Source organism: Streptomyces sp. NPDC008150 (assembly GCF_042956945.1).
GTDB lineage: Bacteria > Actinomycetota > Actinomycetes > Streptomycetales > Streptomycetaceae > Streptomyces.
Map to the genome: position 1 here is coordinate 227,936 of NZ_JBIBHJ010000004.1, position 56,737 is coordinate 284,672.

The window sequence follows — 56,737 nt, forward strand, 5'->3', positions numbered from 1 at the left end:
CTACCGGGAGGCACCATGCAGCCCACACAGTCCCCAGGCAGTCCCTCGTCCCCGTCGCCCGGCCCCTCCATCCCCGGCGGACAGAAGACGATCACCCAGAGCGAGTTCGACAAGTTCTTCGCGGACTTCAAGAAGAACCTGATGCACGACCTGGCGAAGAACGACATGCGTCTCGAAGCAGCGAACATGCAGGTCGCGAGCGGGAGCGCGCAGGCGGTGACCGCCAGCGGCCAGCTCCTCAAGATCGACCAGTCGCTCGTCAAGTGGGACGAGAAGGGTCTCACCATCGCCGGCAGGCAGATCAAGATCCCGGGTCTCAAGAATCTCGCCATGCACGACGTGGTCAACGCGAAGTTCGTCGCCGAGGAGAAGGCGAAGAAGGAGAAGGCGGACCAGGGCCTCAAGGAGCTGGCCGCCTCCGTGGCGGAGGCCGACACGAAGGCGCGGAAGGCCGAAACCGATGCCGACGCGGCCAAGTCCAGTGCGGACAAGGCCAGACGGAGTGCGGACACCGCGGCGAAGGGCGCCACCGGCGCGGAGGCCGGCGCGAAGAAGGCGGAGGCCGAGGCGAAGGTGGCGAAGCAACAGGCCGACGGAGCACGCCGGTTGCTGAACGAGGCGAACACGGCCGCCAAGGACGCGGCCGGCAGCGCCTCGAAGGCGAACACCCAGTTCGACGAGTTGCAGAAGCGGCTGAAGCATCTCGAAACGGAACTGGGGGTCTGACGAGCGCCACGAACGCCGCCACAAACGCCCACGAACACTCGAAGAATTGAGGGCCCATGAGTCTCGCGACGTCCCTGAAGCAGACCACCGCAGGTCTCAACAGATTCCGCACCGCGCTCGGTCAGGCCGCCTCCGGGGCCAACTCCCTGAAAACGGCGTCCGGTACGACCAGCACCGCGGTGAACAAGATCAAGACCAGCGCCACTTCGGTCGCGCCGGCGGTCAGCAAGGCCAAGAGCAGTTCCGACCAGCTGAGCGGCTCGCTCGGCAAGCTCCGTACCGCCTCCACGCAGGGTGGTTCCGGGCTCGACAAGATCAAGTCGACGGCGTCCAACGCCAACGGCGGTCTCGGCAAGGCCCACAGCGCCGCCGACAAGCTGAAGTCCACCTTCGACAAGCTCAAGGGCTCGGCCGGCGGACTCACCGGCGAGCTCCAGAACGTCAAGAAGCAGTCCGACGCGGTGGAGACCTCCGTCGGCAAGGCGGCGAAGAACGCCGAGACCGGGCACAAGTCCATGGGCAACCTGGGCAAGGGCCTCAAGAGCGCGTCCGTGGCCCAGAAGGGCCTCAACCTCGCCATGTCGTCGAACCCGTTCGGCCTCGTGATGACGTTGCTGGCGCCGCTCATCCTGCAGTTCGTCAACATGGACAAGGTCACCGCGCTGCTGCGCAAGGGCCTGGTCGTCGCCATGAAGAACATCGGATCCGCCGTCTCCGGCATGGTCCACATGGCGCTGCCGCTGTTCAAGGGCCTGGGCAACGGCCTGCTCGCCCCGATGACCGGCGTGGCCACCGCCCTGAACGCCCTGTTCGGAGTGCTCGCCGGCATCCACATCTCGATCCCCGGCTGGGTGCCGCACTTCGGCGGCAAGTCCTTCTCCTTCCCCAGCCTGCACGTGCCCGTCCCGCACCTCGCCGAGGGCGGTGTCGTCCGGGCCCGCAGCGGCGGCACGCTCGCGCTGCTCGGTGAGGCCGGGGAGAACGAGGCGGTCCTGCCGCTCTCCAAGCTCCAGGGAATGATGGGCCACGGCGGCGGGCTGCGCGCCCTCACCTCGGCCGTGGAGCAGCTCGCCGGCCGACCGGTGGTCATCCAGGTCGACGGCCAGGAGATCGCCCGCGCGGTCACCCTGGGGCAGCGTCAACTCGCGCGACGGTAGGCCCTGTTGGGCTCCGGCTTTCCCGAGCCCCGACCCCCGCACGCCGAACCCCCCGCACCCCCGAACCCCTGCACCCCCCGCACCGACGGACCGCCCACCGGGCGCCGTCGGCTTTTTCGTGCCCCTGCCGTAACGCCCCGCCCGCCGGGGCCCGCCACGGTCCCGCCACGCACAACCCACCACCCGCCCCACGGACTTACGGAGCCCCCATGGGAAACCTCTGGATCGGCCCGCCCGGTGCCATGACCGAGATCGACCAGGCGGCGAGGTCCTTCGACCGCGGCGCCGACCTCAACGTCACGGAGTTCAGGTCGCTCGGCGGCCGGATCACCGTCACCCGCAGCCAGGTCCCCGCCCGCCGTCTCAAGCTGGCCTGGGACCTGCTCGCCCCCGTCCACGCCCGCGCTCTCGACCGCATCGCCCGCCGGGTCGACGGGTCCACCACCGTCTACGTCGTCGACCCCGCCGCCGGCAACGTCCTGGGCGCCGCCCAGGCCGCCGGGCGCGGCGACGCGGGCGCCACCGGGATCACCGGCCTCGCCCAGTGGTTCCGGACGTCCGCCACCGGCACCGTCGCGGAGAGCACCACCGTGCCGGGCACCTACGTCTTCACGAGCGCCGACGCCACCTCCTCGGTGGCCTGGCGCAGCACCGGAACCACGTCGAACTTCCCGGTCTCGCCCGGTATTTCGGTGTCCTTCCGGGCGCCGACGGCGTTCGCCCCGCTCCCCACGTGCACCACCAACATCGACTTCAAGGACGCCACCGGCACCTACCTGTCGTCGGCCTTCGGCGCGGGTCCGCTGGCCTCGGGGACCGCGCCGGCGGGCGCGGCCTTCGCCACGCCGACCGCGAAGCCGGGCGCCGCCGGCACCTGGTCCCTGGCCGGCGCCTGCCTGACCTACGGCGGGACCGCCGCGGACGGTGTCCCCGGCGACGGGCTGCCGCCCATGTCGGTGACGGGATACACGGACAACCCGGGCCGCCCGCAGCCGTACCGGAGTTTCAGCATCGACTTGGTGGAGGTGTCCGGTGCAGCGGGCTGACGCGGCCACGGAAGCGTCCCTCGCCGCCGGCGAACGGGTCTTCGGCCACACCACTCGGCTCGGCGGCAGGGAACTCGGCGCGCAGGTGCAGTCCTGGCACCTCGAACGGTCCTACGCCACCGATCTGCCGCCCGCCATGCGGGCGTTCTCCGGATCGTCCTCCGCGCAGCTCGAACTGGAGCTGTCCGGCACGGGTGCCACCGGGGCGCCCGGCCTGTACGCGCCGTGGGCGCCGCGCTCCAGCGGCGACCTGGCCCGTCCGGGCCAGTCGGTGGTGCACCGCGGCGGCACCGGCGCGGGCAGCCTGCCCGCCTTCCGCGGCACGGTGCGCAGCCGTTCCGCGCAGGCCGGCACGGACACCGTGCAGGTCACCGCGCTGGACGGCGCGGAACGACTGCGCGGCCCGGCGCTGCTGCCGAAGCCGTACGCCGGGTTCCGGCTGGGCCGGCCGGTGGCCACCGCCACCTGGTGCGTCGACGAACTCCTGCGCCAGGCAGGGGTGTTGTCCAGTCCGCCGCCGCGCTACCCGGATTTCGTCGCGGGACAGCCGCTGACCCTCGTGCACGCCACGCTGCACGGCGGGTTCGCGACGCCCTTCGGCCAGCCGGAGACGCTGCCCGCCGCCGGTCAGTACACCTGGAGTCGGGACGGCGCGCCGCACGAGATGGCGCTCGTGCCGACGCAGACCGGCGTCGTCGCGACCTGGTTCCCGCGGTCCCGGGTCACCGTGCCGGGCAGCCGGCTGCTGGTGGAGGCGTGGGTCAACCCGGCACTCGGGGCGGGTGACACGGTCACCCTCGACCTCGTCCTCGACCGGACCGGCGGCGCCGTCGGCATCGTGCAGATGAAGGTCGACTTCGCCGCCGGGCGGGTCCAGGTCGGCTCGGGCGCCGAGAACGACGCCTGGGCGTACCTGATCTGGGACAACTGGAATCCGATCGGTCAGCTCAAGGGGCCGTGGCACATCGGATTCTTCGTGGACACCGTGAGCACCGGCACCAGCGTGCTGCCCACCATCCAGCCGCGGCTGACCGCGCCGGACGGCACCATCCTGATCGGGTCGCTCAGCACGTTCGCCAACGAGTACGGCAGGCAGGCCGCCGCGGAACTGCGCGAGGTCCGTCTGACCACCGACATGGCGGTCGAGGGACTCCAGCTCAACAGCGGCATGACCGCGATGCCCAACGAGGTCGTCTTCGCGCAGACCGGCACCTGGACCAAGGCCGTCGAACTCGACGACGCCATCCTCCCGTTGTACTCGATCCCGCAGGTCGGCGGTTCCCAGTGGGAAGCCGTCGGAGAGATCGCCAAGGCATCCATGTCCACCGCCGAGTTCGACGAACGGGGGATCTTCCGCTGGCGCAACCACACGCGGTTCGCGTCGGTGCCCACCACGCCCGTGCTCACCCTCACGTCGGTCCGCGAGATCGCGGCCCTCACCCTCACCGAGGAGATCGACGCCTGCCGCAACTACGTCGCTCAACCCGCCAAGATCTGGGAGGACTTCGGCGTCGAGCCCGGCACCACCTACACCGACACCGAGGTCCGTACGATCCCGGCGAGCGGCACGCTGACGGTGTCGTACGTGATGGCCGAGGAGGAGTTCGACGTCGGCCCGCCGGTCACCGACGACGACTCGGTGACGACGACCGGTTCGCAGGTCCGTTTCGCGACGACCAAGGCGGGAGCGACGGCGGTCAAGGGCGCCGTCGACGTGCTGACCCGGCGCGAGGACGGCTACCTGGTGGTGCGGTTCAGCAACCGCACCACGCAGACGCTGTACACGGCGACCAAGACGGGCACCCCGTCGGTCTACCTGGAGACGCTCAAGCCCACCGCCGATCCGGTGGAGCGCTCGGCCGTCACCTACGTGGCGGGCACCGCGAGCGAGCGGTACTACGGCCGCCAGGAGCAGACCGGCGAGTCCACGGACTGGATCCAGGACCTCACCTCCGCGCAGGGCATCGCGGACGCGCTCTACGCGGCCGGCGTCTACCCGGTGCCGGTCATCGGCGACGTCGAGGTGCTGTACGACCCGCGGGTGCAGCTCGGTGACGTGATCCGGCTGACGGACGGCAGCGGCACCCGGCTCGACACCCTGGCCTGGGTGATCGGCATCGACACCACGGCCACGGCCGACGGCGGCGTCCGACAGATCCTCACGCTGCGCGGCACCCAGCCGAACGGCACCCCGGCCGACAGCGGTCTCGTCCCCGACACGGCCGCCGACCCGGCCGTGGTGGCACGGGCGACCTTCGCCGCCGTCGCCGCCGCCTACCCCACCCTGTCCGCCCTCACCGCCTCCGGACACACCTGGGGCGAGATCCTGGAGCCGGGTCATGTCTGACACGACACACGACGACACCGACGACACCGACGGCGCCGCGGCCGCCGCGACCGGCTCGGGCACGGGTGACACCGGCTCCGACCCGGGTACCGACGCCGGCCCCGGCCCCGGCCCGGACGCCACCGTCACCCTGGACGACGCCCAGTTGGCCCGTCTCGCCGACGCCGTCGCCAGCGGTCTCGCGGAGTTGCTGACCGCCGGGACCTACCTCGCGGAACCGGTGAAGGTCGATGTCGAGGTGCCCGACCCGGCGACGACCGAACCCGAACCCGAGCCGGGGGAACCGGAGGTCGGGACCGCCCCGTCCGGGGTCGGCACATCCGAACCCGCCGACGGCACACCGGCCGGACCCACCGGCCCGGTGGTCGAGTAGGGGCACCGGAACGCACACGCGTTCCAGCACGACAACCTCCCGCCACCGCCTGCCACTTCCTCCCCTCCCGGCCCCGGGCCGCCGTGCGGCGCACCTCGCGCGCACGACGGCCCGGGGCCTTTCCGCGCCCCGCCCCCACCGGCCGGCATCACGCCCACCCGTCCCGCTTCCGCCGCCCCCCGTTCTCCGTCCGTCCCGCTCCCCCTCCGACTCCAGAGGAGTTCCCATGTCCACCACCACCCCCCTGTCGGCCGCCGCGTTCCACGCGCGTCTGGTCGGCGAAGGGGTCACCGTCACCACCCACGGCTCCTGGTCCACGCACAACCGCGACGCGGTCGGGGCCTGGGGCCCGGTCGAGGGCGTGATGCTGCACCACACCGCAGGGACGAACAGCGTGGCCCTGTGCCAGAACGGCCGTTCCGACCTGCCGGGCCCGCTGTGCGTGGGCGTCGTCGCCAAGGACGGCACCGTCCACCTGGTCGGCTACGGCAGGACCAACCACGCCGGCCTGGGCTCCCGGGCGGTGTACGACGCCGTGCGCACCGGCACCGCGCTGCCGGCGAGGCCCGGCGCGGACGCGGTCGACGGCAACACGCACTTCTACGGCTTCGAGATCGAGAACCTCGGCAACGGCCGCGACCCCTACCCGGAGGCGCAGCTCGCGGCGGTGGAGAAGGTCGCCACGGCCGTCTGCCGCGCGCACGGGTGGGGCGCGGCGCGGGTGATCGGCCACAAGGAGTGGACCACCCGGAAGGTCGACCCGAGCTTCTCGATGACATCCGTGCGCACCCGGGTCGCGGCCCGTCTGGCCGCCAAGTCCCCTGTCCCGTCGACGGGTTCACCGTCGGGCTCCGCCGTCCCGTACGAGCCGTTCCCGGGTGCGGCGTTCTTCGCGACCGGGCGGCGCAGTGCCGTGATCACGGCGATGGGCAAGCGGCTGGTCGCGGTGGGGTGCGGCCGGTACCAGGTCGGTCCCGGCCCGTCGTGGACGGAGGCCGACCGTGCGTCGTACGCCGCCTGGCAGCGCAAGCTCGGCTACTCCGGTTCGGACGCGGACGGCGTCCCGGGCGCCACGAGCTGGGCGAAACTGCACGTCCCGCGCGGGTGACCCCACCCCGCCCCGCCTCACCCACCATCAACCACCCGCCGTACGGCGGGCATCGAAGGAGTCACCGTGCAGGATCCAAGTCGCAGAGCGGTACGTACGACGATTCAGACGCTGGTGGCGGCAGTGGCGGTGCTTCCGTTGCTGGCCGGCACGCCCGGTCTCGCGGACCTCCCGGCCTTCACGGCACTCGTGGCGGCGGCGACCGCGCTGAGCCGTCTGATGTCGACACCGGCGGTCGAACGCCTGCTGCCGGCATGGCTGAGCGGCACGGTGTCCCCGGACACCCAGGCCGGCCCGGAGCAGTCGGCCGCGGAGGGAGGTGATGCCGATGACGGGCGATGACCACCAGGCAGGCGTGGCCATCGAGTTGGAGCGGCTGCGCCGCGCGGTGGACGTCGGTTTCGCGACGACCCGCGGCGACCTGGCGCTCCTTCTCCAGCGCGCCGACCAGACGGACAAGACCCTGGGCGACCACGAGGACCGACTCGACGCCCTGGAACGCACCCGCTGGCCGCTGCCGTCCCTGGCCGCGCTGACCTCGTGCACCGCCCTGGGGGTCGCCCTGTGGGAGGCGGCCGCCGGGCGGTGAGGGTGAGGGAGCCGCGAGGGCGGGCCTTGGGGGCGTCAACTCCCGGCCGGTGAAGCCGCGTTGCGCCGCTGCACGGGGGCGGCGCACCGGCCCCCGCCCCCGCGGGCCCGGACGGTTCACGCCCCGACCGGCTCCCGCCGCCCGCCCGGCGCCTTCGCACCGTCGCCGTCGCCGTCGCCGTCGCCGTCGCGCGTCCTGCCGCCGTCCGCCGTGCGCGACGCGAGGGAGACGAGGGCGCGGTCGTGCGGCCTGCTGAGCACCAGGACCGACAGCACCGCGCCGATCAGGCAGCAGAACATGTCCCACTGGGTGTCCCACACGTCGCCCTGGGTGGCCAGGAAGGCGTCGGCGGAGTGGCCGCCGACGAGGGCCGCCCACCATTCGATGAGTTCGAAGAAGGCGCTGAAGGCGAGGCACGCGCAGACGGTGATCGGGGCGAGCCAGCGGCTGCCGCGCAACGGCGAGGTCCTGACGAGGAGTTCGCGCACGAGCACGGCGGGCACGACGCCCTGCGTCAGGTGACCGAGCCGGTCGTAGGGGTTGCGCGACAGCCCGAAGGTGTCACGCACCCAGTCGCCGGCGGGGACCTCCGCGTAGGTCCAGTGGCCGCCGACGGCGAGCACCAGCGCGTGCAGCGCCAACAGCCAGCAGAGCAGCCCGGTGAGCGGGAAGCGCCGCCACACGAGGAGCACGAGCGGCACCCCGAGGATCACCCAGAACGTCTCCATCACCCAGGTGGTCCGGTCGGCCGGCCGCCATCCCGAGACGACCATGACCACCACCGTGAAGGAGAGCGCCAGCAGCGGCCCCCAGGGCCGTCCCGCCCGCCCGGTCCGCGTTCCCGCTCCCACGCCCGCACCCGTGCCGATGTCCATGCCGCCGCCCGCCGTCCCTGTCGCCGTCCGTGCCCGACCCCCGGACACCCACTGCGCACAGCCTGCGGCCGCGCCGGAGGGACCGGCATGAGTACACCTACTCAAGCCGGACGGGCGCGCTACCGGGGTACGCACGGCCCGGACGGACACGGGACCGGGCGCGGCCGGGGCTCCTGCCGTGCGTGTCACGGCGCCTTCCGCCGTTTGTCACGGGACTGTCCCGGGGCGGACGGGGCGCGAACAATGTCGGCGGGGGCCGCATCGGACCGGTCAGCAGCCCGACCGTTCGGGACTTCCGACCGCCCTGGAGCAACGATGCGTGCCCACAAGATCTCCGCCAAGGTCCCCGCTCTCGTCCTCACCGCCGTCGCCGCCGTCGTCTCGCTGACCGCCTGCGACCCGGGCACCGGCGTCAGCGTCAGCGCCTCGACCAACTCCGTTGACTCCAGCAGCAGCGCCTCCGGCTCCGCCACCCCCACGACCGGTGGCTCCGGCGGCTCCGGGGCCGGTTCGTCCACCGGCAGCGGCACGTCCGGGAGCGGCACGTCCGGGCAGGCCGGCGCGGCGAACACCGTCTGCCGGACCAAGGATCTCGTCGTGTCCGCCTCCGGCGGCATGGCCGAGGGCGAGATCCTCTTCAACTTCAAGAACACCGGCGGCGCCGCCTGCACCATGCACGGCTTCCCCGGGGTCGACCTGGGCGGCGACGACGGCATCGGCGTCAGCGCGGCCCGCAGCACCTCGGTCGCCGCCCCCGACGTCACCCTCGCGCCCGGCGAGGAGACCCGCGCCGCACTGCACTACAAGGAGAGCGACAGCGGCGACACGTTCACCCGCGTCACCATCACCCCGCCGAACGAGACCCAGTCCCGTGTCCTGGACCTGGGTGACCTCGCCGTCACCGTCCCCGACTCGGGCAACACCGCCCCGCCCGTCACGGTCGACCCGGTCGGCTCGGGCAAGTGACCACGGGATCGCGTCAACAGCGTTGCAGTGAGGGGTATGTGGGTCGCCCGGGAGAGGCGCCGACTGCCAGGATCCAGGTGATCCACCGCTTCCGGCCGTGCACTACCCGCGCTCGCGGCGCATCGCGGGCGACATCATCCTCGTCGAGGGCGTCCCGGAGGACTACGACCCCGCCGCCACCGCGAAGGCCGTGCGGGACGCCCTGTAGGGCGGGGCCGGGAGGCTGCCCGGCGCGGTGGTGGCATGATCCGTCCGCATGGAGTTCCGTGAGGTTCTGCGACGGCGGCGCATGGTCCGGCACTACTCCGACGAGCCGCTCGCTCCGGAAGTCGTCGAGCGGATCGTCGGCTCGGCCCTGCGGGCACCCTCCGCGGGGTACGCGCAGGGGTGGGCGTTCCTGGTGCTCACCGAACCGGCCGACCGGGCGCGGTTCTGGCGCGTCGCGCCGACGCGGGCCGAGCGGTCGCCGACCATGCCGAACGCCCCACTCGTCGTCGTGCCGCTCGCCCACAAGTCGGCCTACCTGGAACGCTACGCGGAGGCCGACAAGGGGTGGGAGGACCGTGCGGAGGCGCGCTGGCCGGCGCCGTACTGGTTCGTCGACACCGGGATGGCCTCGCTGTTGATGCTCCTGAGCGCGGTCGACGAAGGGCTCGGCGCCTGCTTCTTCGCCATCATGCCGAACGAACTCGGGCCTTTCCGGGCGGAGTTCGGGGTGCCCGACGAGTACGCGCCCGTCGGTGCGATCACTGTCGGACACCGGGCACCGGGTCTGCCGCCGCAGAGCGACCGGGTCCGCGACCGTCGCCGCGAACCCGACCAGGTCGTGCACGCCGGGCAGTGGGGCCGGCGCGGGTAGCCGCCTCCGCGCCTCACCCCGCCGTCCGTGCCGGTGTGCGGGGCGCGACGGGTGCGGTGCCGGCCCCCGTCAGACAGATGCCGTCTGCGGGTGCCGCTGTCGGGATCCCCGTGTCCACAGCGCCAGCGTCGCCGTCATCGTCAGGGACGCCGCCGCCGTCAGTGTCATCGCCGTTGCCGGGGACGTGAGTTGGGCCGTCGCGCCGGCCAGGGAGGCGCACGTGCCCTGGAGGGTCAGCATGCCCGCCGAGTGCAGTCCGAGGGCGTGGCCGTTCAGGCTGTCGGGGGTGAGGGCGATGAGCTGCTCCTGCTGGACCAGGCTCGCCCCGAAGCCGACCGACGCGACCGCCACGCAGCACGCGGCCACCGGCAGCGACGGACGCAGGGCGAACGCGAGGTACGGCGTCGCGAGCAGGGTCAGCAGAGGGGTGGCCAGGCGGCGGCGCAGGCGCGGCGGGAGCAGGCGTCCGACGGACAGGTCGCCCACGAACATGCCGAACGCCCCGCACGCGAACAGCACCCCCGCGGAGTGCGGCGCGTACGACACGTACAGGGACTCGCAGCCGACGACCAGGCCGTTCGGCACCCACAGCCCCAGGTAGACGCGCAGGCGTGAACCGTCGGAGAGAAGGAGGGAGTTGGCCTTCCAGGTGGCGGCGATCGTCGGGCGGCCCGCCGTGCGGGGCGGGCGGGGGGTCAGGCCCAGGCGGGCCAGCAGGCCGGCCGCGCAGAACAGGGCCGAGGAGAGCAGGAGGATGGTGCGCGGGGACAGGACCGCCAGCAGGGCGCCCGCCGTCGCGAACCCGGTGATCTGGAGCAGGCCGTTCATCATGTTGAAGGCCGAACGCCCCAGCAGATAGCCGTCCTTGGTGAGGATCTCGGTGAGCAGGCCCCAGCGCACCCCGCCCGCGGCGGCGGACACCAGGCCCTGGCCGAGAACCACCGCCAGCACCGCCCACACCGGGAGCCGGGGCAGCGCGAGGGCCGCCTGCCCCGCCCCGAAGGCGAGCGCGACCGCCGTGATGGTGGCGCGCGGCGGCAACCGGTCGGCGCCGGACAGGAAGAACGTCGCGCCCAGCACCTGGGCCAGCGCCGGGCCGAACATGCTGACCGAGGCGAGCAGCGGCGAGCCGGTGGTCCTGAACACCAGTGTTCCCAGGGCGAGTCCGCCGACCGTCTGGCCGGCGACGGACGCGCACGAGGAGAGGAACAGCGGGGTGAACTCGGGAGTGCGGAACAGGTCGCGGTAACGATGACTGCGCATGGCCGGAGTCTCGGGCGCGGCGGCGGCCGGTGGTTATTGTTTCGCGTCCGCGCGAAAACACCGCGGGACGGAACGGGGGGCACATGGGGTGGTGGGAGCTCGGCACCGAGACGCTCGCGCGCAGCCGTTTCGTGCTGTCGCCGCTCGCCGAGACGTTCGCGAGCGTGAAGCTGCTGCACCGGGGCACGGGCGCGCATCCCGGTGAGCGGGAGTGGCTGCGTGAGCACCTGCCCGGCTACCGGCGGCGCCTGGCGGCCGACCCGCTGACCGCCCTGCTGATGGTGTCCGGCATCGGCCGCGAGTGGACCGCCGACTTCCTGACGCCCGTGCCGCGCGACGGCGAGACGTTCGAGGCGGCCGTGGCCCGGGTGCGCGCGGCCCCGCCCGCGCTGGCCCGCGCCCAGCTCCGGGTGTCCCGCGCCGGCCCGCTGCCCGCCGCGCTGGAGCGCGACGACCTGCCCGACCGGGCCGCCGCGCTCCTGGAGGACGTCTGGGCCGACGCGGTACGCCCGTACTGGCCGCGCCGTCGGCACGTCCTGGAGGCGGACGTCGTCGCCCGTACCGCCCGGGTCGGACGGGACGGCTGGGCGACCGTCCTGGACACCCTGCGGCCCGGTACGCGCTGGCTCGGCGGGAACCGGTTCCAGATCAACCTGCGCCCGTACCCGCCGCGCGAACTCACCGACGCCGGGCTCCTTCTGGTGCCCGTCACGCCCCGCACCGGCTGGGTGGCGTGGGACACGCCCCACGCGGCCGACGGGACCCGGGACACCTGCGGCGCGCCGGACCGGCGCTCCGCCGCGTACGCCGTCGTCTACGCCTGCGACGGCGTCCTCGCCGACACGGGAACCCCGGGTGCGGGCGTGCCGGCCGCGCTCGGTGCGCTGCTCGGGTCCGCGCGGGCGGCGGTGCTGGTGCTGCTCGGGTCGCCGATGAGCACCAGCCAGCTGACCGCGGTGACGGGCCAGGGCCTCGGCTCGGTCGGACGGCATCTGCGGGTGCTGCTGGAGGCCGGGCTCGTGGACCGGCGACGGGCGGGCCGTTCGGTGCTGTACGCGCGCACGGAGGCGGGGGACGTTCTCGTGACGGCGGCGGCCTCGTGACCGCCCGTTCGACCGGCCGGTCTAGCATCCGCAGCATGACGAACACAGACAACGCAGGCAACAACGCCACGTCCCCCCTCGGCGTCGAGATCGGCACCCTCCAGGGCGGCTCCGCCGACCTCGCCCAGTACGCGGGTACGCCCGTACTCGTCGTCAACGTGGCGTCCAAGTGCGGGCTGACCCCGCAGTACGCCGGTCTCGAACGGCTTCAGGAGCAGTACGCGCCGCGCGGGTTCACCGTGCTCGGGGTGCCGTGCAACCAGTTCATGGGGCAGGAGCCGGGCAGCGCCGAGGAGATCGCCGAGTTCTGCTCGGCGACGTACGGCGTGACGTTCCCGATGACCGAGAAGGTCGACGTGAACGGTGACGGACGGCACGCCCTGTACGAGCGTCTGGTGGGCTTCGCCGACGGCGAGGGGCACAGCGGCGACATCCGGTGGAACTTCGAGAAGTTCCTGATCGGGCGGGACGGCACGGTCGTCGCCCGCTTCTCGCCGCAGACCGAGCCGGAGTCGGCCGAGGTCGTGGCGGCCGTCGAGGCCCAGCTGGCGGGCTGACCGCACCGGCCGGGGCCACCGGACCGGCCGGACCGGCGGAACGGGGCGGAACCGGGTCCCCCTGGTCGGGGGCCCGGCCCGCCCGCGCTCAGCGCAGTTCCTCCGGGCACGGGGTGCCGCGCGGCAGTTGGTACGGGGAGGCCAGGCGGTAGACGCCCGCGCGGGGCGCGACGAGCACCGTCCAGCGGTCGCCCGCGCCGTCCTTGTCCGTCTCCATCAGGCAGCCGTTGACGTTGTCGTACGTCTTGGGGCTGTCCTGGTCGGCGCGGTTCTTGGACTCCTCGGTCTCCTGGGGCTGCTTGACGCCCTTGCCCTCGGCGTCGACGAGACCCAGCCACGGCGAGTACGGCACGCGGATGAGGATGCGGCCCGGCTGCTTCACCTCGACGGTCAGCTCGCCCTGCTCAGCGCGGTCGACGGTGGCGGGCGGGTCGGCGAGCGGGGTCGGGTCGAGGACCTCGAAGAGCTGCCAACTGGCGTCGCCCCAGACCTGCTTGAGGTAGGGCATGCCCTTCTGGACCAGGGCGCGTTCGCGTTCGCCGCCGTCGCCGTCCGGCTCGTCCTTGGGCACCACCACGTAGTGCACCGCCCAACGCGACAGCCACTCACGGTAGTTGGCCGAGTTCAGGGTGTCGTCGTAGAAGAGGGGGTTGCGCTCCATGTCGGCCTGGCGGTTCCAGCCGCGGGCCAGGTTCACGTACGGGGCGAGCGCGGAGGCCTCGCGGTGCGAGCGGGCCGGGACCACCTCGACGCGGCCGCGTTCGGCGCCGACCTGCTGGAGTTCGTTGACGAGGGGCGCCAGTTCACGGGCCCAGGACGCGGTCGGGGTGGTGTGCACGACGTCGTCGACCGACTTGTAGCCGATCCAGCCCGTGAACAGCGCGAGGCCCAGGACGATCGTGTACCACTTGCGCGAGCGCGGCACGGTGAACGGCAGCGCGGCCACCAGCGCGACCCCGCCGAACAGCATCGCCATCCGCGTGATGTTGGAGCCGATCTGCGAGCTGATCAGCCAGACCATGAGCACGGACAGGCCGTACACGGCGGAGGTGATGCGGACCGTCTTCCAGTGCCGGGGCACCAGGAAGAGCACGAGCACCGAGTACAGCAGCGGCAGTATCACCGAGCCGATCTTCATCGGCTGGGTGCCCGAGAACGGGAACAGCCACGCCGAGACCGCGACGACGGCGGCGGGCGCCAGGCCGAGCGCCCACGCGCCCGGACGCCGCTTCTGGAGGAAGAGCGCGACCGCGATCAGCCCCACGTACAGGCCGGCCACCGGTGACGCCATGGTGGCGAGCGCGGCGAGGGGGGCCGCGCACAGAGCCTTCGCCCAGCGCTTGTAGCGCCAGCGGTGCGGCCAGCAGAAGACGACGGCGACGGCGCCCAGCGCGAACAGCGTGCCGAGGCCGAAGGTGACCCGGCCGGACGCGGCGTTGCACAGGAACGCGAAGACGCCGACGAGCGAGGCCCAGCCGACGTTGCGCACGGAGCGGCTGCGCAGCAGGACCAGGGTCAGCAGGCCCGCCGAGAACGTCCCGGCGATCATCATCGTCGTCCGTACGCCGAGCACCGACATCAGGTACGGCGAGACGACGCTGTACGACACCGGGTGCATGCCGCCGTACCAGGCGAGGTTGTACGCCGAGTCCGGGTGCTGGCCGACGAACTCGGCCCACGCGTCCTGCGCGGCGAGGTCGCCGCCACTGTTGGCGAACGTGAAGAACCACACGACGTGCAGCACGCCGGAGAGCGCCGTGACGGCGAGCACCGGATGCCGCGACACCTGCTCGCGGACGGCCGCCGCCACGACGGAGAACCGCGCGGCGAGTCCGGTGGGCGCGGGCGGACCGGCGGCCGGACCGCCGGGCACGTCGCCGCGCCGGCCGAGGGGCGGCTGGGCGTGGTCGGCGCCGGCGGGGTCCGCGGCGGACGCGGGCCGGGGCACCTCGGACGACGGTTCCCGGGCCGCCTCGGGCGCGGGCGCCGTGACGGCTTCTCCCACCGGCTCAGGAAGCGGGGTCGTCCTGGGCGCGGGCAGGCGTATTCGCGAGCCCGTTCCCCGACCCTGGTCGGCGTCGTCGGCGCGTGTCGGCTCCGCAGTGGTCACCTGAAGGCAACTCCCCGTGTCCCGTCTTCTGTTCTCGGCCGCGTCCGGTCTTGTTCACGGTCACGTACCGCGATGTTCGGCCGGGTCGTCCCGCGACCGGCGACCTGCCCGATTCGTGACGCTAGCACGCACCCCGCGGCCGAGGCCCGGGGCGGGGCGCCCCGACGGGGTGCGCGGATGCCCGTGTGGCGCGGACGGGGGCGCACTCGGGCCGGGCGTTCGCACTGTTCGGGCGGGGCGCACGGGCCGGACGGGCCGGAGGCGCGGGCGGGTGCTCCGCCCGCGCCTCCGGCCCGCACCGGTCGCACCGGTTCGCCGCTGTCCGTACCGTCCGCGCTGTCCGTCGCGGCTCTAGAGGATGCGGGTGAGCTTGGCCGAGAAGCCCGGCTCGGTAAGGTCGTTCTGGAGGGCGACCGGCACCTTGACCGCGCCGTCCGTGCCGTCGCCGACCGTGAGGGTGCCGACCTTGGTGCCCGCCTTCGCGGTGTGCGGCACGTCGTCCGCCTCGAACGACAGCTTCACCTTGAGCCCCGCCCAGCCGACGGCCGCGACGTCCTTGGTGACGACGACGGGCGTCTTCCCGCCGAGCTTGTCGTCCACGTACCCGACGACCTGGCCCTTCTTGAGGATCGTCGCCGACTTCAGCGCGGACTGCGCGGACGTCATCGCCGTCTTGCTGACCGCGTTGACGGTGTCGATGATCGGCGCCGTGTGCTGGCCCAGGATCGCGCCGACCACGGTGACGGTCTCGCCGCCGACCTCCTTGGTGGCCGCGAACAGCAGGTTGCCGCCGGCCGCGGTGGTCGTGCCGGTCTTGATGCCGAGGGCGCCGTCGTAGGGGACGAGGTGGTTGTAGTTGCCCCACACCTTGCCCGACGGGTCGGTCCAGCTCGGCAGCTTGGTGATGGCCATCAGCGCCGGGATCTTCACCAGCTCGTTGCCCAGCTTCACCTGGTCCCGGGAGGTGGAGAGCGTCGACTCCTTCAGGCCCGAGGGGTCGGTGTACGTGGTGTTCGTCATGCCGAGCTTCTTGGCGGTGGCGTTCATCTTCTTCACGAACGCCGCCTCGGAACCGGCGTCCCAGCGGGCCAGCAGCCGCGCGATGTTGTTCGCCGACGGGATCATGATCGCCGAGAGCGCCTGCTTCTCGGTGAGCTTGTCGCCCGCCTTGACGGTGTTGAGGGTGGACTCGCCGTCCTTGTCGTAGCCGCCCTCCTTCTCCGCCGTCGCGTCGACCGGGATGCTCGCGCCCTCCTTGCCCACCTGGAGCGGGTGGTCCTTGAGCACGATGTACGCGGTCATCGCCTTGGCGACGGAACCGATGGCGACGGGCGTCTGCTTGCCGACGTCGCCCATCGTGCCGACGCCCTCGACGTCCATCCAGCCCTGGCCCTCGCTCGGCCACGACAGGGCGGCGGACTTGCCGTCGAAGGTGTACGAGTCGTCGGCGGTGAGCGTGAGACCGGGCGTCGGCAGCGGACGTACGGCCTGTGCGACCGCAAAGACCACGATGAGCAGCAGGACCAGCGGCGTCCAGATCTTGATCCGGCGCAGGGTCGTGCGGACCGCCGTGTCCGGCGGCGGCGGGGTGTTCGTCAGCTCGGCGAGCAGGTCGAGCGGCGGCTTCGGCGGCAGGGGCTGCTGGGTGGTGCGGTCCGCGCCGGGGCGGGGCGCGGACGGAGCGGCCTCCGCCGGCACGGGACGCGAGCCCCTGGTCGACGGGTCGTCGAGCGGCTTGAGCGCGACGAACTTGCTGGTGCGCTCGGCGGGGGACTCCTCGGGCGCGGCGGTCGCGTCGGTCCCGCCCGCCTTGGTGGTGCCGGGCATCTTCAGCATCGTGGTGGGCTGGTCGACGCGCGGTTTGTCGGGCCGGACGGCCTTGAAGGCGGTGGTGGGGTTGTCAACGGGCTTGCCCGCGGGAGCCTTTGCGGCACCGCCGCCGGCGGAGGGCGCGTCGGCGGGCGACACGTCGGAGGACCCGGCTTCGCCGTCGGCGTCACCCTCGGCCTCGTCGTCGTCGGCGCTGCCGCCAACCGGCTTGTCCGCAACGGGCTTTGCGTCCGTCGGCTCGGCAACGTCCGCCTCGGAAGCGGCAGTTGAGGCAGACCCGGAAACGGCACCTTGTGCGTCGGCAGGCTCGGAGTCGGTGGGTTCGGCGTCCGCGGGCTCGTCGTCGGCCGCGCCGCCGGACGGCGCCCCCGCCCCGGTCCCGGCGTCGTCCGCCGAGTGGACCCAGGCCGCGACGACGGCACGCAGTCGCTCGTCCTTGGGAGCGCCGGCGTCCTCGGCGGTGTCGGCATCGCCTTCGGCCGCCTCCGCCTCCGCCTTCGCGGGCGGTCCGGCTTCATCGTCCGCGTCGTTGGCGTCGTCCGCGTCGTCGGCGGCAGCCGCGGGGGCGCTCTCGGCGTCGCTGTGCGCCGCGCTCGCGGCCTGCACGCCCTCCTGCGCGCCCTCCGGTGCCTCCGCGTCCCTGTGGGCTTCCTGTGCCCGTTCAGGCCCGCGGGCGCCCGCTTCCCGCCCGTCCGTGTCCGAGTCCGCGTCGGTACCGGATGCGGCTTCCGCCTCCGCCTCCGCTTCCGCCCCGTCGAGAGGCTCGGGGGTGGTCGGCCGCGCGTCCTTCGGCTCCGCGTCCTGCGGCTCGCCGTCCTCGGGCTCCGCACCCTTCGGCTCCGCGTCCTCCGGCGCCTCCGCGTCCCGCAGCGACAGGACACGGGTCGCCGTGTCGACGCCGCCGCGCGCCGGGGAGTCCGTGGCGCCGGTGGCGCCCGCCGAACCGCCGGAGGTCCGCGCCATGGCGACCCGCGGATCACGCGGGGCGGACGCGGGGGCGGACGACGTGTCCGCCTGCTCTCCCCTGGCCTCGGGAACCGGTCCCGCGCTCCCCGACGTCGTTTCCGCCGACGACTCGCGCTGCTTCGACCTGTCGGGGGACTCGCCCGCCACCGATGCCTCCTCCATGCGCCGCACGTACCTCGTGCGCGTACCGAACCGTGAACCGCCGCCGGACACCGCGTCCTCTTCGCCGTCCGAACCATGTACCAGTGTCCTGTGTGCGGGCTTAACCCACGTGGTAGACGAGAACGACATATCTACCGGTTCCCTAACAAACAGGTCACGCACCCTCGACAGACCAATGTGAGAGGGGTCACCCTGTCATTCATCCACGCGGGGAGGCATGGATGGGCAGGAGCCGCAGAACAATTCCGGAAGAGCTTCTACTGCTCGCACTGGACCCGACCACGGGTACCACTGCGCAGCCGCAGTCGCTCGACCTCGGACTGGCCGGAGCGCAGCTCGTCGAGCTGGCACTGGCCGGACGTATAGCCCCGGACGGGGATCGTATCGCCGTGGTGGCGCCACGGCCGACCGGAGATCCAACACTGGACTGTGCACTGGAGTTGCTACGCAGGCGTGGCGCTCCGGTACGTGCGGTGAACTGGATCGGCGGGCCCCGGCTGGGGCTCCGCCAGACGTATCTCTCGCATCTGGAGCGGTGCGGCATGGTGCATGCCGTGCCGGGTCAGATGTGCGGGGTGCTGCCGACCACGCGTTACCAGGCAACGGAGACCGCCATCAGCCGGGAGATCCGAACCCGGCTCGATTCAGCGATCCGCACCGGCGTACCGCCGGACCCGCGGACCGCGGCGCTCGCCGCCCTGGCGCACGCGGTCGGCCTGGGCAAGCACCTGTATCCGGGCAACGAGGGACGATCGTCCCGCTCCCGGCTACGGGACCTGATCAGGCACGATCCGATGGGCGGCCTCGTGGCACACGCCGTGATGGACGTCCAGAACGGCGCCGCGGCCCAGCCGCGTCGCGGTCCCGCGGCGGCGGCAGCCCGCCCGACCGCAGGGGCCAGGCCGGCGCAGGAACCCGCACACGGTGTTCCGATGCAGCCGCGCCACGGATCGATGGTCCGCGCCGCGGTGCACTAGCGCGGTGCGGCGGGCGCACGGAGTCACGCACCTCCCCCGGTGCCCCTGACCCCGGTCCGCCCGCCGGCCAACCGGTTCCACCGCCGCGTCCGGGCGCCACCCGGACCGGTACGGCACGGCCCGGCGCGACCGGGCACCGCTGCCACCACCGCACCAACAAGGCACCACCACGCACCACTTGGCGCCGCCCCGGCGCCCGCGTCACCGCTCGGCACGACCCAACGGAACCACCAACACCCTCACCACCGAACGAACCGCTTCACCCGCAAGACCCGCACCACGCGCCGTTGACCGCCGCGAGAGCAGTCCCCAGAGACCCGTAACCGGGAGCCGCTGGTACGCGCGGGGTGGCAGGACCGTACGTCGGACGACACCACGGTCCCGCCGCCCCGCGCTGCCGCACCCCCGGGCGGGCACCGCGGCGGCCCGCGCCAACCCGTACGGCACCCGTACGGTCGGTCCCAACTCCCGTCGCAGAGCCGTGAACAGGCGCTCGTCGGTCGTAAGGGCGGCCGTATAAACGTCGTTCGCCAGCGGTAAGAAGCACCTTGGTGGCAGTCTGCTCAACAGCAGATACGCAAAGTCAGGGCATTGAGCCGGAGGTGCACGTCCGTGGTGTCCAATGTCAATCCCACTGTCAGGCGACGCCGGCTGGGCCAGGAACTGCGCAAGCTCCGTGAGCTCAAGGGCATGACGGCGGAGGAGGTCGCGGAGCGGCTCCTCGTGTCGCAGTCGAAGATCAGCCGCCTGGAGAACGGGCGGCGCAGCATCAGCCAGCGGGACGTCCGGGACCTGTGCGGGGTCTACGAGGTGGAGGACGTCCGCATCGTCGACTCGCTGATGCAAATGGCCAAGGATTCGCGCCAGCAGGGCTGGTGGCACTCCTTCGGCGACATCCCGTACAGCGTCTACATCGGTCTGGAGACCGACGCGGCCAGCCTGCGCGTGTACGACCCGCAGGTCGTGCCGGGCCTGCTCCAGACCCGGCAGTACGCGGAGGCGCTGATCGCCGGCGCCCTGCCCGAGACACCGTCGACGGACATCGACAAGCGCGTCCAGGTCCGGCTGCGCCGGCAGGAACGCATCACCGCGCCGGAGAACCCGCTGCGCCTGTGGACGGTGCTGGACGAGGCGGCGCTGCGCCGCGTCGTCGGCAACAAGTCGCTGATGCGCGACCAGTTGGAGCACCTGGTGGAGCAGTCGCAGCTCCCGCACGTGACCGTGCAGGTGATCCCGTTCGAGCTGGGCGCGCACCCCGGGCTCAACGGCCAGTACGCGATCCTCGAGTTCCCGGAGGCGACGGACTCCAGCGTCGTCTACATCGAGGGTGTCACCAGCGACCTCTACCTGGAGAAGGCGAACGACGTCGGCAAGTACAGCGTGATGTACGAGCACTTGAGGGCGCAGGCGCTGAACGTCGAGTCGTCGCGGCAGTTCATCGCCGACATCGCGAAGGAGTACGCCCGCTGAAGCGGCGGGTGCGGGGCGGCGGTTCCGCTCCGATTCCGGGATGTTGATCACCCATCCGGGCGAAGCGGACGCACCGTACACCGTCCGTCGGCCGGATGGGAAGACCCGGCGACATATGCCATCCGGTCGAGTGAATGCCCCCTTCGCCCAAGGGAGTTGGCGAGTAGCGTCGATCACGCCATCGAGGAACCAGCGTTGGCGCAAACCGTGCCGTGCGACCCCCGGGGGCCGCACAGTCCGGCGACAGCAACTCAACAACTGTTAATCCGGAGCGAAAATGGCAATTCGTCAGGGCGCCACGAACTCGTGGACCAAGTCGTCCTACTCCACCGGGAACGGCGCGTGCGTGGAGGTCAAGTCGCCGGTGTTCACGGCGCTCGACGTCCGGGACTCCAAGGTCCAGGACGGCCCGACCCTCTCGTTCCCCGCCGGCGCGTGGAACTCGTTCGTCGCCTCCGTCAAGGCGTGACCGCGGGATCTCCCGATCCCCCGATCCGCCCGAAGCCCCGACCGGGGCACGGCACAACTTCATAAGCACCACCGAAAGAGCCCTCTCGACCAGTCGCCGTCCTAGCCGAGGGGGCTCTGCGCTGCCCGCGAACGCCTCCCCGCACCGCGTGCGGAATGGCCTGTTCCCACCCCCCTCGCGTTCAGGTAGATGAACCAAGGTCAGAAAGCAGAACTATTTTGCCTGCTCTTGACCTTACGCTTCCTTGTCGTGCCCACGCTGACGAACCCACCATGAGCGGGCACTTCGCAGCCTTCCGCGCCCTCGTCCGGCTCGTGCGAAGTGGCAACCAGCTGAGCGGAGTTCACAAGGCGGACCGCGGGAAGCGGACCCTGGAAGGGGACACATGAACGGTCTCGACTGGGCCGTGCTCATCGGCTACTTCGGCGTGATGATCGCGATCGGTGTCTGGTCCCACAAGCGCGTCGACAACGTCAGCGACTTCTTCACCGCCGGCGGCAAGATGCCCTGGTGGCTCTCCGGCATCTCGCACCACATGTCGGGCTACAGCGCGGTGATGTTCACCGGGTACGCGGGCATCGCCTACACCTACGGCGTGACATCGTTCGTCACCTGGTCGTTCCCGATCGCGCTCGGCGTCGCCATCGGGTCCAAGCTGTTCGCGCCGCGCGTCAACCGACTGCGCTCGCGGCTGCACGTGGCGTCGCCCCTCGAATACCTGAAGAACCGCTACAACCTCCCCACCCAGCAGGCACTCGCCTGGTCCGGCATGCTGCTGAAGATCGTGGACGTGGCCGCCAAGTGGGCAGCGATATCAACCCTGTTGTCGGTGTTCACCGGGGTGTCCCTCAACCAGGGCATCCTCATCACCGGCGCCATCACCGCCGTCTACTGCACGATCGGCGGCCTGTGGGCGGACGCGCTGACCGAACTGGGCCAGTTCGTCATCCAGTTGCTGGCCGGCATCTCGATGTTCGTCGCCGTCGTCCTGAAGCTGGACGACCACGGCGGCTTCTTCGGCGCGTGGGACGAAGCGGCCCTGCACGGCCACGACAAGCCGCTCGTCGGCCCGTACGGGACGGTGTTCCTGCTGGCGTTCCTGTTCATCAAGCTGTTCGAGTACAACGGCGGCATGCTGAACCAGGCCCAGCGCTACATGGCGACGCGCGGCCCGCGCGAGGCCGAGCGGGGGGCGCGGCTGTCGGCGGCACTGTGGCTGGTGTGGCCGGTCGTGCTGTTCTTCCCGATGTGGATGTCGCCGCTGCTGGTGCACGCGCAGAAGCCGGACGGCTCCGACTCGTACGCCCTGATGACCGAACAGCTCATCCCGCACGGCCTGTTGGGCCTGGTGGTCGTCGGCTTCTTCTCGCACACGATGGCCATGTGCTCCTCGGACGCGAACGCCATCGCCGCCGTGTTCACCCGCGACGTGGCACCCGCCGTGTCGGAACGGGCCCGGCAGTGGGGCGAGCGGGCGGGCCTGATCGCGGCACGCGTGACGACCGTCGTCTTCCTCGGCCTGTCGATGGCGGTCGCCACGCAGGTCAACTCCCCCACGTTCAAGGACATCATCACCGTGGTCATCAAGTGGGTCGCCGGACTGATGGGTCCGATCGCGATCCCGATGATGCTGGGTCTGCTGCGGCCGTTCCGCCGGTCGGGCCCGACGGCGGCGCTCACGAGCTGGGCGCTCGGCCTCGTGGCCTTCTGGCTGGTCAACTACCCGATCAACTGGGCGGTGGACGGCGGGGTCCCGTTGCAGTACCAGGTCTCGGTGCCGCTCGCGGTGTCGCTGGTGCTGTACATCCTCATCGGTTACGTGAAGCCGGAGGACACCCCGGAGCGGGACGCCCTCATCGAGCGGATCAACACCGACGGCGACGACAGCGGTTCGGCCGCGGCGGCCGTACCCGCCCCGGCCGAGACGCCGGAGGACGGCACGGTGGCCGCGCGCGTGCAGGACTGACCGCCGGCGCGGGAGGTGCCGGCGCCTACCTCGGGTAGCGGGACAGCCAGCCCGGGGAGGCGCCGGCGGGGCCGTGCAGGGCGGGCCCCTGCGTCATCTCCATCGCGAAGTCGTCGGCGAGCACCAACAGCGTGGGACGGCCCTCCAGTTCGGCCAGCCAGGCCGGCGGGAGGGCCGTCTCGCCGTGCAGGGTGCCGAGCAGCCCGCCGGTCAGCGCGCCCGCCGCGGCGGACGGACCGCTGTGGTTGACCGCGAGGCAGAGCCCGTGCCGGACGTCGTCGGCGACGAGGGCGCAGTACACGGCGACGGCCAGCGTGGCGTCCGCGCCACCGCCCTCGGCGAGTTCCTCGACCCGGGCCGCCGTCGGCATCCCCTGCCGCACGGCGCCGAGCGCGTGCTGGAGCGCGTCGGACACGGGCCCGTGACCGGGCCGGGCGGCCAGCAGGGCCAGGGCGCGCTGCACGGCCGTGTCGAGATCGTCGCCCCGGGCCAGCGCGTGCACGATCACCGCGTACGCGCCCGCGCCGAGGTGCGCGACGGGGTGCCCGTGGGTCTGCACGGCGCATTCCACGGCGAGTTGGGCGACGAGCTGCGGCTCCCAGCCGACGAGCAGCCCGAACGGCGTGGAACGCGCGGCGGCCTCGGCACCGGGCTCGGCGGGGTTCTTGGGCCGGTCGAGGGTGCCCATCGTGTCGTCGCCGAGGCCGAGCAGCAGCGCGCGGGACGGATCGCGGCGCGCGTACAGCCACTCCTCGCGGGCGAGCCACCCGTCCTCCTTGCGGCGCTCGTCGGGGCCCCAGTCGTGCTGGGTGGCCGACCAGCGCCGGTACGCCCGGTGCAGATCGCTCGGCGGGTGCCAGGCGCCCGTGTCGCGCCGTACCTGCGCGCGGATCAGTCCGTCCACGGAGAACAGGCTGAGCTGCGTGAGATGGGTGACGGCGCCGCGCCTGCCGTGCGCGGACGCGAGATCGACGACGCCCTCCGCGCCGTGGGCCTCGCGGATGTCCGCCAGCCCGAGCGTGTCGACGGGTGTTCCGAGCGCGTCCCCGACGGCCGCGCCGAGCAGCGCGCCGCGCACCCGGCTGCGGAAGTCCTGCTGTTCCGTACGCCCCCAGACGGCCCCGGCTGTCGCACTCACCCAGACCTCCTCGCGGCACTGCCCGTACGTACGACAGCTCAGCACTGTAATCGACCGGGAACGTTCCGTTCAGGTGCCGGATCGGTCGTCGGCGTGTGGGTGCGGTGAACGGGTCCGGCCGGTCGGGGCGGGTTGCCCCGCGCGGGTCGTGTCCACCGTGAGAAGCAGGCGCGTGCCGCCGACCGGGGTGCCGACCGGAATACGGAAAGGGCAGGGGAGTTCAGGATTGACCGTGCGTGAACGGCGCTGCTAATTTCCGGCAGGGGGCTCGGCGCTGTCGACCATTTCGGCCATGTCGGCCGAAGGGGCGCACGAGGGACAATTTCAGTGACGCTTCCGGTCCGTTCTCGTCTCCGCTTCTCTCGCTCTCCGTACGCACGGTCCGTGCTGGTGAACCGGCCGGTGGGCGCGTGAGGTTCCGCACCGCGTTCCGCAGCGGGATCGCGCCGTGGGCGGCACCCTTTCTCCTTCTGCTGACCGCCGCCTTCTACACGATCGGGCGGCAGAACCATCCCGGCGAATACCACCATTACGCGCCGACCATTGTCGCCGAGGCACTGAACTCCCTTTATCCGTTCGCCTATGCGTCGGCCGCCGCTCTCGCGTGCTGGGAAAGCGGGCGGCTGCGGAGTTCCGGGGTGTGGAAACTGGCGCCGGTCCGTTCGCGTCACCGTGTAGCGGTCAACGCCCTCGCGCCGGTCGTCGTCCTCGCCTGGCTCGTCCTCCTGCTGCCCTGTGCCCTGGCACTGGCCCTGGAGGCGACCGCGCCCACCCCGGGCAGCCTGCTGCTGCCGCTGGGCGGGGCGGTGCTGTGCGCGGCGCACGCGGCCGTGGGCTTCGCGGTCGGACTCGTGGCCCCGCGCGTCGTCGCGGCGCCGGTGCTGGCGGTGGCCGACTGGGTCGGAGTGTCGTTCACGATCGCGGTGGACCCCGCGTGGGCCCGGTACGTCTCCGGCGTCTACGGGAGCGTCGGCTTCGGCGAGCTGCCCACCCTCGCCTTCGTGGGCGTCCCGGTGCTGCTGGCCGGCTCCGTCGCGGTCGCGGTGCTGGTCCTGTGGCTGCCGCGCGGTGCGCTGTCCCTCCGGGTCCTGGCGGCCGCCGCCGTGGCCGTCTGCGGGGTGCTGGGCGCGTACCGGGCGGTGGCGGACTGGGGGTACCTGCCGCCGGAGAGCGGGGGCCACGCGCCGATGACCTGTGTGGGCACCGCACCGCGCCTGTGCGCGCCGACGGACGTCTCCACGGCGCTGCCGCAGGCCCGGCGCGACACCGTGAACGTACTCGGCACCCTGCGGGAGTTGGGCGTCACCACCGCCGGGCCCGCCCTGATCACCGACAGCTACACGGGTGCCGGCGGACGGGCGAGCGCCGCGGAGTGGCACATGAACCTCACCGGATACGTGCCGAAGGGCGACACCGGCTACCAAGTGGCCATCCGCGCACTGGACTTCAGGTGCGCCGAGCCCGGCGTCCGGCTCCAGCACGTCGTCCACCTCTGGGGCGCCGAACGGACCGGCCAGCGGGCGTCGTACGACAGGCGCCGCCGCGCCGAGGGGGACACCGCGCAGGAGGGACCCGTCGCCGCCACCGTCGACCGGCTGCTGGCGAAGCCGGACGCCACGCAGACGGCGTGGATCCGCCACGCGCTCGCCACGTGCGAGGCGGGTGCCGTATGACCTGGTGGTTCCGGGCCCGCCGGGCGGGCACGCTGCTGCCGCTCGGACTCGTCGTCCTCGGGGTCGGCCTGTACGCGGCGGGCGGCGGCACCGTGCTGCTGCCGTCCTTCGGGGGCGGCATGGCGACGGTGGTGCTGTCGGTGTTCGTCCCCGTGCCGCTGCTCGGGCTGCTGATGCTGTCCCTGGAGTCCGGGCTGCCCGCGGCGGAGGCGACGGCGGTCCGCTCCGTCGCCCGCCTCGACGTGATGCTCGTCGGCGCGGTCCTGGTGGCGGCGGTGCTGGTCTCGGGCCTCGTCGCGGCGGTGACGAGGTCGGACGCGGCCCTGGTCGCCGGACGCGACACGGTCTTCCTGACCGGGCTGATGCTGCTCGGCCGGGTCCGCATGGGCCGGACGGCGGTGCTGCTGCCGGTGGGCTGGCTGATGGCGTTCGTCCTCACGGGTTCCCGTGCGGGCAGGCCCCGTTCGTGGAACATCGTCGCCCTGCCCCCGGAGAGCGTGTTGGCGGCGGCAGCCGCCGTGTTGATGTGCGGCGCGGGCCTCGCCGTCCAGTCCAGATCGCCGAGGAGACGACCGGCATGACGCTCGAACTCACCAACTGCACTTATGCCTACCGGCGTTGGCGCCAGCCGGTGCTGCGGGACCTCTCCTACGAGGTCCCGGCCGGCCTGACCGTCCTGCTCGGTCCCAACGGGGCCGGAAAGTCGACGCTGTTGAAGCTGGCCGCGTCGGTGACCGTGCCGCAGCGGGGGCGCGTGACGCTGGACGGGACGGCGGCGGGCACGGCCGCGTTCCGGCGGGCGGTCGCCTGGATGCCCCAGGACGTCACCGCCGTACCGACGCTCACCGCGCGGGAGTACGTGGCGTACGTCGGCTGGCTCAAGGGCATGAACCGCGCCGACGCGTGGCGGGAGGCGGAGGGGGCCCTGTCCCGGGTCGACCTGACGGAACAGTCCGGGACCCGCACGGGGCGCCTGTCCGGCGGGCAGTTGCGACGCGTGGGCGTCGCGGCGGCACTCGTCCACGGGGCGCGGGTACTGCTGCTCGACGAGCCGACGGCCGGCATGGACCCGTACCAACGGCGCGTGTTCCGCGACGCGTTGAACAGCCTGACGGACGACGTGCGCGTCCTGCTGTCCACGCACGACGTGGCCGACCTGGCCGAGGAGGCGGACCACGTCACCGTCATGCACGGCGGCGCGGTCCTGCACCACGGCGACACGGCCGCGTTCCTCGCCCACACCCCGGCCGACACCCTCGCGGGGCGCGCGGCGGAGGGCGCGTACACGGCGCTGCTGCGGGGCCACGGGGTGGCCGCCTGAGGGCGGCGCGGGTTATCGCCCCGCGAACCCGATGAAGGCGGCCCAGGCGGGGGCGGTCACGGGGATGGCGGGGCGGGCGGTGTCCTTGGAGTCGCGAACGTGGATGCCGTGGGGCAGCGCGGCAACCTCCAAGCACTCGCCGCCCGCTCCGCTGCTGTAGCTACTCTTGCGCCAGGGCTCCCCGCCCAACACGTCTGTTTTCTCGTTCACCTCGCGCCCTCCACTCCTACTCGCCGACGAACCCAACGAAGCGGCTCCAGGAGTCCGGCCCGACGGCGACGCTCGGACGGGCCGTGTCCTTGGAATCGCGCACGTACACGGCGTAAGGGCAGACGGAGACTTCGACGCATTGCCCGCCGTCTCCGGTGCTGTAGCTGCTCTTGAACCATGTCGGGGCATCGGTGGGCTTCTCGACGTTCATGGCTCTCCGGATCTCTGGAAGAGGGGCGGAGCGTGCACGCGGGACGTGGACCTACTGAACCGCGAATCCGACGAAAGTCGCCCACGCGGCAGCGGTGACCGGAACAGCGGGGCGGTCAACGTCCTTCGAGTCACGTACGTAGATGGCATGAGGGAGCGCGGCGACCTCGACGCACTCCCCGCCTTCGCCACTGCGGTAGCTGCTCTTGCGCCAGGGCAACCGCTCGGCCGCACCCGCGGTCTCGTTCATGCCGTATCCCTCCTGCAACGGCCCCACAGGGGACAGAGTTCAGTCGGAAGGCGAGCCTGCGTCCACGAACCCGATGAAGTGGCTCCAGGTGGCAGGTCCGACTGCGAGGCTCGGCCGGCCGGTGTCCTTGGAGTCGCGAACACGTACAGCTTGCCTGCACGATGCGACCTCGACGCACTCGCCACCGGCCGCACCGCTGTAGCTGCTCCTGTGCCAGGACAATTCGCCGATCGCACCCGGGGTCTCGTTCATGTCACACCTCTCCAAGCAACTTCTCTACGTAGAACAGGGATTCGCACGGAGTGAGAGCCTGCGCCCGGATGATGCCGAAGCGCGATGCCATTGCCTGCACCTCCCGCCGCTCGGTGACCATTGTGCTGCGACCTTGCGCCTCAAGGTATGCCACCCGGTCTCCCGAATCCACGAACAGCAGAATGAATGGGCCGTCCACTCCTGCGTTGTCCTCGCGATCGAGTGGCATGACCTGGATCTCCACGTTACGAAGGGCGCCGACGAGCAGTAGATGCTCCAACTGCCCACGTGTGACCACCGGTCCGCCCAGCGGCCGACGCAGCACCGCCTCATCGAGCACGAAGCTGATCAGGGGCGCGGGCCTGCGGTCGAACACGACCTGCCGGGCGAGGCGGGCCGCGACCTGCCGCTCCACGGTCTCCTCGTCAAGCAGGGGACGTCCCATGCCGAACACTGCTCGCATGTACTCCTCGGTCTGCAACAGCCCAGGTACCGCCTGTGTCGCGTAGACCCACAGCTCACCCGCTGTCTTTTCGAGCCGCGCCGCGTCCCGGAAGAACGCCGGGTACTGCGCCCTCGCCACCTCCTCCTTCATCTCCGTCAACACCCCGGCCGCGTCGAGGACTTCGTCCGCCTGGTCGATGAACCTCGGTGGCGGGACCCGCCGCCCCTGTTCGTACGCCGCGATCGTGGAGACCGAGTAGCCCGTCAGCGCGCCGAACTCCGGGCGTTCCAGGCCCGCCCGTACGCGGAACCTCTTCAACTGCCGCCCGAACACCCGCAGGATGCCCGTGCCCGCGTCGGGCTCCGACTGCTCCCCCTCGTCGACCGTCTCGGTCATCCCCGCACCGCCTCCCTGCCGTCACGCACCCCCCCGCCTACACCCGCACACATGGCCACCCACAGCAACTCCCTGTGCGCGCACCGTGTCTGTTCACGCTAGGGCGCTCGCGTCACCGTGAGCCACATGAACAGCGGAATCTCCACCCAGCGGGTGCACACGCCCGAGTTCGCGATGGCCTTCACCTCCTCCACGCGCGGGGCGCGCCTCGCCCGGCAGCTGGTCTCGTACCGGCTCGACACCTGGGGCCACCCCTACGGCGGTGACGTCAACGACACCCTCACCGTGATCACGGCAGAACTCGCCGCCAACGCCGTACGCCACGGGCACGTCGCGGGGCGGGACTTCCATGTGCGGCTGACGTGTGGCGGCGCCACCGTGCGCGTCGAGGTCAGCGACACCCGTACCGAGCGCGTCCCCCTGCTGTCCGACCGGGAGCCGCCGGGCGACGCGGAGGCCGGGCGGGGCCTGCGCATCGTCGCGGCGCTCGCGACCCGTTGGGGCGTCGCCCCGCGCGAGGGCGCGCCCGGCAAGACGGTGTGGGCGGAGGTGCGCACCGCGTGATCACCCGTCCCGTGCTCAGTGCCGCCCGAGCAGGACCCGACCGCGGACGTGCTCGGCCCAGGGGTAGTCCGGCCGCAGTGCCAGGGCGTGGTCGATGTCGCTCAATGCCCCTTCCCGGTCGCCCAGTTCGAAGCGGGCGGCGCCCCTGCTCGCCAGGGCGGACGGGTAGGCCGGGTTGAGGGTGATCGCGCGGCCCAGTTCCGCGACCGACTCGGCGAAACGGCCCGCGAGGCGGTACGCGTCGCCACGTTCGGAGGCGACCCACGCCGAGTCGGGGGCGAGGGCCGCCGCGTGGTCGAGATCGGCGAACGCCCCTTCCTCGTCGGCCAGTTCACGCCGAAGCCGCGCGCGGCGCACCCGCGCCCACAGGTCGTCCGGGCGCAGGGTCAGCGCGTGGTCGAAGTCGGACAGTGCCTCCGTGCGGCGGCCGAGCGCGTGCCGGCAGACCGCGCGGCCGGTCAGGGCGGTGTTGTCGGCGGGGTCGAGGGCCACCCCCCGGTCGAAGTGGGCCTCGGCCTCGGCGAACCGGCCCGCGTTGCGGCAGGTCTCACCCCGCTCGACGGCAATCAGGACGTCGTCCGGGCTCAGCGCGTCGGCCCGGTCCAGGGCGTTCAGGGCTGCCTCGTAGTCCCCGCCCAGCCGGTGCGTGACCGCCAGGCCGTAGTGCAACCAGGCTGTTTCCGGAGCGAGTTCGACGGCCCGCTCGAACTCCGCGACCGCCCTCCCGTACTCCTCGGCGGCCCGCAGCTCCCTGCCCCGCAGGCCGTGGGCGCCCGCCCGGCAGGCCCGGTCCGCAACCGTGCCGGACAGGATGACGTCCATCGCGCCCGACACCCCGGACGCCTCGTCCGCGAGCGCCTCGCGCAGCCTGCGGCCCCAGTCGCGGAGCGCGCCCGCGTCGGCCGCCTCGCCCGCCTCCTCCAGGGCCCTCGCCCAGCGCTGCCCCTCGGTGCGCCACCGGCATGCCTGCACCAGTTCCGCCAGGGCCGCCGGGAGCGCGGCGGTGGGCCGCGCGCACAGCAGGTGGTAGGTGCGCTCCAGGCGCAGGGCCCGCCACGGCTCGTGGTCCCACACCGCGTCCGGGCGGTCCAGGCCCGCCGCCTCCTCGTCGCTCCAGCGGGCGAAGGCGGCGGCGAGGCGTTCGTGGTGGGCCGTCCAGTCGCGCGGCGCGTTGCGGCGCTGGAGGCGGAGCATCGGGCCGCGCACCAGGTCGTGGTAGCGGGTGCGGTCGCCGCGGTCGTCGAGGAAGGGGCGCCCGCGCAGCCAGCCGAAGAGGATGTCGGCGTCGCCGGGAGGGCAGTCGACGGCCACCCGGAACACGTCCAGGTCGAGGCGGCGGGGCAGGGCGCCCGCGAGCGCCGCCGCCCTGCGGACCGGGTCGTGCTCCCACTTCAGGAAGCGCTCCACGGCCGTGGCGCCCGGGTCGTCGACCGCGTCGGGTCCGGCAGGGCGCTGCTCGGCCAACGTCGAGACCAGCAGGGGCAGTCCACCGCTCAGCCGCAGCACCTCCGCGACGACCGGCTCCGCCACGATCCCCTTGTCCGCGAGCAGTCCGCGTGCCTCCGCCTCCGTGAACGGGCCCAGCGGCACGTCCGCGACGAAGTCGGCGAGGCCGCCCCAGCGGGCCAGGTCGAAGGGCTGCTGCCCGGCGGTGACGACCACGACGTTGGCGGGCAGTGCGCCGTGCCGGTCGGTGGTGACGACCTCGTGCAGCCAGCCGTCGAGCAGGGGGCCGGTCCGCTCGTACGTGTCGAGGAACAGGACGGTCCACGGGACCTCGGCGGCGACCCCGGCCAGCTCGTCGAGGAACACCGGGGTGAGGACGCTTTCCGGGGACAGCACCAGCCGCACGTCCTCCGGGGAGCGCAGCCGCGACGTGAGGCCCGCCCTCAACCTGTCTGCCACAAAAGCGAGTTGGGACGGGTCGACGGCGCCCGCGAAGGCTCCTGCCACCGGCACCATGCCGAGACCCACCAGACCGGCCCGGGCCACCGCGAGACTGCCGGGCGACGGCGCCCCCGGACCGTCCGGTGCCGTTCCCGTCGGCGGCACCGGCTCCGTCGTCGCGCCCGCCTCCGCCTCGTGGCGGCGTTCGCGGTGGGCGGCCAGCAGCCGGTCCAGTTCCCTGAACCGCGCTCCCTGCGGGTCGAGTTGGCGCGCGAGCGCCGCCATCGCCTCCGGCACGCTGCCGACGTTCTCGTCCAGGTACGCGGTGAGCGCGCCCCTCTCGCGGGCCGCCTGTTCCCACTCGCGGACGAGGAACGTCTTGCCGACGCCCGCGTTGCCGTGCACGTGGAAGAGGAAACGGTGCCGTTCGTCCTCTGGCGGCAGGTCGAAGTTGGCCCGGAACGCGGCACGTTCGGCGCCCCGGCCGACGAACCCGGCACGGCTGCGCTGCCGTATGAGCTGCTGCATCGACGGCCGCTGGTGCCGGTGCTGCGGGGCCACCGCACGTCCTTTCCTCGGACGGCGCCCTGGGCGGGCCAACTCCCCCTCCGGGCAACCGGGTTCACGGCAGCAAGTGTGGCCCGGCGGGCGGGCGGCGCACAGGAGTACGCGCCGCCCCGTCGCTACGCGACGACCACGACCGGCGTCCCCGCCGTCCCGAACGTCCACATGGCCGTGCCGTCGGCGACCTTCATGCGGATGCCGCCGGTCTGCGCTCCCGCGGCGGCCGGCGGGGGCGAGGAGCCGTCCACGGCGTTGGAGAAGGCCACGTTCACGCCGGAGGCGACACCGAAGTACAGGACGTGCTCGATCTGCACGCCGTCCGAGCCGGTGATGGTGCCCGTGCCGTGCTTGCCAACGGCGTACTTCCCGACCGCCGGGTCGACCGTGCCCGGCCACACCGTGAACGTCCGCGTGGCCTTGTCGCTCGCGTCGACCAGCCACACCCGGTGCTGCTTCAGCGCGTACACGATGCGGCGCCCGGTGCCGGAGCCGTCCGGGACGGCGGGCGGCGCGGTCTTCGTCGCGGTGGGGTGCGGGCTCGGGGACGCCGAGGCGCTCGCGTGGGACGCCGCGGTGGTGTGCGGCTGGGTGCCGTGGTCCGCCTGCACGGCCAGGGCGGCCACCGCCACGACCGCCCCCGCCGTCAGTCCGGTGACCCAGGCCCACGAAGGTATTCCGCCAGGCACGGGCAGACATCTCCTCGGCTATCGAAGCTACTGACCCCCATGGGCGGGGGCCCGATCATCGTACTGTGAGCGCGCTGTCGTCCGGTGCGCGCGGGCCCGCCCGGACGCGGGCCCGGGGGCCGTGCGGGGTCCGGGACCCGGACCCCACACGGCCCCCGGGCCGCACCCTCGCCGTCCGTGGTCAGTCGAGCACCGGCAGCAGCTCCGGCAGGTGGCCGTCCGAGGCGGTCGCGGCCCGCTGCCGCTCCTCGGGCACCTCCCCGTACAGCGTGGTGCGCGGGCGCGCCGGGCGGCCCGCGGCCTCCGCGACCGCCACCAGGTCCTTCACGGACTTGTACGAGCCGTACGAGGACCCCGCCATCCGCGAGATCGTCTCCTCCATGAGGGTGCCGCCGAGGTCGTTGGCGCCGGAGCGCAGCATCTCGGCCGCGCCCTCGGTGCCGAGCTTGACCCAGCTCGTCTGGATGTTGGGGATGTACGGGTGCAGCAGCAGCCGGGCCATCGCGGTGACCGCGCGGTTGTCGCGGAGCGTCGGGCCGGGGCGGGCGATGCCCGCGAGGTACACGGGGGCGTTGGTGTGGATGAAGGGCAGCGTGACGAACTCGGTGAAGCCGCCGGTGCGCTGCTGGATGCCGGCGAGGGTGCGCAGGTGGCCGAGCCAGTGCCGGGGCTGGTCGACGTGGCCGTACATCATCGTGGACGAGGAGCGGATGCCCAGTTCGTGCGCGGTGGTGATCACCTCGATCCAGGTGGCGGTGGGCAGCTTGCCCTTGGTGAGGATCCAGCGGACCTCGTCGTCGAGGATCTCGGCGGCGGTGCCGGGGATCGAGTCGAGGCCGGCCTCCCTGGCCGCCGTCAGCCACTCGCGGATCGACAGTCCGGTGCGGGTCGCGCCGTTGACGACCTCCATCGGCGAGAACGCGTGCACGTGCATGCCGGGGACGCGCTCCTTGACCGCCTTCGCGATGTCGAAGTACGCGGTGCCGGGCAGGTCCGGGTGGATGCCGCCCTGCATGCAGACCTCGACCGCGCCGACCTCCCACGCCTGCTGCGCGCGGTCGGCGACCTGGTCCAGGGAGAGCGTGTACGCGTCGGCGTCGGTGCGGCGCTGGGCGAACGCGCAGAAGCGGCAGCCGGTGTAGCAGACGTTCGTGAAGTTGATGTTCCGCGTCACGATGTAGGTGACGTCGTCGCCGTTGACGGACTTGCGCACGTCGTCCGCGATCCGGCACAGCGCGTCCAGGGCGGGGCCGTCCGCGTGCAGCAGGGCGAGCGCCTGTTCGTCGGTGAGCCTGGTCGGGTCGTCGGCGGCGGTGGCGAGGGCCGCGCGCACGTCGGTGTCGATGCGCTCGGGCACCATCCCGGGGGCGGCCGCCTCGCGCAGGGCGCCCCAGTCGCCGTACACCTCGTCGAAGTCGTCGCGGCGGTCGGAGGTGCGGCCGTCGGTGTCGATGGTGCGGTGCAGGTCGGTGCGGCCGGTGGCGGTGAACGCCTCGTCGGGCTCCTGCCAGGGCCGGCCCTCGACCACGGCGTCCTCGCGGGCCAGGCCCGTGGCCGGGTCGGCGAGCGCCCGCACGTGCGGCAACAGCCGCGGGTCGAGCCAGGGTTCGCCGCGCTGGACGAACTCCGGGTAGACGCACAGGCGTTCACGCAGCGTGAAGCCCGCCGCCGCGGACCGCTCGCGCAGCGACTCGATCTGCGGCCAGGGGCGTTCGGGGTTGACGTGGTCGATGGTCAGGGGCGAGACGCCGCCCCAGTCGTCGATGCCGGCGCCGATGAGGCGCTCGTACTCGGAGTCGACGAGGTTGGGCGGCGCCTGGAGGCAGGCGGCCGGGCCCATGATGTGGCGGGCGACGGCGACCGTGGCGATCAGTTCGTCCAGTTCCGCGTCGGGCATGCCGCGCATCGCGGTGTCCGGCTTGGCGCGGAAGTTCTGGATGATCAGCTCCTGCACGCCGTGGTAGGCGCGGGAGACCTTGCGCAGCGCGAACAGCGACTCCGCGCGCTCCTCGAACGTCTCGCCGATGCCGATGAGGAGGCCGCTGGTGAACGGGACCGACGAGCGTCCGGCGTCCTCCAGGACCCGCAGCCGCACGGCGGGTTCCTTGTCCGGGGAGCCGAAGTGCGGGCCGCCGGGCTCGGACCACAGGCGGGTCGCGGTGGTCTCCAGCATCATGCCCATGCTGGGCGCGACGGGCTTGAGCCGCTGGAAGTCCGTCCAGGTCAGCACGCCCGGGTTGAGGTGCGGAAGCAGCCCCGTCTCCTCCAGGATGCGGATCGAGACGGCCCGTACGTAGGCGATGGTGTCGTCGTAGCCGTGCGCGTCGAGCCACTCGCGCGCCTCGGGCCAGCGGTCCTCCGGCTTGTCGCCGAGGGTGATCAGGGCTTCCTTGCAGCCGAGGGCCGCGCCCTTGCGCGCGATGTCGAGGACCTCGTCGGGGGACATGAACATCCCGTGGCCCTCGCGCCGCAGCTTTCCGGGGACGGTGACGAAGGTGCAGTAGTGGCACTTGTCGCGGCACAGGCGGGTCAGGGGGACGAAGACGCTCTTGGAGTACGTGATGACGCCGGGTCGCCCGGCCGCTTCGAGGCCCGCGTCGCGCACCCGCGCGGCCGACGCGGCGAGGTCGTCCAGGGCCGCGCCGCGGGCCTGGAGCAGCACGGCGGCCTCGGCCACGTCGAGGGCCACGCCCTCCCGGGCGCGTTTGAGGGCGCGACGCATGGAGTTCTCGGTGGGGCCGGTTCCGGAGGTCGCGGAAGTCGTCATCCTTCGAGCATACGATCGGCGTGACCAGCCCAGACAGAGTCACCCGGTCGCCGGGGACGAGGCCCGGTGCCGGGGAGGGGGGCCGGGCACGGCGGCCGGGCACGGCGGGCCGCCGCGGTGTCGCGCCGCTCGGCGGGAGGACCGGCGGGAGGACCGGCGGAGGCGGGTTCGGCGCGGGGGCGCCCCCGGACACCTCGGGAGCCCGACGCTCCACTTGTGCGGGCATGCTGTCAATTGTGCTGTCTCGCCGTCCTGTTGTGGGTGTTCGCGTGTCGTCGGGCACGCCCCGCGCACGAGACCGCACTCCGGGTGCGATTCGCCGGGAACCGCCTGTGATCGGCGTCTCCCGCGGCTGACGCGCTCCCTTCGGACAGGGCAGACTGGCGTTCGAAGTGACGAGGTTCGGCAGGGGGACTGCGACGATGGACGAAGGACCACGGGTGCCGCAGCAGCGGCGGCCCGGCTTCGGGGAGCCCGGGGCGCACCGCTTCTGCGTGCTCGGTCCGGTACGCGCCTGGCGTGGGGAAACACCGCTGAACACCGGCTCCCCGCAGCAACGCGCGCTGCTCGCCGCCCTGTTGGTGCGCGACGGCCGCACGGCCACCGCCGCCGAGCTGATCGACGCGCTGTGGGGCACCGAGCCGCCCTCGCAGGCGCTGGCCGCACTGCGCACGTACGCCTCCCGGCTCCGCAAGGTGCTCGACCCGAACGTGCTGGTGAGCGAGTCCGGCGGCTACGCGCTGCACACACCGGGTCCGCACGCGCTGGACCTCACCGTCGCCCAGGAGTGGGCCGCCGTCGCGGAGAAGGCGCGGGCGGCCGGCGACCTCACCCGCGCACGCGGCGCGCTCCGCAGCGCGCTGGACCTGTGGGAGGGCGAACCGCTGGCCGGTGTGCCCGGCCCGTACGCGGAGGCACAGCGCGTACGGCTCACCGAGTGGCAGCTCCAACTCCAGGAGGCGTGCGCGGAGTTGGACCTGGAGCAGGGCGGCCACGCCGAGGCCGTGTCCGAGCTGACCGCGCTGACCGCCGCCCACCCGCTGCGCGAACGGCTGCGGGAACTGCTGATGCTGGCGCTGTACCGCGGCGGCCGTCAGGCGGAGGCCCTCGCCGTGTACGCCGACACCCGGCGGCTGCTCGCCGCGGAACTCGGCGTCGAGCCCGGCCCCGGGCTGCGTGAGCTCCAGCAGCGCGTCCTGAACGCCGACCCGGGTCTCGCGGAACCGGCCGAGCCGGCCGCCGAACCCGCCGTCACCCCCGTGCGCCCGGCGCAACTCCCGGCCGCCGTACAGGACTTCACCGGACGGACCGCCCATGTCGCCGAACTGAGTTCGGCGCTCTCGACCGCCGGGGGCCGGGTGATGGCGGTGTCCGCGCTGGCCGGGATCGGCGGTGTGGGCAAGACGACACTGGCGGTGCAGGTGGCCCACCAGGCCCGGGAGACCTTCCCCGACGGGCAGTTGTACGTCGACCTCCAGGGCGCGGGTCCGCGCCCGGCGGAACCCGGCGCCGTGCTCGGCGCGTTCCTGCGGGCGCTCGGCACCCCGGACGCGACGATCCCCGACTCCGCGGCCGAACGGGCCGCGCTGTACCGCTCCGTCCTCGACGGCCGCCGGGTGCTGGTGCTGCTCGACAACGCCCGGGACGCCGCCCAGGTACGGCCGTTGCTGCCCGGCGCGGACGGCTGCGCCGCCCTGATCACCTCCCGGGTCCGCATGGTCGGCCTCGCCGGGGCGCACCTGATCGACCTGGACGTGATGTCCCCGGAGGAGGCGCTGCGGCTGTTCACGCGGATCGTGGGCGCCGAGCGGGTCGCGGGCGAACGCGAGGCGTCCCTCGACGTGGTCGCCGCGTGCGGCTTCCTGCCGCTGGCGATCCGGATCGCGGCCTCGCGGCTGGCGGCCCGCCGCACCTGGACCGTGTCGGTGCTGGCGGCCAAGCTCGCCGACGAGCGGCGGCGGCTGGACGAGCTGCGGGCCGGCGACCTCGCCGTGAAGGCCACCTTCGAACTCGGCTACGGCCAGCTCGAACCCGCGCAGGCGCGCGCGTTCCGGCTGCTGGGCCTGGCGGACGGCCCGGACATGTCGCTGGCCGCCGCCGCGGCCGTCCTCGACCTGCCCGCGGACGACGCCGAGGACCTGCTGGAGTCACTGGTCGACGCGTCGCTGCTCGAATCGGCGGCGCCCGGCCGCTACCGGTACCACGACCTGGTCCGGCTCTACGCGCGCTCCTGCGCCGAACGCGACGAACACCCTCCCGGGGAACGCGACGCGGCCCTGTCCCGGCTCCTCGACTTCTACCTCGCCACCACGGCCACCGTGTACGCGATCGAACGCCCCGGGGACCGCCTGGTCCACCACCTGGAGACGACGCGGTACCCCGGCCTCGGCCTGACGGACGCCAAGAGCGCCGTCGACTGGCTGTACGCCGAGGCCGGCTGCCTGCTCGCGTGCGTGCGGCAGAGCGCCGGCCACGGCATGCTGCGGCGGGCGGTCGACCTGCTGTGGGTGGCGAAGGACCTGGCCGAGTCGGGCGCCAACTCCCTTCAGTACGAACAGACCGCCGTCACCGTCCGCGACCTCGCCCGGCAGGCCGGGGACGGCCGCGCGGAGGGCCGGGCGCGCACCGCGCTGACCAACGCCCTGCTGGTCTCGGACCGGTTCGAGCAGGCCGACGAGGAGGCCCGGCTGGCGATCCTGCTGGCCCGCGCCGCCCAGGACCCGGCGCCCTGCTGCTGGGCGCCCAACGACCGCGGGATCATCGCGTTCTACCAGGGCCGCAACGACGACGGCGAACGCCACCTGCGGGAGGCCGCCGACAACTACCGCGCCGACGGCAACCTCCCCGGCGAGGGCAGCGCCCTGTGCAACCTCTCCCGCATCCACGTCAACCTCGGCCGCACCGACAGCGCGGTCGAGCTGGCCCGGCGGGGCGTCGCGATCTACGACCAGCTCGGCCTCACGCTGCGCCTGGCCAACGGGCGCCTGGCGCTGGGCATCGCGCTGACCGGCGCGGGCAAGGACGCCGAGGCGCTGGACGAACTCCAGGAGGCTCTGCGGCTGTTCCGCGAGAACCGGCAGCAACTGTGGGAGGGCACCGCCAACTTCCGTATCGCGCAGGCCCATCTCGCGGGCGGACGGGCCGCGCAGGCGGCACGGCACGCGGAACAGGCGCTCGCGCTGCGGGTGATCGGCGGCGACTGGATGCGGGCCAACGTCCTGACCACGCTGGGCCGGGCGCTCGCCGCCCTCGGCCAGAGCGACCGGGCCCGCGCCTGCTGGACCGAGGCGCTGCACGTGCACGAGCGGTTCGGTTCGGCGGAGACGGAACAGGTGCGGGCACTGCTCAGCCCGGCGGCGGCCGCCTGAGCCGCCGGGCCGGTCTCCGCGCTCCGTACGGGCGTCGACGGGTCGCGCGGTGCCCGCCGGGAGGCCCGGTCGGCCCGTTCATTGTTTGTTTATCGCCGTCCGGCATCATCATGTCCGCCGAACCCGTCGCGTCGGGGGGCAGACGGCTCGGCACCGCGGCCCCGCCAACAGGCGGGCGGCCGCGAAACGTCCCGTCCGGCGGTCCTCGGGGGAGTCGCCGGGCGGGACGGTCCCGGTTCACGCGAGAGGAAAGGTGCCGACGATGAGCGACGCCGACAGCAAGCAGACCGCGGTCGCGCGGGAGAACCACGCGGGCAGCCCCGGCAGCGGGGCCACCGTCGAGCCGCTGGAGAACCACGCGGGCGCCGTCGCCGAGGACGCCCCGGTCGAGACCCTGGAGAACCACGCGGGCGCCGTCGGCGCCGAGGCGGCCACCGAGGACGGTTCCGGCGGCGCCGTCCCGGCCGAGACCCTGGAGAACCACGCCGGCGGCGCGGCCGAGGACCTCGTCTCCTCGCGCGAGAACCACGCGGGCTCCGAGAAGGCCTGAACCGCTCCTTCGCACACCCGCACCTTCGCACCACCCGCGTCCCGAGGGCCGCGACGACCGCACGGACGTCGTCGCGGCCCTCGTGCGTGCGCCCGTCGCCGGGCCCGCGGGACGGCCGTGCGGCACCGGGGTCCACCGGCGCCGCACGGCATTCCGCCCTACGTGCGGGCCGTGCCGGTCCCCTTCTCCGCGTCCAGCGCGTACACGCACCGGTCCTTGCTGCACGCGTACACCACGCCGTCCCGCACCAGCGGGGAGCCGGTGATCTCGCCGCCGGTGGCGAGCTTCCAGCGCAGCCGGCCGTCGTCGGCCTTCAGCGTGTACAGCAGGTGGTCGGTGGAGCCGAAGTGGATGCGGCCCTCGGCGACCACCGGCGCGCCCGCGATGTCGCCGCCCGACTGGAAGCGCCACTTGGGGGTGCCCGTGACCGCGTCCAGCGTGTAGAGGCCGCGCCCGCTGCCCACGTGGACGTGTCCCGCCGCCACCAGCACCGGTTCCACCGAGGACCGGGCCTCGGTGGCGATGCGCCAGCGGTCGCGGCCGTCGGTGGCGTCGAGGGCGTAGACGGTGCCCAGGTAGTCCACGAGGTACACCCCGCCGCCGGTCACCGCCGGGCCGGGCGCGAAGGCGGGCGGGCAGAGGAAGACCGCCGGTGCCTCGAAGTGCCAGCGGACCTGGCCGCCGGCCACGTCGAGGGCGACGACCCGGGTGCCGGCGACGACGTACACGTAGCCGTCGGGCGCCTGTGTCACCCGCACCGGGACACCGCCGCAGGACGCCGCGTCGCCGATCGGGTACGACCAGCGCTCCTCGCCGGTGCGGGCCTCCAGGGCGCGCAGCCGCGCGTCCTGCCAGACGTAGACGGTGCCGTCGTGCAGCACCGGGCCGGCCTCCGGGGACTCGAAGTCGGTCTGGTGGCCGGTGAGTTCCCACAGTTTGCGGCCGGTCGCGGCCTCGTGCGCCTGGACCCCGCCGCCACGCGTGGCGGTCACCACGGTCCCCCGGTCGGCGCGCAGGCAGTACACCCACGCGTCCGTCGAGAGCCGCCACAGGTCGGAGCCGTCGCGGGCGTCGAGGGCGAACAGGGTCGGCCCGTCGGAGGCGTGGATGCGGTGCTCGGCGACCGCCATCGACCAGGCGACGTCCCGCGTCTTGAACCGCCGCCGCCCGGTGGACACGTCGAGCGCGTGCACCTCGAAGGAGGTGACGTAGACGAGGTCGTCGACGACCGTGGGCGTCCCCCACACGTCGTTGGACATGCGGAACCGCCACGGGCGCCAGCCACCGGGCGTCTCCGGCGGGGCGGCCGGGGGCGGCGGCGCGGGCACCGGCTCGGCGCCGTTGACGCCGGGCCGCGGCCGGGTCCAGGTCGCGACGAGGCCGGCCTCGGGCGGCGGCGCCGTCACAGCGGCGGCGCGGGCGTCGGCGACGCGCGGGCCGGGTCCGATCGGCACCGGGGAGCCCGCGAGGCGCACGGGCCCGGAGTCGGGCGCGCCGACCGGCACGGGCACCGGGTCGTACGACGGCGGGGGCGGCACCGGGGCGACGACCTGCCGGACCGGGCGCGCCGCCGTGGTGGCGGGCTGGACCGGCACGGGACGGCCGCCGCGGCGGGTCTCGATGAGACCGACGGCGCTGCTGGGCAGCCACGCGGACGCGGTGCCGCTGTCGTCGCTGCCCGAGCCGAACAGGTGCGGCGCGAGCTGGCTCTGGAGGTCGGCGGGGCTGGGCCGGCCGACCGCCTCCATCTGCATGCAGGACTCGATCAGGGGCCGCAGGTCGTCGGGCAGCCCCTGGAGGTCCGGGCCCTCGCGCAGCAGCATGAACACCGTCTCGACCGGGTTCGCGCCGTGGAACGGGGCGTGCCCGGTCGCGGCGAACACCAGCATCGAGCCGAGCGAGAACACGTCGCTGGCGCCGGTGACGCTGCGCGAGTCCTTCGCCTGCTCGGGGGACATGTAGGCAGGGGTGCCGACGGCGACGTTCGTCATGGTCAGACGGGTGTTGGAGACGCCGGAGGCGATGCCGAAGTCGATCACCCGCGGGCCGTCCTCGACCACCAGGACGTTCGACGGCTTGAGGTCGCGGTGGACCAGGCCGGCGGCGTGGATCGACTGCAACGCCTCGGCGACACCGGCGGCGAGCCAGCGCACCGCCTGGACCGGGAGGGGCCCGCACTCGTTCACTATCTCTTCGAGCGAGGGAGCGGGCACGTACGCGGTGGCCAGCCACGGCACGGCGGCACGCGGGTCGGCGTCGACCACGGCGGCCGTGTAGAAACCGGAGACCGCCCGCGCCGCCTCGACCTCGCGCGTGAACCGGACCCGGAACAACTGGTCCTCGGCGAGTTCCGTGCGGACCGTCTTGATCGCCACGCGCCGGCCCGACGCGGAACGGGCCAGATAGACCAGCCCCATGCCGCCGGCCCCCAGCCGCCCCAGCACCTCGAACGGCCCGATCCGCCGCGGATCGTGCTGCGTCAGCTGATCCACCACTCTGCCTGCCACCTCCCCGTACGAGCCACGTCACCCACATGTGTACGCGACCCCGTGCAGCGTCTCACCACCGCACCGCCGCGACGGTGCGCACCCCGATTCTTCCTGCCCGGGGCACCGGTGGCGAACCGCCGGTCAGATCGGGGTGTCCCTGGGCAAAACCCGCACCCCGGCCCGCTTCGGGACCGATCGCCGGGCGGCGGAGTCACCCGGACGCGGGACCACCCGCGCGCGGGCCGCCGCCCCGGCCGCCGCCCGCGGCGTCGTCCGGGCCGTCCTCCGGGCCGCCGGACCCGCTGCCGGACCCGCCGCCGGGAGCCGCGCCGGGACCGTTCGCCCGCCGTGCCGCGCGGCGGCCCAGCAGTCCGCGCCTGGGCGGGCGGCCGCCGGACCTGTCCGGCGCCTCCGGCGCGTCCGCCGTGTCCGGGGCGCCCGGGGCGTCGGGGGTCTCCGGGGAGCCGGGGGGACGCGGACCGTTTCCGCCGCCCGGCGCGCCCCGCACCTCACGGGGTGCGGGGCGTCCGGGGACGGGGGGCCAGGCGGCCCGGGGCCGGGCGGGCGCGGGCCGTCCGGCGGGACCGTCCGTCTCCGCCCGCCGGCCGCCGGTGCCGCGCGGACCGTCCGGCGCGCGTTCCAGCAGGGCGAAGGAGGCGCCCTGGTTGTCCGTCACGACGGCGACCCTGCCGTACGAGGCGTCGAACGGCGGCGCCTGCACCCGGCCGCCGAGCCGCACCACCGAGGCGGCGGCCGCCGCGCAGTCCGCGACGCGGAAGTGCACCAGGAAGTGCGGGGGCATCTCGGCCGGGAACACCTCGTCCACCGGGGCCCGCCCGAAGTCGGGCCGTGCGTCCGGACCGAAGAGCGCGTCGTGGAAGAGCCCGCCGTAGAAGCGGTCGGCGGCCTCGGTGTCCCGCGTGTACAGCTCCGCCCAGACGAAGGTGCCCTCCTCGTGGCGCACCCCGAACCCGGCACGGCTGCCCGGCTGCCACAGCCCGAAGACCGCGCCCTCGGGGTCCGCGGCCAGGGCGAGGGTGCCGAGGTCGCCCACCGGCTGGGGTTCCGTGACGATCAGCCCGCCCGCCGCCCTGATCCGCCCGGTCAGCGCCGCGGCGTCCGGGGTGGCGAAGTACACCGTCCACACCGTGGGCATGCGGCCGTCGGTCTTCGGCGTGAGCACGGCGACGGGCTCGCCGTCGCGCAGGGCCCGTACGGAGGGGCCGTACGCGGTCTCGAAGGTCCACCCGAAGAGCTCGCCGTAGAAGCGCCTGCCCGCCTCCACGTCGGGGAGCTGGGCGTCGACCCGGCAGGGGACGCCCTCCGCGTACACGGGTGCGCTGTTTTCGGCCATGTCGCCAAACTAAACGGCTTTCGCACAAGCCGCAGACCGGGAGATTCCCGCCCACGGCACCCCCGCACCCCATTTGCAGTCGGCCAAATCGCGCTCCGATCACCCGTCGGTAAGCTGACGGCATGACAGGACAAGTGCGTACCGTCGACGGCCGCGTGGCCGGTCGGCGTGGGCAGGCGACCCGGCAGAAGCTGCTCGACTGCCTCAGCGAGATGCTCAGATCCTCTCCGTACCGGGACGTCAAGGTCATTGATGTCGCCCGGAAGGCGGGCACGTCGCCGGCCACCTTCTACCAGTACTTCCCCGACGTCGAGGGAGCCGTCCTGGAGCTGGCGGACGAAACCGCCGCGGAGAGCGCCGGGTTGAGTTCCCTGCTGGCCGGGCGGCCCTGGACCGGCAAGGCGGGCTGGGCCACCGCGCAGGAACTCGTGGACGGTTTCCTGGAGTTCTGGCGTCGCAACGACGCGATCCTGCGCGTGGTCGACCTCGGCGCGGCCGAGGGCGACAAGCGTTTCTACAAGCTCCGCATGAAGATCCTCGGCTCGGTGAACAGCCCGCTGGCGGACGCCGTGGCCGAACTCCGGTCCAAGGGACGGGTCGACAAGGACGTGAACCCGGCCGCGGTGGCCGGCTCGCTCGTCACGATGCTCTCCGCGGTCGCCTCGCACCAGAAGGGCTTCTCGACCTGGGGCGTCAAGCAGGCCGAACTCAGGCCGAACCTGGCCCTGTTGGTGTATCTCGGCGTCACCGGCAAGAAGCCCACGAAGTAACTCCCGCCCCGCGCGCGGCCGTCCGGCGATCGCCGTGCGTCCGGCACGTGGTCCCCGCCGGACCGTCCGGCAGCCGGGTCCCGCCGGGCCGTGCGCCGCCCCCTCCCTCTCCACCCCTCCCCCGTCCCCAAGTCCTGTCTCGCAGGCGGTGGTTGGTCCGGCATGCCCGGACGGCCACCGCCTGCCGCACGTCCCGGCGGGAACGGGCGGCCTGCGGCGCGCGGCGGACGGGGTGATACTCGGCCCCATGACGACGGACATCACCGCGACCCTGCGGTCGCTGCGGGTGTGGGACCCGGAGGTCACCACGCTGCCCCCGTTCGACCCGGCGACCGCCCCGGACGACCCGCTGCCGCTGTTCGCCGAGTGGCTGGCGGGTGCCGCGGCGGCCGGGCAGCCCGAGCCGCACACCATGTCGCTGGCGACCGCGGACGACGCCGGACGGCCGGACGTGCGGATCGTCATGCTGCACGGCGCCGACGCCGACGGCTGGTCCTTCGCGACCCACTCCGTCAGCCGCAAGGGCACGCAGCTCGCCGCCCGCCCGTACGCGGCGCTCTGCTTCTACTGGCCGCTGCTGGGACGCCAGGTACGGGTGCGCGGCCCGGTCGCCGTCGCCCCCGCCGACGAGGCACAGGCCGGGCTGCGCGTCCGGTCGGCCGGGGCGCTGGCCGCCGCGCTGACCGGGCGGCAGAGCGCCGTCCTGCCGTCGCTCGACGAGCTGACGCGGGCCTCGGAGGCCGCCTGGGAGCAGGCACGCGAGGCGCCGGACACCCCGGCGCCGACCTGGACGCTCTACCGGCTGCGCGCGCGGGAGGTCGAGTTCTTCCAGGGCGACCCGGACCGCCGTCACCTCCGGCTGGCCTACCGCCGGGCGGACGACGGGGCGGACGCGGGGGCGGACGACGGGGCGGACACCGGCGGCGCGTGGTCGCGCCTGCTGCTCTGGCCCTGACCGCGCCCCCTCACGGCCGCGGGCCGAGGTCCGGCTCCGGGTCCGTCGCGAGCCGTGCGTGCAGGTGGGCGTCGCGGAAGGCGTCGCGCCTGCCCTCCTCGAACATGGCGCCGCGCAGGGTGCCCTCCGCGCGGAACCCGCACCGCTCGGCGATGTGGCAGGACGCCCCGTGGCCCAGCGCGTGGCCCAGTTCGAGGCGGTGCAGCCCCAGGTCGCCCAGGGCCCAGGCGGCCGTGAGGGCGAGGGCGTGGGTGGCGACGCCGCGGCCCCGGGCCTCCGGCATGACCCAGTAGCCGACGCGGGCGACCCGGATCGCGGTGTCGATCTCGTTGAGCCCGATGTGGCCGAGGATCCGGCCGTCCGCGGCGTCGGCGACGCGGAACGGCACGGTGCGGCCCTCCAGCACGGCGCGGGCGCGGGACGCCAGCGTCCGCCGGGCGCCCTCGATGTCCGTCACCTCGGTCAGCGGGGTGTTCCAGCGCGTGAACTCCGGGTCGGTGATGCCGCGCAGCCAGGCCGCCGCGTCCGCGTCCGAGCCGGCGTCCCACACCGACAGATGCAGGCCGTGGCCGTACAGGTGGGGCAGGGGCGGCGTGCTGCGGTCACGGAGGCTCATTGATTCATTGAACACCCGTCCGGCCGAACGGCCGCGCGGCCCTCGCACGACCGCCCCGTCGGCCGCGGAACGCGCACACCGTCGCCGCGCGGGCTCCCCCGACAGCCGCCCGCCGGGCCCAACACGCCTCTGATTACGTCCTGTTCGGCCGCTTTCCGGCCGTTGCGCCCGTCGCGTGATCAATCCGCAACCAATTCCGGTCTGGACCGATACCCATCGCCTGAGCGACTGATTAGTCTCGCGCACATGGCCGACTCCACGACTCCCCCGAACCCCTCCACGCCGCAGCACGCGGACCGCCCCGTGTACGTCGTCGGCGGCGGCCCCGGCGGCCTGGCCGTGGCGCACGCGCTGCGCGACCGGGGAGTGCGGGCCGTCGTGCTGGAGCGGTCGGACGCGGTGGGGGCGTCCTGGCGGCGCCACTACGACCGCCTGCACCTGCACACCACGCGCGGCCTGTCGGCGCTGCCCGGCCTCAAGATGCCCCGCAAGTTCGGGCGTTGGGTCTCCCGCGACGACGTGGTGCGCTACCTGGAGAAGTACACCGAGGTGCACGGTCTGGAGATCGTGTCCGGTGTGGAGGTCTCCCGCGTCGAGCGGACCGCCGACGGCACCGGCTGGCTGCTGCGCGCGAGCGGCGGCCGGGAGCTGACCGGCGGCGCGGTCGTCGTCGCCACCGGCACCAACCACACCCCCGCGCTGCCCGACTGGCCCGGCGCGGACGGCTACCCCGGAAAGCTGCTGCACGCCTCGGAGTACCGCAACCCCGCCCCGTACGCGGGCCAGGACGTGCTCGTGGTCGGCGTGGGCAACACGGGCGCCGAGATCGCCGTCGACCTGGTCGAGGGCGGGGCGTCCCGGGTGCGCCTCGCCGTGCGCACCGCTCCGCACATCGTGCGCCGCTCGACCGCCGGCTGGGCGGCCCAGTACACCGGCATCCTGGTGCGCAGGCTCCCGGTACGGCTCGTGGACGCGCTCGCGGGGCCGATGGCCCGGCTCAGCGTGCCCGACCTCGCCGAGCACGGGCTGCCGCGCCCGGACACCGGTCTCTACAGCCGGGTGCGGCAGGGCGCGCTCCCGGTGCAGGACGTCGGCCTGATCGACGCGGTGCGCAAGGGGCGGGTGCAGGTCGTGGCCGCCGTCGAGGGGTTCGAGGACGGCAAGGTCGTCCTCGCCGACGGCAACCGGATCGAGCCGGACGCGGTCGTCGCCGCGACCGGTTACCGCACCGGGCTCGAAGACCTGGTCGGGCATCTCGACGTGCTCGACGGGCGGGGGCGGCCCGTGGTGCGGGGAGGCCGCGCCCCGAAGAACGCGCCGGGGCTGTACTTCACCGGGTTCACCAATCCCATCAGCGGGATGTTCCGCGAGCTGGCGATCGACGCCGAGCGGATCGCGCGGGTGGTCGCCGCCCACCGGGACGACCCGGACCAGCGGGTGTCCGCCCTCCAGGGCTGAAGGTCACGCCACAAACCTCAAGTCGCGTGTAATGAACGGGAGTTGCCCGCGACAGCCAATGTGACGGGAGTGCTGTACCGGGACGCCGTGCGGGGCCAGAATGCGAGCACTGCTCACTTTCCAGCTCCACCCACCTCTCGCTCCAGACGGAGGATGCACGTGGCCCGTGAAAGACAGCTCTCCCGCCGCTCCCTGATCGGCGGTGCCGCGGCCGGCGCCGTGGCCCTGACCGCCACCGCGGCCGGGACCGCGGAGGCCGCCGCCACCCGTGACGTGGACGTCGCGATCGTCGGCGGCGGCCTCGCCGGACTGACGGCGGCCCGCGACCTGGTGGCCGGCGGGAAGACGGTCGTCGTCCTGGAGGCCCGCGACCGCGTGGGCGGCCGGGTCGTCAACCTGCCGCTGCCGAACGGCGGTTGGACGGAGGGGGGCGGCGAGTTCGTCGGCCCCACCCAGAACCGGATCAAGGCGCTCGCCGACTCGCTCGGGGTGGCGACCTTCACCACCTACAACACCGGCAAGAACCTGCTCTACAAGGACGGCAAAAAGACGCCGTACGCCACCGACGGCCTGCTCGGCTCGGTGCCGCCGGTCGACGTGGCCGGTCTCGCCAACGCGGCGATCGTGCAGTCCGCGCTCGACGACATGGCCAGGCAGGTGCCCGTCGACGCGCCCTGGACCGCCGCCAAGGCCGCCGAGTGGGACCGCCAGACCTTCGAGAGCTGGCTGAACGCCAACGCGGTCGTCCCGTCCGCCAAGTTCCTTCTGGACGTGGCCTGCACGTCGGTCTTCTCCGCGCAGCCCGCCGAACTCTCCCTGCTGTACGTGCTGTTCTACCTGGCCGCCGCCGGTGACGAGAACAACCCGGGGACCCTGGAACGGCTGACGGACACCGCGGGCGGGGCCCAGGAGTCGCGGTTCGTGGGCGGCTCCCAGCAGGTGCCGATCAGGCTGGCGGCGACGCTCGGCGACCGGGTGGTGCTGAACGCGCCCGTGCGCTCCGTCACGCGGTCCGGCGACGGCCTCCTCGTGACCGCCGACGGCATCGCCGTGACCGCCCGCCGCGTGGTGGTCGCGCTGCCGCCGCCGCTGGCCGCGCGCATCACGTACGACCCGCTGCTGCCCGCCTCCCGGGACCAGCTCACCCAGCGGATGCCGATGGGCTCGATCGGCAAGGCGATCGCCGTGTACGACACCCCCTTCTGGCGGGCCGACGGGCTCAACGGCCAGGTGGTCAGCGACAGCGGCACGGTCAGGTCCACCTTCGACAATTCCCCGCAGGACGGCTCCTACGGCGCGCTCATGGGCTTCGTCGAGGCCGACGAGATGCGGAAGTTCGACGGGGCGGGCACCGACACGGTGCGCGCGGCCGTCCTGAAGGACTACGCCACGTACTTCGGCGACCGGGCGAAAACACCGATCGCGTTCGTGCTCCAGCGCTGGGACAACGAGGCGTTCTCGCGCGGCGGCCCGGTCGCCTACGCGCCCCCGGGCGTCCTGACCCGCTACGGCGCGGCGCTGCGCGCCCCGGTGGGCGGCATCCACTGGGCAGGCACCGAGACCTCGACGTACTGGAACGGCTACATGGACGGGGCGGTGCGCTCCGGCGAGCGGGTGGCGAAGGAGATCCTCGCCGCTCTCTGACGCGCCCCCGGGACCCGGGTCCGGGCCCGCGCCCGGCGCCCGGCGGCCCGGGGCCGCCGGGCGGCCGTCACGCCGGCACGGCCACCGTGGCCGTGCCGGCCGGCCTGCGCCTGATGACGAGCGCCATCAGCGCGGCGACCGAGCACAGCGCGCCGGACGCGTACCAGACCATGTCGTACGAGCCGAAGACGTCGCGGGCGACCCCGCCGAGGTAGGCGACCAGCGCGGCGCCGACCTGGTGGGAGGCGAGCACCCAGCCGAAGACGATCGCGCTGTCGTCGCCGAACCGCTCGCGGCACAGGGCGAGCGTCGGCGGCACGGTGGCCACCCAGTCGAGGCCGTAGAACACGATGAAGAAGACCATCGGGGGCCGCACCGAGGGCGCGAGCAGCATCGGCAGGAACAGCAGCGAGACGCCCCGCAGCGCGTAGTACACCGCGAGCAGCCGCCGTGAGTCGAAGCGGTCGGTGAACCAGCCGGAGGCGATCGTGCCGACGACGTCGAAGACCCCGATGACGGCGAGCAGCGAGGCCGCGGTGGTGACGGGCAGCCCGTGGTCGTGGGCGGCGGGCACGAAGTGGGTCTGCACCAGGCCGTTGGTGGAGGCGCCGCAGATGGCGAAGGTGCCCGCGAGGAGCCAGAACGGTCCGGTGCGGGCGGCCGACCACAGCACGGTGACCGCACGCCTGGCCGCACCCCGGACGGGGGCGGGCTTCGGCACGAACTCCGTTGCCCCGTAGGGCATTTGGCCCGTGTCGGCGGGGTGGTCCCGCAGCAGCAGCCAGACCAGGGGGACCACCGCGAGGGCGGCGAGGGCCACGGTCACGGCGGCCGGGCGCCAGCCGTGCGACTCGACCAGCCGGGACAGCACCGGCAGGAAGATGAGCTGGCCCGAGGCCGACGCGGCGGTGAGGATGCCGCTGACCAGGCCGCGCCGCTCGGTGAACCACCGGTTGGTGACGGTGGCCGCGAACGACAGTGCCATCGAGCCGCTGCCGAGCCCCACCAACAGACCCCAGCAGAGCATCAGTTGCCAGGCGGCGGTCATCCACACCGTCAGGCCCGAGCCCACCGCGATCACGGTGAGCGCGGCGGCGACCACCCGGCGGATGCCGAAGCGGTCCATCAGCGCCGCGGCGAACGGCGCGGTCAGCCCGTACAGGGCGAGGTTGACGGAGACGGCACCGCCGATGGTGCCGCGCGACCAGCCGAACTCCTCGTGCAGCGGGTCGATGAGCAGGCCGGGCAGGGACCGGAAGGCGGCCGCCCCGATGATCGTCACGAAGGTGACGGCGGCGACGAACCAGGCGAGGTGCGGCAGCCGCCGGCGCACTGCCCCCGGCTCGGCGGCGAGGGGAACGGCTTCACGTGTCTGGGTCACACAACAGAGCTTGTGGCATGGGCCAGTTGGCAACGAGTGGCCCGAAGGACAGCATTCGCTAGGATCGGGCCATGGACGCGGACACGGGCAGCGGCACGGACCACGGCACGGGCACGGACACCTCCGCCGGTACGGACGCGGACACGGCGGGCGCCCCGCGCCGGCACCGCGTCGTCGTGCTGGCCCTCGACGGGCTGCTCCCCTTCGAACTGGGCATCCCGCAGCGGCTGTTCCGCCGGGCCAGGGACGCCCGCGGCCACCGCCTCTACGACGTCGTCACCTGCTCGGTCCGGCCGCCGGGCCCGGTCCGCACGGACGCCGACTTCGCGATCCTGGTGGAGAACGGCCCCGAGGCGCTGGCGACCGCCGACACGGTGGTCGTCCCGGCGTCCTACGAGCTCGGCCCGGTGCACGAGGAGGGCGTGCTCACTCCCGAACTCGCGGCCGCGCTGGCCCTGATCAGGCCCGGCACCCGGCTGGTGGCGATCTGCACCGGCGGTTACGTCCTGGCCGCCGCCGGGCATCTGGACGGCCGCCGGGCCGCCACCCACTGGAACTCCGCCGAGCACTTCCAGCGGCTCTTCCCGAAGATCGAGGTGGACGCCGACGTCCTGTTCGTGGACGACGGCGACGTGCTCACGTCCGCGGGAGTCGCCGCCGGAATCGACCTGTGCCTGCACATCCTGCGCCGGGACCACGGCACGGCGGTGGCCAACGAGGTGGCGCGCGGCGCGGTCGTGCCGCCGCACCGCGACGGCGGGCAGGCCCAGTACATCCAGCGGCCGGTGCCGGAGCCGGGCCGGGCGACCACGGCGGCCCGCGCGTGGGCGCTGGGCCGGCTCCACGAGCCCGTGTCGCTGCGGGAGATGGCCGCGCGGGAGGCGATGTCGGTGCGGACGTTCACCCGGCGGTTCCGCGAGGAGGTCGGGGTGAGTCCGTTGCAGTGGCTGACCGGTCAGCGCGTCGAACGCGCCCGGCACCTGCTGGAGTCGACGGACCTCGGCGTCGACCGGGTGGCCCGGGACGCGGGGTTCGGCACGGCCCAGTCGATGCGCCAGCACCTCCAGTCGGCGCTGGGGGTGACCCCCACCGCGTACCGCCGCACCTTCCGGACCGGGAGCGGGACGACGGCGCCGGCCGCGGGGAGGGAGCTCGACGGGGTGGCCGCGCTGCGCGCCTGAGCGGTCCCCGAAAGTTCTCCACAGCCTGTGGACGAAGAAGGGCGGCCGGTCGGCGCCGCTCGCGCCCGCCCTGTCGGGGCGCGGCACGTCGCCGACCGGTTCCGGCGCCCCGCTCCCGGACGTCCGCGGCCTCGCGCGGAACGGCCGTCGCCGTACCCGCGACCCGCACTCGCCGAGGACCTCCGTCACCGAGGCCCTCGCCGTCCCCTCGCGGCGAATCACAGACGACCAGCGTGATCAGCCCGCCACGGATCGTCAACACCCGCGAGGACATTGGTCCGTTGAGGACCGTTTTGCACAGGGAGCGCGAGGAGGCACACCCGGCGCACCGCACCGCGGAACACGGGAGCCGGACCACGGGAGCCGGACCGCGATCGGGCAACTCCCGCCGCTACACCGCCTCGTAGGCCGCGTACCCCTCGTATCCCTCGTAGACCGGGGCCGCGGTGCCGGCGCACGCACCGGGCTGCGCGGGGCGGGCGCAGCGGTCGAGTTCGCACCAGATGCGCTTGCCGGTGCCCTCGGCGGTCCAGCCCCAGCGGTCGGCGAGACCGTCGACGAGCGCGAGGCCGCGGCCGTTGGTGTCGTCGCCCTCCGCGCAACGGGGCACCGGGGCGCGGGAGCTGCCGTCGGCCACCTCCAGCCGGACGGTGGACTCCTCGGCCTCCGCCCCGGGCAGGGACAGGCGCAGCACGGCCGGACTGCCCGTGTGCACAACGGCGTTGGTGACCAACTCGGAGACGAGCAGGATCAGTGTCTCGGCGAGGGGCTCGTCGGCCTCTATTCCCGAACCGGCGAGCCGCGAACGGGCCCACCTGCGCGCTCGCCCCACCTCAGCGGGGTCGGGCCGGATCTCCAGCTGCACTTGAAGCACCTGCACCGCTCACACCATCCGAACCGGCGGACACATAGCCTCGCGCCTCACAAGGGCCACGATCGTAGCCATCTGCTGCTTGGTCAGGGCAATGACCAGGGCGAGGGTCACGGAACGTGAATCCCCCGCGAAACAGCATGGTTGACGTTCCGTCACCCCAACAAGCGCTTCGGGCATATTCCAGCGCGAGGCGGCAGGCGTGCGGCATACTGTGCGTCGCTTGCCGCGGGGGGTCGAACAGGCGGACGGCGCAAGGCCTCCCGCCTTGCGAACAGCGGGGCGCGCCGCCGGATCCGGAGCCGCCGCTGGGGCAACACCGGGTCGGCTCGTGCTCGTACCCACTCGCATCTCACACAAGGTACCCGAGCCGGACACCGACTCCGGGCCGTGACGAGTCTCGATGCCGACACAAGAAGCTGTGAACTCTCTGTGACGCTCCCGGGCCACGATGCGTGACATCGATGTCCCCCCGGGCGCCCGCGACGGAGCACGGCGAGGCCGCCCCGGACGTCGCGGCGCTCCCGTCTGCGGGTCGTCCGTCGCGGCGCGTCCGGCGCCGCCCCCGGAGTGCCCGCCCGTGCCGCGTTCCGCCGGGGCCGCGAGGGCGCGCGGGGCGGTGGTGCGGACGGTCCGGGAATGCACCCGACCGGATCGGCCGCGCCGGTGCGCAGGTTGACCGCGCGCCGGGGGTGCCCGCGGGCACGGCCGGGCGCCGCCGGGACGCGGCGGACGTCACCCGGGGGCGGTCCCGGGGCAGTTCACTCGGGAACGGTGAAGTAGCGGGCGAAGGCCGGCACGATCTCGGCCTCGCCGACCCGGCCGTCCGCGTCGGTGTCGAGCCCCGCGACGACGGTGCGCGCCACCTCGTCGGGCACCCCGAGGGCGTGCAGCAGGCGCACGGCGTCGTCGGCCGACGCCGAGCCGGTCCCGTCGGGGTCGACGACGGCGACGGCCGCGTGCAGGAAGGGCCTGGCTATCTCGGCGAAGCGTTCGGGGTTGTCGCGCAGCCGCTTGACCGCGCCGCCGACGAACTCCTCGCGGGTGATGCGCTGGTCGCCGTCGCGGTCGGCGATGCCGGCCATGCCCTGCCAGAACGCCTCGGCGCCCGCGTACAGGGCCTGGCCCCGGCCGGAACGGGCCGGTGTGGCGAACTCCGCCAGCAGGGCCTTGGCCGCGGCCGAGAAGTCCTCGCGGTCGATGCGGCCGTTGCCGTCCTGGTCGAAGAGGGCGAAACGTGCCGCGATCCTGCGTTCGTACTCACTGCTGACCATGCCTGCCGAGCCGCCTCGTGTCGGGAATCGGGGAACCCCGGGAACCTGGAAACCCGGGAACCGGGAACTGGGGACCACGGAAGGAAAAGGGGAATGCGGCGGGCGAACGGCAGGGCGCGGGCGCGGAGGGCGCTCCCGTCGGGGCACCGCCGTCTCGTTTGTCACATTCGCGAAGAAGTACCGCTTCTGTGCGACATACGTCACGCCGAGAGCGGGGGCGACTCCTCGTCGACGGCGGTCGGCACGTCGGGATACACCTCGAAGAGGCGCCGCACGCCCAGGGCGCCGAGCACCCGGTTCACGTGCGAGCCGTCGACGGCTCCCTGCGCCGGAAGGATCAGCCGCAGGCTGCCCTGACAGGAACGGATCAGCCGTCGTGCCGCTATGAGGACGCCGACCCCGCTGGAGTCGCAGAAGAAGACGTCGGAAAGGTCGAGGACGAGGTAGTGCCCGCCCTCCGCGACCACGTCGTGCACCCGCTGCCGCAGCACCGGTGACGTGATCAGATCCAGCTCGCCCGACACCTGGAGCACGGCCCAGTCGCCCTGCTCGCCGTCGGTCACCTTGAACCCCACCTGTACGACCTCCGCTCGCCGGAACCTCCCGGAACCACCCGAAAACGGAGGTAGCTCCTACGCTTCTTTCCGCGCGGCTGCCCAGCCGCCATTCCCTGAAACGCCGCGCAACAAACGGCTGCCGATCGAAACAGCCAGTGTTTCAGACAGTCCCGGTCCTCCTCGATCGAGTCTGATCAACAGCCCGAGGGCGGCGGTACGGTGGGGTGAAACGTCCATAAGTGTCCCCTACCACCTGACCCGTCGCGGGGGCGTGCATTGCGGCAAAGGGGCGTGCGCCACCGGACGTGCCGACTACATTCGGGGAGTCGTGGGACACACGCCGAACGCTGGGTACGGGACCGTACGTCGCCGGACGAGCGGCAGGGTGGGCGACACGGCACGGGCACGTACCGGGCAAGGGGACCGCATGGCACAGAAGGACGCACCGCCCCGCTGGGACCGCAAGATGAAGCAGCGGCTCGCGCGCGGGGAGGCCGCCGCCCTCGGCGAGCTGTACGACCGGTTCGCCTCGCTCGTGCACGCCCTCGCGCACCGCGTGCTCGGCGACGACCGCGCCGCGGACGGCGTCACGCGCGCCGTCTTCGCCCACGTGTGGGAGCACCCCGACACCTACGACCCCCGGCGCGGGCCGCTGCGCCCGTGGATCGCCGACCTCACGCACCGGTTCGCCGTGCAGCGGCTGCGCGACTCCGGGACCGCGGAGCTGGCGCGGGGCGAGCTGTCCGCCGGGGAACTGGAGCGCCGGGTGCGGCGCGCCTCGGTCGCCGCCCGCGCCGACTACATCGCCCACTCCATGCCCGTGCCGCTGCGCAGCGCGCTGGAACGGGCCTACTTCCAGCGCCGCGACTACCGGAGCACGGCGGCCGACCTCGGCGTCACCGAGGAGGAGGCCCGCCGCAGGCTGCGGCTCGGGCTCCAGCTCCTGGCCACCGCGCACGACGTGGCGGCGCCCGGGGCGCCTCCCGGGCACGGAGGTGCGGTGTGAGCGGGGCGAACCGGTACGCGGCGGACGACGAGTACGGACCGCTCCGGCCGCGGTACGGCAGTGGCGGACAGCACGACCCGCACGGGAGGCACGAGGGCCGCGACGCGCGCGGCGGGCCCGGCGGGTTCGGGACGAACGAGGTGGTGGCGCACAACGGGGGCGACGACGGCGGGCGCGGCGCGAGCGGCCCCCGGCGCGGCGATCCCGGCCGTCCCGGCGGCGACCCGGTGCCCGGACGGTCCGAGGGCCGGGACGGCCCCGGCGGACCGGACGGCCCCGGCACCCCGAACGGTCCCGGCGGCTCCGGCGGACCGGGCGGTCCCGGCCGGCCGGACGACGGTGACGGCGGCCGGGGTTCCGGACCGACGCCGCCCCGCATCCCCACCCCCCGCGTCTCGGTGGAGGACAGCGGGCTCCCGCTGCCCGACCCGGGCGACCTGCCGGCCGTACCGGCTCCCGGCACGGGGGACGACGCGGCCGGGGGCACGGCGGACGAGGACGGCGCGGCGGACCCCGCGGCGCGGGCCGCGGCGCCTGTCCCGGCCACGCCGCCGGTCCAACTCGACCTCCCGCACGACGTGTTGACCTCGCTGCTCGGCGCGTGGGCGCTGGCCGCCTGTTCGCCCGAGGAGGCGGCGGCGGTCGAGACCCACCTGGGCTCGTGCGCGCTGTGCTCCGAGGAGTCGGAGCGGCTGCGTTCCGCCGTCGGGCTGCTCCGGCCGCCGGAGACCCTGGACCTGGACCCGGCGCTGCGCGCCCGTGTGCTGCACGGCTGCCTGGAGCGGCGTCCGCCGCGCATCCCGGTACCGGAGTGGGCCGACGCGTACGACGCCGAAACCGCCCGCCTCGACGCCCTGTTGCAGGACATCGGGGAGAGCGAGTGGCACGCACCGGTGCGGCTGCGCTGGTTCGACGGCGAGGGCACCGCGACCCGCCGCACCACCGTCGCCGGCGTCATCGCGCACCTGGTGTCGGTGGACGGTCTGGTCGCCGTCGCGCTGGGCCTGGACGACCCGCTGGGCGGCACGGCCGTGCGCGGCGCGGGCCCCGGCCCGCGTACGGAGGCGTACTGGGACGCCTCGCACTTCCCGCCCACCCGGTCGGTGCGCGGCCCGTGGCGGGAGCAGAGCCACAGCATCGTACGGACCGTGGCGTTCACGGGCAGCGGCGCCGGGAAGCTCGGCGTCTCCTACGGCGACTTCGAACTGCCCCTGCACGACGCCATGGTGGACCGCGCCTTCGAGTGCTGGCTGCACGCGGCGGACATAGCCCGAGCCGTGGACTACCCGTACGACCCGCCGTCGCCGCGGCATCTGCACAGCATGATCGACCTCGCGGCCCGGCTGCTGCCGACCGCGCTCGCCGAGCGGCGCCGGGCGGGCCTCGCCCTGCCGGGCCCGCGCCGGCACCTGGTGCCCGCCGGCGGTCCGGGGCGCAGCCTGCGGCTGGAGATCGAGGGGCTGGGCGGCGGCGAGTGGCTGATCCCGCTGGACTCCCCCGGCGCGGTCGGCTCGGCGGCCCACGAGGTGGCCCATGTCGCCCTGGACGGGGTCGAGTTCTGCCGCCTGGCGGCGGGCCGGGTGTCCCCGGCGGAGGCCGCCGCGGGGCAGGCGGGCGACCGCGACGCGATCACCGACGTCCTGTGCGCGGCGGCCTCGTTGAGCCGGATGTGACGGACGGGCCGCCTTCCCCGCCCCAACTCCCGCCCAAAGAGGGCCGGTTCAGGGGAAGACGACCGTGCGGCGGCCGTTGAGCAGGATGCGGCGCTCCGCGTGCCACTTCACCGCGCGGGCCAGCGCCCGGCACTCCACGTCCCGTCCCACGGCGACGAGTTGGTCGGGCGTCACGTCGTGGCCGACGCGCTCGACCTCCTGCTCGATGATCGGCCCCTCGTCGAGGTCGGCCGTCACGTAGTGCGCGGTCGCGCCGATCAGCTTCACACCGCGCGCGTGCGCCTGGTGGTAGGGCTTGGCTCCCTTGA

General features: G+C 73.5%; 49 protein-coding genes and 1 pseudogene (1 of these 50 only partly in view). 29 read left to right on the plus strand and 21 right to left on the minus strand.

Translation table 11 applies throughout. From position 1 onward, the window contains the following. Window positions 1-15 precede the first annotated feature (15 nt). From ACFZA0_RS12755 to ACFZA0_RS12790, 8 genes are all read left to right on the plus strand, one after another. Window positions 16-726, plus strand: coding sequence for a hypothetical protein (locus ACFZA0_RS12755; protein ID WP_391014783.1), 711 nt, complete (start codon window positions 16-18; stop codon window positions 724-726). 56 nt (window positions 727-782) lie between these two features. Beyond that, entirely contained in the window at window positions 783-1,883 is a 1,101-nt protein-coding gene (locus ACFZA0_RS12760; RefSeq protein WP_391014784.1) for a hypothetical protein, read from the plus strand. A 209-nt stretch (window positions 1,884-2,092) separates the two neighbouring features. Beyond that, complete coding sequence (locus ACFZA0_RS12765; RefSeq protein ID WP_391014786.1) at window positions 2,093-2,929, plus strand: hypothetical protein; 837 nt, start codon at window positions 2,093-2,095, stop codon at window positions 2,927-2,929. Next, window positions 2,916-5,276 carry a hypothetical protein gene (locus ACFZA0_RS12770; protein WP_391014788.1) on the plus strand — a complete coding sequence of 787 codons (2,361 nt, stop codon included), beginning with the start codon at window positions 2,916-2,918 and terminating at the stop codon, window positions 5,274-5,276. The genes ACFZA0_RS12765 and ACFZA0_RS12770 overlap by 14 nt, the downstream gene beginning before the upstream one ends. Further along, the gene (locus tag ACFZA0_RS12775; protein ID WP_391014790.1) at window positions 5,269-5,649 is read left to right on the plus strand and encodes a hypothetical protein; all 381 of its coding nucleotides are present in this window, start codon (window positions 5,269-5,271) and stop codon (window positions 5,647-5,649) included. Before ACFZA0_RS12770 ends, ACFZA0_RS12775 begins: the two co-directional genes overlap by 8 nt. Before the next feature lie 226 nt (window positions 5,650-5,875). Next, window positions 5,876-6,757, plus strand: a complete 882-nt coding sequence (locus ACFZA0_RS12780; RefSeq protein WP_391014792.1) for a peptidoglycan-binding protein — start codon at window positions 5,876-5,878, stop codon at window positions 6,755-6,757. Window positions 6,758-6,823: 66 nt separating this feature from the next. Continuing rightward, window positions 6,824-7,099 (plus strand): hypothetical protein, encoded by a 276-nt coding sequence (locus tag ACFZA0_RS12785; protein ID WP_391014794.1) that lies wholly within the window; start codon window positions 6,824-6,826, stop codon window positions 7,097-7,099. Then, window positions 7,086-7,346 carry a hypothetical protein gene (locus tag ACFZA0_RS12790; RefSeq protein WP_391014796.1) on the plus strand — a complete coding sequence of 87 codons (261 nt, stop codon included), beginning with the start codon at window positions 7,086-7,088 and terminating at the stop codon, window positions 7,344-7,346. Before ACFZA0_RS12785 ends, ACFZA0_RS12790 begins: the two co-directional genes overlap by 14 nt. 116 nt (window positions 7,347-7,462) lie before the next feature. Here the strand turns inward: ACFZA0_RS12790 and ACFZA0_RS12795 are convergent, their stop codons facing one another. Beyond that, the gene (locus tag ACFZA0_RS12795) at window positions 7,463-8,119 is read right to left on the minus strand and encodes a DUF2238 domain-containing protein (protein ID WP_391015354.1); all 657 of its coding nucleotides are present in this window, start codon (window positions 8,117-8,119) and stop codon (window positions 7,463-7,465) included. A gap of 417 nt (window positions 8,120-8,536) precedes the next feature. Here ACFZA0_RS12795 and ACFZA0_RS12800 point away from each other — a divergent pair, with 417 nt between their 5' ends. Both ACFZA0_RS12800 and ACFZA0_RS12805 read left to right on the plus strand, forming a co-directional pair. Then, a complete protein-coding gene (locus tag ACFZA0_RS12800; protein WP_391014798.1) occupies window positions 8,537-9,187 on the plus strand; it encodes a DUF4232 domain-containing protein in 651 nt (216 codons plus the stop codon). A gap of 256 nt (window positions 9,188-9,443) precedes the next feature. Beyond that, window positions 9,444-10,046 carry a nitroreductase family protein gene (locus ACFZA0_RS12805; RefSeq protein ID WP_391014800.1) on the plus strand — a complete coding sequence of 201 codons (603 nt, stop codon included), beginning with the start codon at window positions 9,444-9,446 and terminating at the stop codon, window positions 10,044-10,046. Window positions 10,047-10,115: 69 nt separating this feature from the next. Here the strand turns inward: ACFZA0_RS12805 and ACFZA0_RS12810 are convergent, their stop codons facing one another. Continuing rightward, window positions 10,116-11,309, minus strand: a complete 1,194-nt coding sequence (locus tag ACFZA0_RS12810; protein ID WP_391014802.1) for an MFS transporter — start codon at window positions 11,307-11,309, stop codon at window positions 10,116-10,118. 83 nt (window positions 11,310-11,392) lie between these two features. On the opposite strand from ACFZA0_RS12810, the gene ACFZA0_RS12815 reads away from it, so the two are divergent. Next, window positions 11,393-12,412, plus strand: coding sequence for a helix-turn-helix domain-containing protein (locus ACFZA0_RS12815; RefSeq protein WP_391014804.1), 1,020 nt, complete (start codon window positions 11,393-11,395; stop codon window positions 12,410-12,412). A gap of 35 nt (window positions 12,413-12,447) precedes the next feature. Continuing rightward, window positions 12,448-12,969, plus strand: coding sequence for a glutathione peroxidase (locus tag ACFZA0_RS12820; RefSeq protein WP_391014806.1), 522 nt, complete (start codon window positions 12,448-12,450; stop codon window positions 12,967-12,969). Window positions 12,970-13,057: 88 nt separating this feature from the next. Here ACFZA0_RS12820 and ACFZA0_RS12825 read toward each other — a convergent pair whose 3' ends face one another. Together ACFZA0_RS12825 and ACFZA0_RS12830 are read right to left on the minus strand one after the other, a co-directional pair. Further along, complete coding sequence (locus ACFZA0_RS12825) at window positions 13,058-15,079, minus strand: MFS transporter (RefSeq protein ID WP_391014808.1); 2,022 nt, start codon at window positions 15,077-15,079, stop codon at window positions 13,058-13,060. A gap of 351 nt (window positions 15,080-15,430) precedes the next feature. Further along, window positions 15,431-18,037, minus strand: coding sequence for a D-alanyl-D-alanine carboxypeptidase (locus tag ACFZA0_RS12830; RefSeq protein ID WP_391014810.1), 2,607 nt, complete (start codon window positions 18,035-18,037; stop codon window positions 15,431-15,433). Window positions 18,038-18,258: 221 nt separating this feature from the next. Between ACFZA0_RS12830 and ACFZA0_RS12835 the strand changes: the two genes are divergently transcribed. From ACFZA0_RS12835 to ACFZA0_RS12850, 4 genes are all read left to right on the plus strand, one after another. Then, complete coding sequence (locus ACFZA0_RS12835; protein ID WP_391014812.1) at window positions 18,259-19,014, plus strand: GPP34 family phosphoprotein; 756 nt, start codon at window positions 18,259-18,261, stop codon at window positions 19,012-19,014. A gap of 612 nt (window positions 19,015-19,626) precedes the next feature. Then, window positions 19,627-20,484 carry a Scr1 family TA system antitoxin-like transcriptional regulator gene (locus ACFZA0_RS12840; protein WP_391014814.1) on the plus strand — a complete coding sequence of 286 codons (858 nt, stop codon included), beginning with the start codon at window positions 19,627-19,629 and terminating at the stop codon, window positions 20,482-20,484. A 277-nt stretch (window positions 20,485-20,761) separates the two neighbouring features. Beyond that, entirely contained in the window at window positions 20,762-20,953 is a 192-nt protein-coding gene (locus tag ACFZA0_RS12845) for a DUF397 domain-containing protein (protein ID WP_391014816.1), read from the plus strand. A gap of 385 nt (window positions 20,954-21,338) precedes the next feature. Beyond that, complete coding sequence (locus tag ACFZA0_RS12850) at window positions 21,339-22,919, plus strand: sodium:solute symporter family protein (protein ID WP_391014817.1); 1,581 nt, start codon at window positions 21,339-21,341, stop codon at window positions 22,917-22,919. Window positions 22,920-22,944: 25 nt separating this feature from the next. Here ACFZA0_RS12850 and ACFZA0_RS12855 read toward each other — a convergent pair whose 3' ends face one another. After that, window positions 22,945-24,057 (minus strand): ADP-ribosylglycohydrolase family protein, encoded by a 1,113-nt coding sequence (locus tag ACFZA0_RS12855; RefSeq protein ID WP_391014819.1) that lies wholly within the window; start codon window positions 24,055-24,057, stop codon window positions 22,945-22,947. Window positions 24,058-24,467: 410 nt separating this feature from the next. Between ACFZA0_RS12855 and ACFZA0_RS12860 the strand changes: the two genes are divergently transcribed. The 3 genes from ACFZA0_RS12860 to ACFZA0_RS12870 are packed head-to-tail and all read left to right on the plus strand — an operon-like array spanning window position 24,468 to window position 27,051. Continuing rightward, window positions 24,468-25,730 carry a hypothetical protein gene (locus tag ACFZA0_RS12860; RefSeq protein WP_391014821.1) on the plus strand — a complete coding sequence of 421 codons (1,263 nt, stop codon included), beginning with the start codon at window positions 24,468-24,470 and terminating at the stop codon, window positions 25,728-25,730. Then, entirely contained in the window at window positions 25,727-26,311 is a 585-nt protein-coding gene (locus ACFZA0_RS12865; protein WP_391014823.1) for a hypothetical protein, read from the plus strand. Before ACFZA0_RS12860 ends, ACFZA0_RS12865 begins: the two co-directional genes overlap by 4 nt. Next, complete coding sequence (locus ACFZA0_RS12870; protein WP_391014825.1) at window positions 26,308-27,051, plus strand: ATP-binding cassette domain-containing protein; 744 nt, start codon at window positions 26,308-26,310, stop codon at window positions 27,049-27,051. Before ACFZA0_RS12865 ends, ACFZA0_RS12870 begins: the two co-directional genes overlap by 4 nt. Window positions 27,052-27,063: 12 nt before the next feature. On the opposite strand, the gene ACFZA0_RS12875 is transcribed toward ACFZA0_RS12870, so the two are convergent. The 5 genes from ACFZA0_RS12875 to ACFZA0_RS12895 are packed head-to-tail and all read right to left on the minus strand — an operon-like array spanning window position 27,064 to window position 28,814. Further along, window positions 27,064-27,261 (minus strand): DUF397 domain-containing protein, encoded by a 198-nt coding sequence (locus ACFZA0_RS12875; RefSeq protein WP_391014827.1) that lies wholly within the window; start codon window positions 27,259-27,261, stop codon window positions 27,064-27,066. A 16-nt stretch (window positions 27,262-27,277) separates the two neighbouring features. Next, entirely contained in the window at window positions 27,278-27,472 is a 195-nt protein-coding gene (locus ACFZA0_RS12880; protein WP_391014828.1) for a DUF397 domain-containing protein, read from the minus strand. A 51-nt stretch (window positions 27,473-27,523) separates the two neighbouring features. After that, window positions 27,524-27,721, minus strand: coding sequence for a DUF397 domain-containing protein (locus ACFZA0_RS12885; RefSeq protein ID WP_391014830.1), 198 nt, complete (start codon window positions 27,719-27,721; stop codon window positions 27,524-27,526). Window positions 27,722-27,760: 39 nt separating this feature from the next. Further along, window positions 27,761-27,973 (minus strand): DUF397 domain-containing protein, encoded by a 213-nt coding sequence (locus ACFZA0_RS12890; protein WP_391014832.1) that lies wholly within the window; start codon window positions 27,971-27,973, stop codon window positions 27,761-27,763. Window position 27,974: 1 nt separating this feature from the next. Beyond that, window positions 27,975-28,814 (minus strand): Scr1 family TA system antitoxin-like transcriptional regulator, encoded by an 840-nt coding sequence (locus ACFZA0_RS12895; protein WP_391014834.1) that lies wholly within the window; start codon window positions 28,812-28,814, stop codon window positions 27,975-27,977. Between the two features lie 126 nt (window positions 28,815-28,940). On the opposite strand from ACFZA0_RS12895, the gene ACFZA0_RS12900 reads away from it, so the two are divergent. After that, entirely contained in the window at window positions 28,941-29,378 is a 438-nt protein-coding gene (locus ACFZA0_RS12900; RefSeq protein WP_391014836.1) for an ATP-binding protein, read from the plus strand. Between the two features lie 15 nt (window positions 29,379-29,393). Here the strand turns inward: ACFZA0_RS12900 and ACFZA0_RS12905 are convergent, their stop codons facing one another. The 3 genes from ACFZA0_RS12905 to ACFZA0_RS12915 form a co-directional block, all read right to left on the minus strand. Next, the gene (locus ACFZA0_RS12905) at window positions 29,394-31,826 is read right to left on the minus strand and encodes a tetratricopeptide repeat protein (RefSeq protein ID WP_391014838.1); all 2,433 of its coding nucleotides are present in this window, start codon (window positions 31,824-31,826) and stop codon (window positions 29,394-29,396) included. 122 nt (window positions 31,827-31,948) lie between these two features. Then, window positions 31,949-32,515, minus strand: coding sequence for a hypothetical protein (locus tag ACFZA0_RS12910; protein ID WP_391014840.1), 567 nt, complete (start codon window positions 32,513-32,515; stop codon window positions 31,949-31,951). 181 nt (window positions 32,516-32,696) lie between these two features. Beyond that, window positions 32,697-35,282: a bifunctional FO biosynthesis protein CofGH gene (locus ACFZA0_RS12915; RefSeq protein WP_391014842.1), complete on the minus strand. Its 2,586-nt coding sequence runs from the start codon at window positions 35,280-35,282 to the stop codon at window positions 32,697-32,699. Window positions 35,283-35,704: 422 nt separating this feature from the next. Between ACFZA0_RS12915 and ACFZA0_RS12920 the strand changes: the two genes are divergently transcribed. After that, the gene (locus ACFZA0_RS12920; RefSeq protein WP_391014844.1) at window positions 35,705-38,650 is read left to right on the plus strand and encodes a BTAD domain-containing putative transcriptional regulator; all 2,946 of its coding nucleotides are present in this window, start codon (window positions 35,705-35,707) and stop codon (window positions 38,648-38,650) included. A 262-nt stretch (window positions 38,651-38,912) separates the two neighbouring features. Continuing rightward, on the plus strand, window positions 38,913-39,200 hold the full coding sequence (locus ACFZA0_RS12925; RefSeq protein ID WP_391014846.1) for a hypothetical protein: 288 nt from the start codon (window positions 38,913-38,915) through the stop codon (window positions 39,198-39,200). 158 nt (window positions 39,201-39,358) lie between these two features. Here the strand turns inward: ACFZA0_RS12925 and ACFZA0_RS12930 are convergent, their stop codons facing one another. Beyond that, window positions 39,359-41,695 carry a PQQ-binding-like beta-propeller repeat protein gene (locus ACFZA0_RS12930; protein ID WP_391014848.1) on the minus strand — a complete coding sequence of 779 codons (2,337 nt, stop codon included), beginning with the start codon at window positions 41,693-41,695 and terminating at the stop codon, window positions 39,359-39,361. A 628-nt stretch (window positions 41,696-42,323) separates the two neighbouring features. Further along, window positions 42,324-43,043: pseudogene (locus tag ACFZA0_RS12935) on the minus strand (VOC family protein); the annotation flags it as partial. 122 nt (window positions 43,044-43,165) lie between these two features. Here ACFZA0_RS12935 and ACFZA0_RS12940 point away from each other — a divergent pair. Together ACFZA0_RS12940 and ACFZA0_RS12945 are read left to right on the plus strand one after the other, a co-directional pair. Further along, window positions 43,166-43,813 carry a TetR family transcriptional regulator gene (locus tag ACFZA0_RS12940; protein ID WP_391014850.1) on the plus strand — a complete coding sequence of 216 codons (648 nt, stop codon included), beginning with the start codon at window positions 43,166-43,168 and terminating at the stop codon, window positions 43,811-43,813. 247 nt (window positions 43,814-44,060) lie between these two features. Further along, window positions 44,061-44,768 (plus strand): pyridoxal 5'-phosphate synthase, encoded by a 708-nt coding sequence (locus ACFZA0_RS12945; protein WP_391014852.1) that lies wholly within the window; start codon window positions 44,061-44,063, stop codon window positions 44,766-44,768. A gap of 10 nt (window positions 44,769-44,778) precedes the next feature. On the opposite strand, the gene ACFZA0_RS12950 is transcribed toward ACFZA0_RS12945, so the two are convergent. Continuing rightward, window positions 44,779-45,384 carry a GNAT family N-acetyltransferase gene (locus ACFZA0_RS12950; protein ID WP_391014854.1) on the minus strand — a complete coding sequence of 202 codons (606 nt, stop codon included), beginning with the start codon at window positions 45,382-45,384 and terminating at the stop codon, window positions 44,779-44,781. A 246-nt stretch (window positions 45,385-45,630) separates the two neighbouring features. On the opposite strand from ACFZA0_RS12950, the gene ACFZA0_RS12955 reads away from it, so the two are divergent. Beyond that, complete coding sequence (locus tag ACFZA0_RS12955) at window positions 45,631-46,842, plus strand: NAD(P)-binding domain-containing protein (RefSeq protein ID WP_391014856.1); 1,212 nt, start codon at window positions 45,631-45,633, stop codon at window positions 46,840-46,842. A gap of 153 nt (window positions 46,843-46,995) precedes the next feature. Then, window positions 46,996-48,486, plus strand: a complete 1,491-nt coding sequence (locus ACFZA0_RS12960) for an FAD-dependent oxidoreductase (protein ID WP_391014858.1) — start codon at window positions 46,996-46,998, stop codon at window positions 48,484-48,486. Window positions 48,487-48,553: 67 nt separating this feature from the next. Here ACFZA0_RS12960 and ACFZA0_RS12965 read toward each other — a convergent pair whose 3' ends face one another. Beyond that, entirely contained in the window at window positions 48,554-49,867 is a 1,314-nt protein-coding gene (locus ACFZA0_RS12965) for an MFS transporter (RefSeq protein WP_391014860.1), read from the minus strand. Window positions 49,868-49,938: 71 nt separating this feature from the next. On the opposite strand from ACFZA0_RS12965, the gene ACFZA0_RS12970 reads away from it, so the two are divergent. Then, window positions 49,939-51,048: a helix-turn-helix domain-containing protein gene (locus ACFZA0_RS12970; protein WP_391014862.1), complete on the plus strand. Its 1,110-nt coding sequence runs from the start codon at window positions 49,939-49,941 to the stop codon at window positions 51,046-51,048. A 391-nt stretch (window positions 51,049-51,439) separates the two neighbouring features. Here ACFZA0_RS12970 and ACFZA0_RS12975 read toward each other — a convergent pair whose 3' ends face one another. The 3 genes from ACFZA0_RS12975 to ACFZA0_RS12985 all read right to left on the minus strand — a co-directional run bounded on the left by ACFZA0_RS12975 (window position 51,440) and on the right by ACFZA0_RS12985 (window position 53,768). Next, window positions 51,440-51,913: an ATP-binding protein gene (locus ACFZA0_RS12975; RefSeq protein ID WP_391015357.1), complete on the minus strand. Its 474-nt coding sequence runs from the start codon at window positions 51,911-51,913 to the stop codon at window positions 51,440-51,442. A gap of 767 nt (window positions 51,914-52,680) precedes the next feature. Continuing rightward, complete coding sequence (locus ACFZA0_RS12980) at window positions 52,681-53,193, minus strand: EF-hand domain-containing protein (protein WP_391014864.1); 513 nt, start codon at window positions 53,191-53,193, stop codon at window positions 52,681-52,683. 200 nt (window positions 53,194-53,393) lie between these two features. Further along, window positions 53,394-53,768, minus strand: coding sequence for an anti-sigma factor antagonist (locus ACFZA0_RS12985; RefSeq protein ID WP_391014866.1), 375 nt, complete (start codon window positions 53,766-53,768; stop codon window positions 53,394-53,396). Window positions 53,769-54,177: 409 nt separating this feature from the next. On the opposite strand from ACFZA0_RS12985, the gene ACFZA0_RS12990 reads away from it, so the two are divergent. Together ACFZA0_RS12990 and ACFZA0_RS12995 are read left to right on the plus strand one after the other, a co-directional pair. Then, the gene (locus ACFZA0_RS12990) at window positions 54,178-54,756 is read left to right on the plus strand and encodes a sigma factor (RefSeq protein ID WP_391014868.1); all 579 of its coding nucleotides are present in this window, start codon (window positions 54,178-54,180) and stop codon (window positions 54,754-54,756) included. 227 nt (window positions 54,757-54,983) lie between these two features. Then, entirely contained in the window at window positions 54,984-56,429 is a 1,446-nt protein-coding gene (locus ACFZA0_RS12995; RefSeq protein WP_391015360.1) for a maleylpyruvate isomerase N-terminal domain-containing protein, read from the plus strand. A gap of 48 nt (window positions 56,430-56,477) precedes the next feature. Here ACFZA0_RS12995 and purU read toward each other — a convergent pair whose 3' ends face one another. Further along, a protein-coding gene (gene purU, locus ACFZA0_RS13000; RefSeq protein WP_391014870.1) for a formyltetrahydrofolate deformylase crosses the window boundary here: on the minus strand, window positions 56,478-56,737 show its 3' end. It continues 625 nt past the right edge of the window; 260 of the gene's 885 nt are visible here — the last part of the coding sequence; the start codon falls outside the window, past its right edge; it ends in the stop codon at window positions 56,478-56,480.

Excerpts from the sequence above, each read along its gene's own strand:
- ACFZA0_RS12755 (WP_391014783.1), top strand. The coding sequence starts at position 16 with ATGCAGCCCACACAGTCCCCAGGCAGTCCCTCGTCCCCGTCGCCCGGC.
- ACFZA0_RS12760 (WP_391014784.1), top strand. The coding sequence starts at position 783 with ATGAGTCTCGCGACGTCCCTGAAGCAGACCACCGCAGGTCTCAACAGA.
- ACFZA0_RS12765 (WP_391014786.1), top strand. The coding sequence starts at position 2,093 with ATGGGAAACCTCTGGATCGGCCCGCCCGGTGCCATGACCGAGATCGAC.
- ACFZA0_RS12775 (WP_391014790.1), top strand. The coding sequence starts at position 5,269 with ATGTCTGACACGACACACGACGACACCGACGACACCGACGGCGCCGCG.
- ACFZA0_RS12780 (WP_391014792.1), top strand. The coding sequence starts at position 5,876 with ATGTCCACCACCACCCCCCTGTCGGCCGCCGCGTTCCACGCGCGTCTG.
- ACFZA0_RS12790 (WP_391014796.1), top strand. The coding sequence starts at position 7,086 with ATGACGGGCGATGACCACCAGGCAGGCGTGGCCATCGAGTTGGAGCGG.
- ACFZA0_RS12795 (WP_391015354.1), bottom strand. The coding sequence starts at position 8,119 with ATGGTCGTCTCGGGATGGCGGCCGGCCGACCGGACCACCTGGGTGATG.
- ACFZA0_RS12800 (WP_391014798.1), top strand. The coding sequence starts at position 8,537 with ATGCGTGCCCACAAGATCTCCGCCAAGGTCCCCGCTCTCGTCCTCACC.
- ACFZA0_RS12805 (WP_391014800.1), top strand. The coding sequence starts at position 9,444 with ATGGAGTTCCGTGAGGTTCTGCGACGGCGGCGCATGGTCCGGCACTAC.
- ACFZA0_RS12810 (WP_391014802.1), bottom strand. The coding sequence starts at position 11,309 with ATGCGCAGTCATCGTTACCGCGACCTGTTCCGCACTCCCGAGTTCACC.
- ACFZA0_RS12815 (WP_391014804.1), top strand. The coding sequence starts at position 11,393 with ATGGGGTGGTGGGAGCTCGGCACCGAGACGCTCGCGCGCAGCCGTTTC.
- ACFZA0_RS12820 (WP_391014806.1), top strand. The coding sequence starts at position 12,448 with ATGACGAACACAGACAACGCAGGCAACAACGCCACGTCCCCCCTCGGC.
- ACFZA0_RS12830 (WP_391014810.1), bottom strand. The coding sequence starts at position 18,037 with ATGGAGGAGGCATCGGTGGCGGGCGAGTCCCCCGACAGGTCGAAGCAG.
- ACFZA0_RS12835 (WP_391014812.1), top strand. The coding sequence starts at position 18,259 with ATGGGCAGGAGCCGCAGAACAATTCCGGAAGAGCTTCTACTGCTCGCA.
- ACFZA0_RS12845 (WP_391014816.1), top strand. The coding sequence starts at position 20,762 with ATGGCAATTCGTCAGGGCGCCACGAACTCGTGGACCAAGTCGTCCTAC.
- ACFZA0_RS12850 (WP_391014817.1), top strand. The coding sequence starts at position 21,339 with ATGAACGGTCTCGACTGGGCCGTGCTCATCGGCTACTTCGGCGTGATG.
- ACFZA0_RS12865 (WP_391014823.1), top strand. The coding sequence starts at position 25,727 with ATGACCTGGTGGTTCCGGGCCCGCCGGGCGGGCACGCTGCTGCCGCTC.
- ACFZA0_RS12870 (WP_391014825.1), top strand. The coding sequence starts at position 26,308 with ATGACGCTCGAACTCACCAACTGCACTTATGCCTACCGGCGTTGGCGC.
- ACFZA0_RS12880 (WP_391014828.1), bottom strand. The coding sequence starts at position 27,472 with ATGAACGTCGAGAAGCCCACCGATGCCCCGACATGGTTCAAGAGCAGC.
- ACFZA0_RS12885 (WP_391014830.1), bottom strand. The coding sequence starts at position 27,721 with ATGAACGAGACCGCGGGTGCGGCCGAGCGGTTGCCCTGGCGCAAGAGC.
- ACFZA0_RS12890 (WP_391014832.1), bottom strand. The coding sequence starts at position 27,973 with ATGAACGAGACCCCGGGTGCGATCGGCGAATTGTCCTGGCACAGGAGC.
- ACFZA0_RS12895 (WP_391014834.1), bottom strand. The coding sequence starts at position 28,814 with ATGACCGAGACGGTCGACGAGGGGGAGCAGTCGGAGCCCGACGCGGGC.
- ACFZA0_RS12900 (WP_391014836.1), top strand. The coding sequence starts at position 28,941 with ATGAACAGCGGAATCTCCACCCAGCGGGTGCACACGCCCGAGTTCGCG.
- ACFZA0_RS12915 (WP_391014842.1), bottom strand. The coding sequence starts at position 35,282 with ATGACGACTTCCGCGACCTCCGGAACCGGCCCCACCGAGAACTCCATG.
- ACFZA0_RS12920 (WP_391014844.1), top strand. The coding sequence starts at position 35,705 with ATGGACGAAGGACCACGGGTGCCGCAGCAGCGGCGGCCCGGCTTCGGG.
- ACFZA0_RS12925 (WP_391014846.1), top strand. The coding sequence starts at position 38,913 with ATGAGCGACGCCGACAGCAAGCAGACCGCGGTCGCGCGGGAGAACCAC.
- ACFZA0_RS12940 (WP_391014850.1), top strand. The coding sequence starts at position 43,166 with ATGACAGGACAAGTGCGTACCGTCGACGGCCGCGTGGCCGGTCGGCGT.
- ACFZA0_RS12945 (WP_391014852.1), top strand. The coding sequence starts at position 44,061 with ATGACGACGGACATCACCGCGACCCTGCGGTCGCTGCGGGTGTGGGAC.
- ACFZA0_RS12950 (WP_391014854.1), bottom strand. The coding sequence starts at position 45,384 with ATGAGCCTCCGTGACCGCAGCACGCCGCCCCTGCCCCACCTGTACGGC.
- ACFZA0_RS12955 (WP_391014856.1), top strand. The coding sequence starts at position 45,631 with ATGGCCGACTCCACGACTCCCCCGAACCCCTCCACGCCGCAGCACGCG.
- ACFZA0_RS12960 (WP_391014858.1), top strand. The coding sequence starts at position 46,996 with ATGCACGTGGCCCGTGAAAGACAGCTCTCCCGCCGCTCCCTGATCGGC.
- ACFZA0_RS12970 (WP_391014862.1), top strand. The coding sequence starts at position 49,939 with ATGGACGCGGACACGGGCAGCGGCACGGACCACGGCACGGGCACGGAC.
- ACFZA0_RS12980 (WP_391014864.1), bottom strand. The coding sequence starts at position 53,193 with ATGGTCAGCAGTGAGTACGAACGCAGGATCGCGGCACGTTTCGCCCTC.
- ACFZA0_RS12990 (WP_391014868.1), top strand. The coding sequence starts at position 54,178 with ATGGCACAGAAGGACGCACCGCCCCGCTGGGACCGCAAGATGAAGCAG.